Source organism: Rhodococcus sp. NPDC056506, assembly GCF_042794945.1.
Lineage (GTDB): Bacteria > Actinomycetota > Actinomycetes > Mycobacteriales > Mycobacteriaceae > Rhodococcus_F.
The window spans coordinates 68,826-123,189 of the sequence record NZ_JBHTSW010000001.1 but is presented as its reverse complement, the minus strand read 5'-3'; the positions used below and the strand labels follow the sequence as shown (position 1 = coordinate 123,189).

Sequence of the window (54,364 nt, the reverse complement as noted above, 5' to 3'; positions counted from 1 at the left end):
TTTTTTTTTGTGGTGGGTTGGTTTTTTTTTATTATATACAGCCCTGTTGTGCTTTTTTTTTAACGGGCCGCTTTTAATAAAGGCGCACAGCTGTCAGAACGCATGAAAATATCCACCATTGGTTTGTGCAGTTGCGCTCAGGTACTCGACCACTTCCGTCGCCGGCATCGGTCGACTGATGTAGTAGCCCTGGACCAATTCGCAACCGGCGGTGCGCAAGAGCCTCAACTGGTCGGCTGTCTCCACGCCTTCCGCCAACGACTGCATTCCGAGCGCCTTCGCCACCTCGACCACCGACGTGACAACTGCCGAATCACCTTCGCTCAATTCGGTGATGAACGACCGGTCGATCTTGAGAATGTCCAATGGCAGTTTCTTCAAACTCTCGAAAGACGAATAGCCGGTTCCGAAGTCGTCCAAGGCAATCGCAATCCCGCTGGCGCGTAGGCGATCCAGCTCGGCGACGGCAAGCTCCTCGACCGCTCCCGTTTCTGTGATTTCCAGCTGAAGTCGTTTGCTGGACAGACCGGTTGCCTCCAACGCATCGTTGACTGCTGATCCGAAGCCGGACGACATCAATTGCACCGGAGAGACGTTCACCGTCACGTAGGTGTCGTCGGGCCACGTCGTCGCCTCGGCGCACGCCATGTGCAGAACCTGGAGCCCCAACGGGACTATCAAGCCCGTCTCTTCCGCGACATCGATGAAAATGTGCGGCGCAAGCACTCCCCGCACCGGATGATTCCAGCGAAGCAGTGCCTCGAATCCCTCGACGCGTCCATTGTCTGCAAGAACCTGCGGTTGGTAGTACAGCTCGAACTGCCTGGACTCGATCGCAAGTCCAAGCTCTTGCAGGGCCGATGCTCGTTCCCTGGCCCGCGCCCGCAGCACCGGTGAGTATCTTTCTACCCGGTTCTTACCAGCGGATTTTGCCGCATACAGCGCCAGGTCGGCGGACATGACGAGAGTGTCGGCGTCTTCGGAGTCTGCCGGTGCACTGGCATAACCAATCGATGCCCGAACCTCGATTCGATTTCCCCGCACGAAAAACGGCTCGCGCAATGCAGCCAGATAACGTACGAACACCGTGCCGCTGTCCTGCGACCCACGCACGATGAGCCCGAATTCATCACCACCGATTCGGGCACACATGGCACCGTCAACCACCCGATTGAGCCGTGCAGCAACGGAAATCAACAATTTGTCACCGACGGGGTGCCCGAGGGTGTCGTTCACCGACTTGAAATTGTCGAGGTCGAGGATGCCGACAAGAACCTGCTCGCCTGTCCGGACGGTTCCGAGCGCGTCGGACAGCTCCGTGCCGAACGTCCGGCGATTCGGAAGCCCGGTCAGTCCGTCGGTTGCAGCCAGCCACAGAATTCGCCGTTCGTAGCTGTACTTCTCGATGACGTCCGAACCCACGCCGCGCCAACCCACGAACTCCATGGACTCGGAAAGCCTGGGGTGACCCGACAGAGACCACCATCGGTCGACGTCGTCAACACGTACGGGAACGACGACCTCTCGAAACGGTACGAGGCGATCGAGGTGATCTCCGATGACCTGGACCGCGGCTCGACCGCTTTTCGTCGAACCGACGTCGAGCCGATCCAACAAACCCCTCAGTGACAAGGTTCGGAGGTCGGAAACGGGCACGCCCGAGATCTCCGACAGCCGAGCGGAGGTGTGCGACAACGTCCCGGTGGTGTCGACTTCCCACAGCCAGTCGCGTGACCCGCCTTCGAAATCGTCGAGGAGCAAACCGACTGTCTGACGCTCGGCAGCAGCCTCGAACTCGGCAAGACAACGACTTCGGAACGACGCCCAGAGGTACACGACGCCGATAATCAGTGTCACCGAGTAAACGACCAACTGGAATGAGAGGACAGCGTATTCCGTGGTTCTCTTGGGCAGGATAACGACGAGCAATCCGATGCTGTGCACCAGAATCCACGCTACCGCTATCGACCGAACCGTCGACAATGCTACGGCGCCGGCACCCATGACCCCGGCGAATGTCGCTATAAGCACAAGCTTTCGCGAGTTGTCCGTCACGGGAAGCATCGCGGCGGCGAGAACGACAAGCAGAAGCCCAAGCAGGATCACCTCGAGCATGAGCGCCCAGTAGTCGTACCTCGTCGTATGTTTGGGCGTGTACCGACCCTTCAGGACGACTCGCGGTATCCAGACACGCACCGAGTTGAGGACGACCAAGAAGGCCGCAGCACCCCATATCACCCGAAACTCGTTGTGACCGGGGGGTATGACATACGCAAGCAAAGCGCACACGCTGAGTACATTGACCATGTTGGCCAGTGGCGCGACCGTCGTCACCTGCAGTATCTGGCGTGCGAAGAGGTCGCGCCGCTCGACGTCAGACAGTTCGGCGTCGCTCGCACTCGAAGTCAGCCTGCTCAGCATTTAACACCCTCCATCGTGGAGCCGACCAGATGAAGGTAGCGCGTGCACGCAGGAGCGACACCCTATGGGAGATAATTGGGTAGCGAACCTCATTGCCAACTTGGGCATTTCATACTTTTAGGACATTGGAGGCGCTACGACGGACCGATCCACCCCGGATACTGCACACCCAACGGCAATACCGGAGCCACAAAGCCTTTTGGCTGGCGCCGCAACTGCGCAGTCGGAGTTTCATAGATCAGCTCCGGAAACTGCTGCAACCACCAATCCTGGCACCCTGGCGGAATACCGTTGCCGCCATTCGCAGGGGGATTCGACGACCCCGAGAGATAGACGTAGGGCTGAATCTTCCACGACCCGAACACATCCCAGGATGGCGTACGGTCCCCAGGCTCCCCTCGCTCGGGATCGGAATCGACAACGCCCGGCAAACCCGGACTCTCGCCCCGATTCTTCAACACAATTCGATACGCGTGGTCCGGAAACTCTACCGACCAGTTTCGCCCCTCCGTCGTATTGATCATGTAGCTGCACACCGTGCCCGACACCTCGGTATCCGTTGCAGAGTAGTCGGTGATATGAGCAAATACGGTCTCCCCCAAAGGAGCCAGATACTCTGCCCGCTCAGCGAACCGTGTGCTCTGCCCCGGGCGCGGTTGTTCCACAAGAGCCGAGGTATAGCCTGGAAAGAAGTCGTCGACCTCACTGATCACAGGCCAGTAGCGTCTCGGCTCGAACGCTGCTCGCAGCAGTTCCGATCCACGCGAGAACAAATCGACGCCGGCATCTGCTGACCACACGTTCGGCACAAAGTTGTCGAAGGCCGGGACCACTTCGGTGGTCGCGCCACGACCCTCGGGATCCGATGTACCGCAGGCAGATACACCCAGAGCGACACATAGAGACAAAACCGCTAAGCTCCGAACGCGCTTATCCATCGGTCAGCACGACGATTTGATATGCATGCAAAATGCCATCCGCATCGGTACCACCCAAGACTTCGAACATTTCCGCGCAGTCCGCACCAAGCTTGATATCGTCGGGCTCAGTCTTCACCATCTCATTCCAGCTCATCAGTTGCCCCGATTCGTCGAAGTACTTCCCGTACTGATCCCGGATCTCCATGGGCATCTCGGGCACTGCCCTCAGAGTGTTGTAGGTGTCACGCTGAAATCAGGAGGGTTGAGGGCCGCCTGATCTGCCCCACCCGGAGGCTTCCCGATCATCGCACTCTGCAAGGAATTCCCCGAACTATCGATCATCAAGTTCCCGCAATGAGGGAACCAGCAAACCCTCGACAAGCTCGTGCGAGATCGCTGATGCTTCGAGAAAAGAGGTCAGCACCGTATTCGCAGGCGCAAGAGAAGAATTCCCGAGCAAGGGCCCAGGCGCCATGGGGACAAACGTGCCCCCAGCGGCCGGAGGAGCACCGGCCGACGGTCCCACGCTCAGCCGACCAGCTTCATCCGCGAGCCCGTGCAGCACCCCGCCCAAGCTTTTCAATTCAGCGATATCTGCCGCAAACGTACCCACGATCCCCCCTCGGACGTACGAGTCAGCCCCCCTGACTCGTGCAACGTCGGCCAAGTATACGTCGAGGCCGCCGGCTTACAGGTCCGAGGCGAGCGGAATTTCCTTCTCCGCGCGGTCCGTCATCCACTCACGTAGGACCTTGGTGGCGATGACGTCGTCCTCGTTGTACTGCAGGATGCGTGTCCGCTGCGTCTCGTCCGGCTCACCGTCGTAGCCGACCGCCTCGCGGTACCACGCCATCGACGCTTCACCACCGGCTTCGGCGTCACGCCAGTTGAACCCGGCGACGGGGGCAATCTTCTTGAGTCCCTTGCCGTTCGGGCAGATGAACTGATCACTCACCGCTTGATAGATGTCGACCCACTGTGGACTGTCGATGAATTCGCGGATCTCGTCCTTGCTCGGAATCCCGGGTTCACCGGCAAACCTGCGCGCCGAGTCCAACAACCATTTGTCCTCGGCCGAACGCGAATAGCAGTACGCGGCAAAGGTTTTGCCCGAAGCAGCGGCTGCGGCACGTTCCGCCATCAGCCAGCCCCAGAACTCTGCGAACGACCGCGCCTCGTCACGGGTCGGCAACGGATCCCACGTCGCAAATCCTCGATACATCGAGAAGCCGCCGACATTGAGCAACGTTCCCCACAAGTAGGCGCCGTGCTCCTGATAGCTCTCCATGTCGACGTCGATCTCGATGTCCGCCCGAGTCACCGAGATCTTCTCGAACCGCCGCACCAACGGAGCATCCACCAACCACGCCTTGGCGATCACCACTGCGTCGTCGAAATTTCCGTGCGGCCAATCCTCTAGCGGCTCACCGTCCCAGGCGGCCAGCTGATCGATCGTGTTGCAGCCGACGTCGCGCAGAAGCTCGGCCCGCGATCCGACAGCGACCAGGCTGACATCACGGTTGCGGACCAACTCCTGCTTGCATTCCGTCCACCACGGGCACGACTTGCACTCGCTCACCTGTGACGGAGACGTCAGCACCTCACCGCGGGCCACAGCGATACGGTCGGCGAAACGCTCGTCGTAATCGTCGAGGATCGCACTGAGGTCGTGGACGAGGATGCAGTCTCCGTTGTATCCGATCGCGCCTGCCGTCAGCGACGGGCTCGCCAGCCCACGACGCTCGAGCATCCGATAGACCTGCGCGACGCGCATCTGATCGCGGACCTGACTGCGGACCTTGCGTTTGGGATCGACCGCCGGCTCCCACTCGAAGAGCCCCGAGGTAATCGCGCCCTGACCCGGATCGGTCACCTTGTGATTGACGACGATCACGGGGATGTACCCGCCGCCCTCGTCGTCACGGATGAGCATTTCGCAGCGGCCCTTGCGGCCGGTATCGCGCTCGACCGGCAAGACCGCGCCCCAGATCCGGTCCGCGCCGGCCTCACAGGCAGCCAGAGTGTCGCGAGCCTGCGCCGACGCCGATTGATCGGGGTTGATCTTCACCCAACGCTCCGGAGCAGCGCCGATCACCAGGTCGGCGATCTCCGCGCGCTTCGCGATCGCGGCATCCTGGCGCTGCTTCACGCCGGTGTCGACGGGTTCCGAAGCCGATTTCCCGGGAAACAACCCGTCCAGACGCACCCGATGACGGCATCGGGTCAACGCCCCCGAATCGATGATCGGGAGCTGGGGCGCGGGGTTGTTAACGGAACACACGATGACGAAGATTATGTGCTCCCCTAGGCTGAAGCCGAAGCGCAGGTACCTGGCAACACACAAACACCTGGAAACGGGGTCCTTTTCGATGGGGTTGTTCAAGAAGCGAAAGTCTCGTGCCACCCGCAAGGCGGAGGCAAAGGCTCTCAAGCACAAGGCTGAGGTCGAGGCGAAGCTCAACGCCAAGAGCCAGCGTAAGCGCGACAAGGTCGAGACCAAGTCGCTCAAGAAGCTGGAGAAAGCCGAGATCGAGTCAGCGCACAAGATCGAGAAGGCGCAGATCGCGACCCTGAAGGCGCAGGAGAAGGCCGCTGCGAATCAGGGCCTGACCGTCGCCAAGGTGCGTAAGTACCTGGGTGTGGCACGTCTGCTTGCCCCCGTTCTCCTGCCGATCGCCTACCGTGCGGCCACGGCAGTGCGCGCCCAGCTCGACACCACGCGCGCACAGAAGATGGGCATCGCCGTCGACCAGCTCGGTGACTACACCGGTCACGGCGCGAAGTTGAGCGCTCGTATCGCCGGTGCCGAGAGCTCGGTCACCGAGATCCTCAGCCGCAAGCCCGACGACGCGGAGACGCAGCGTTTTGCCGCCGCCATCCGTGAGCGCCTCGGCGACCTCAGCACGGCAGTTCGCGCTGCGGAGCAGATGCCGCAGGCTCGCCGTAAGGCAGCTCATCAGGCAATTTCTTCCGAACTCGACGGCGTCGAAGCAGATCTGCTCGCACGTCTCGGCGTGCGCTAGACCTGAGTAAGCCAGTGAGAGCAGCCGAGCAGACCGCGACCCTCCGGGGGACAGCTGTCGGTTCCGCTTCGGCTGCTCTCGCTGTCGCTGCGCACGGAATCGGTGGAGGCGAGCTGCCACAGTCGTCGTCGCTGACCCTGCTGCTCGCGGTCTGCGCAACCGTCGGCGCGGTGACGGCCACCCTTCCCGCCCTCTCTCGGGGGCCCGCTGCACTGATCGTGGCTCTCGGCCTGGGTCAGCTTGCCGCGCACACCACCATGACGCTCTCCGAGCACGCTCATTCGCCCGCTCCGGGATTGGTGATGCTCGGTGCTCACGCCGGTGCCACCGTCGCCTGTGCGGTGGCGGTCCTGGCCGCCGAGCGCCTCTACCGGGTTGTCACCCACGCTCTTCACGTCGTCCTGGCGTCCCTGGCGCCCGCCGCCGTCACTTCCCGCGGTCACACCGTCTCGACCGGAATCCATCACGGACCCGTCGACGCTCTACTGCGCGCCAGCATCTCGCGGCGCGGTCCTCCTGCCCTGGTCTGAAGATTCGTAGAACTCCCCACCCCTTCACCAGACCAAGAGGACACTTCCCGACATGAAGAACACCCTGATTTCGCGTGCGGTTGTCACGACCGTTGCTACCGGCAGCGCCGTGCTGCTGGCCGCCGGAATTGCTTCAGCACACGTCAGCGTCGTCGCACCAGGAGCTACGCAGGGCGGATACTCCGTTCTCACGTTCCGCGTGCCCACCGAATCCGACACCGCTTCGACCACCAAGCTGACGGTGGCGCTCCCCGACCTCAAGTCGGCACGTACCGAACCGTTGCCCGGCTGGACCGCCGTCGTGGAGAAGGACCCCACCACGTTGGTCGCCAAGTCCGTGACCTGGACCGCCGACCCCGGCGTCGGAATCGCACCCGGCCAGTTCCAGCAGTTCGTTCTTTCGGCCGGCCCGCTGCCGGAGCAGGACGAGGTCGAGTTCAAGGCCGTCCAGACGTACAGCGACGGGAACGTCGTCAACTGGGATCAGGAAGAGCTGGCCGACGGCAGTGAGCCGGACAAGCCCGCGCCGACGCTGACTCTCGCCGCATCCACCGGTGATGCCCACGGAGCCCCCTCTGCCGATAACACTGCCGAGACTTCCGCCGCATCCGAATCTTCTTCGTCGGACAACACCGCCCGTTGGCTCGGCGGCGTCGGCCTGGTGCTCGGCGCGTTGGGCGCTGCACTCGGTCTCGGCGCACTGGTCAGGAGCAAGCGCTGATGAGTACCCGGATCAAGGTCATCGCCGTCGGCATGCTCGCGATGCTGGCCACGATGCTCGGAATGGGCACTGCCAGTGCACACTCCGCGGTGGTCGGCTCCAACCCGGAAAACGGCGCGTCCGTTCAAGCTGCGCCTGACAAGGTTTCGGTCACGTTCAACGAGGCCCTGCAGGCGCAGTTCGCGGCACTGACCGTCACCGGCCCGGACGGCAACCTCTGGACCAAGAGCGATCCGTCCGTCGAAGGTCCCACTGTCAGTGCAGACCTCGGCGATCTCGGACCGACCGGCGTCTACACCATCGCGTACCGCGTCACCTCCGCTGACGGTCACCCCGTCAACGGAACCCTGACCTTCACCCTCACCGAGGCAGGGTCGGGAACTCCCGGCGCTGCAGCCGCGTCGAGCACGGGTGAGTCGGAGTCCGGCAGCATGCCGGTGTGGATCTTCATCGTCGCCGGCATCGTCGTATTCGGCGGTGCGCTGTTCTTCGTGCTCCGTAAGCCGAAGTCGAGCTGATCGCGTGACGGGTACGGCAAACAGGTGGTGGTTGCTGTTTGCCGTACCCACAGCTCTGCTGGGAGTCCTGATCGCCTGGGGCCTCGCCAGCCCGTCGGGACCCGAATCGTCCAGCACGGTCCGCGTTCTCGCGATCGGATGTGGTTCGTTGACGCTCGGCATCGCGACGCTCGCCTGGATGGGCCGCAGTGAACGCCGCCCGGCAACAACCCCCGCCGTCATGTGGACTCAGCTCACCGCGGTGGCAGCAGTGTGGCTCGTCGCCGAGATCACGCTCCTCGTGCTCAATGCCGCAGCGGCCGACGGCGCCCCGGTCACCTCGCTGACCATCGGGCACTTCGGCGCATTCGTCTCCGAGGTCAACGTCGGCCGCGTCGGCGTCGCGATCATCGCGTGCGCGTTTGCCGTCGTCTGCTACGCCGTCTACGGATTCACCAATCCCGAGACCGTTCCCGTCGCACCGGCATTGGTCGTCTCCGCGTTGGCCCTCGCTGCCCGCCCGATCACCGGGCACATGGCGCAGCAGAGCTTCGGATCGATCCTCGACGCCGTTCACGTCCTCGCTGCGGCCTTGTGGTTCGGCGTGCTCGCCGCACTCGCGCTTGCCGTACCGTCGCGCGGTGCCTGGGCGATCTGGTTGCCAAAGTACTCCGCCCTCGCCTGGCGATGCGTCCTCGCGTTGGTCGTCACCGGTATCGTCAACGCCGTCGTGCGACTCGACTCGCTCTCCGCCTTCTACGACACCGCTTACGGCCGGGTGATCCTCGCCAAGATCGTGGCGATCGCCCTGCTCGTCGCACTGGGTTGGTGGTGGCGCCGGACGTGGGTGGTCGCAAGTGCCGCACACCGCATCAGTGCGGACGGATCCCTTCGCCGCGCCGTCGGTGAAGTTGTCTTCATGGCCATCGCTTTCGGGCTTGCCGCGGCCCTTGCGACAACTGCGTAAGACGTGCCTCAGCGCGACATTTCGTGACCCGCACATTTAACGTTTCACGTCGAGATTTAACCTCTACGTGAGTTTATTTTCCCAGCTTGCGGCGGTTTCCGGCCCCCCTTAGCGTTGCTCGCATGACGGAGGCCCAACGCTCGTTTCTCGTCTGCGCTTCGCAGCGCAGCGGCAGTACTTTGCTGGTCGAATCCCTGCGAGCAACCGGGGTTGCGGGTGAGCCGGAAGAGTTCTTCCAGTACCTCCCCGAGACCTCGCGATCGCCGCAACCGAGGCAGTGGTTCGAGGACGTGACGGACGAGTCCGTCCTGGGTCTGCTCGCCCCTTTCCACCCGGGCACGCCGGACACTCGCACCTCCGAACAGTGGCGCACACAACTTCTCGAACTCGGCCGAACCCCCAACGGAGTCTGGGGTGGCAAGCTGATGTGGAACCAGACGCCGCTCCTACTCGATCGCGCGGCCGGATTGCCCTGGCGCAGTGGGACGGACCTACGTTCCGCACTCCACGACACCCTCGATCACGACCTGCAGTTCATCCACGTCTATCGAGAAGATGTCGTAGCTCAAGCTGTGTCGATGTGGCGCGCCGTGCAGACACAGGTCTGGCGCGACGACGCGACGCCACCGAATCTCTCGGACGGTGCGCAGTACAACGCGCTCGGAATCGCACACCTGGTGACGATTCTCGGTGAGCAGGAACGCCAGTGGAAGCGCTGGTTCGAAGAGGAGGACATCTCCCCCATCGAGATCGGGTTCCGCGATCTCACCGAAGACCCGCAGTCCGTGGTCGCAAAAACCCTCATCTCCCTCGGCCTCGACGGACAACTGGCCCCACCTCCGCCGCTGCGTCGTCAGAGCGACGGACGCTCCCGCGAATGGGTGCAGCGTTATCGCATCGACGCCGAACAGAACGGATACCCCGTCACATGAGCACCGTCACCGACGTTGTCGACGAACTCCGAGTTCTCGAATCCGAAGCGGTTCACATCATTCGAGAGGTGGTGGCAGAACTCGAAAGACCGGTACTGCTCTTCTCGGCCGGCAAGGACTCGATAGTCCTGCTTCGACTCGCCGAGAAGGCGTTTCGACCCTCCCCACTCCCTTTCCCGGTCCTGCACGTCGACACCGGCCACAATTTCCAGGAAGTCATCGAATTTCGCGACCGCCGAATCAAGGAGGGCGGGCACACACTTCTGGTTGCTTCCGTTCAGGATTCGATCGACCAGGGTCGAGTGCAGGAGTCGACCGAGTCCAGCGGATCGCGAAACCGCCTGCAGACCAGAACCCTGCTCGACGCTCTCGAAGGCGGGCGATTCGACGCCGCATTCGGCGGCGCCCGCCGGGACGAGGAACGCGCGCGAGCCAAGGAACGTGTCCTCAGCTTCCGTGACGAGTTCGGCCAGTGGGATCCTCGGGCGCAACGGGCCGAACCGTGGTCGCTCTACAACGGTCGGATCAGACGCGGCGAGTCCGTTCGTGTCTTCCCGCTGAGCAACTGGACCGAACTCGACATCTGGCGCTACATCGCCCAGGAGGAACTGGAACTGCCGTCCATCTATTTCGCGCACGAGCGGCGGGTATTCGAGCGCGACGGAATGCTCCTCGCCGCTTCCGAATTCAGCACCGACGCCGAGAATGCCTCGGCAACGACCGAGTGGGTGCGATACCGAACCGTCGGCGATCTGACCATTACCGGCGCCGTTCGATCGCACGCCACCACCATCGACGACGTCGTCACCGAGATCTCGGCCGCGACGGTTTCCGAACGAGGCGAGACTCGCGCAGACGACCGAACCTCGGTCGCCGCGATGGAAGACCGAAAGCGTGAGGGCTACTTCTGATGACCACCACCATCACTCGCCAACTCCTGCGACTGGCAACGGCGGGTAGCGTCGACGACGGCAAGAGCACACTGATCGGCCGGCTGTTGCACGACACCGGCAGCCTGCCCACTGATCATCTCGATTCCGTGACCGACGAGGATGGTGTCGCTGATCTGGCCGCACTCTCCGACGGACTGCGCGCCGAGCGTGAACAAGGAATCACGATCGACGTTGCCTACCGATTCTTCTCCACTCCCACACGAAGTTACGTCCTCGCCGATACTCCGGGACACGAGCGCTACACGCGCAACATGTTCACCGGCGCATCCAACGCACACGTTGCCGTCCTGTTGGTCGACGCGAGAACCGGAGTGCTGCGTCAGACGCGTCGGCACGCCAGAATCGCTGCGCTGCTCGGTGTTCCGAACCTTGTGGCAGTAGTGAACAAGATCGACCTGGTGGACTTCGACGAAGCGCGATTCGCTCAGGTACAGGAAGAACTGCGGGCCTTGGCGCGGCAAGTAGGACGCGAGGACGTACTCGCCATCCCGGTTTCCGCGAAAGCCGGCGACAACGTCGTGACCCGTTCGGAGAACACCGCGTGGTACGACGGTCCGACGCTCCTCGAGTACCTCGAAGGCGTCGAACTCCATGCGCCTGCGACCCGCACCGAAGAGCTCCGGCTTCCCGTGCAGTGGGTTTCGCGCCCCGATCCGCAGAACCGTCGCCGATACACCGGCCGAATTTCGGCAGGCACGCTGAGCGTCGGAGACGAAGTGGTGGTTCTGCCGTCCGGATCGAAGAGCACTGTGATCGGATTGGACACTCTCGACGACAACCGCATCACTGCCGTTGCACCACTGTCGGTTTCGGTGGAACTGGCCGACGACATCGACGTCGGACGCGGCGACGTTCTGGTCAGTGGCGGCGCGCAGGCTCATTTGCCCGTGCTGGCCCGAGAACTGGACGCCACGATCTGCTGGTTGTCCAACGCCCCGTTGCGCGCCGGTGACCGCATAGCACTCAAACACACGTCCCGGACCGTGCGAGCGACGGTTCAAGAGCTGCACACCCGACTCGACCCCGAGACACTCGACGAGCAGGACAGCCCGGTGGAGCTGGGGCTCAACGACATCGGAACGGTGACGCTCCGAACGAGTTCCGTGGTGGTCGCCGATACCTACGACCACAATCGGGACTCTGGTGCGTTCATTCTGATCGACGAGCAGAGCAACGACACCGTCGGCGCAGGCACCATTCTCGAACCCCGCGTCGTTGTTCCCGGCGAGCAGACCCGCAGTGACATCAAATGGCACCCGTCCTCACTCGAGCGTCAACGACGGTGGGCGTCGACTACACAGAAGGGCGCCACGATCTGGCTGACCGGCCTACCTGCCTCCGGAAAGTCCACCGTCGCCGTGGCTGTCGAACGTGCGCTGGTCGAGGCCGGGCGCACCGCGTATCTTCTGGACGGCGACAACGTGCGCCACGGCATCTCCGACGATCTCGGGTTCTCGCCGGGAGACCGGGCTGAGAACATCCGTCGCGTCGGGCATCTCACTCGACTGTTCGCCGACGCCGGCGTGGTGGCCATCGCGTCGATGGTCTCGCCGCTGCGTTCGGATCGAGCGATTGCGCGTGCTCTCAACGAAGCTGCCGGCCTCACCTTCCTGGAAGTTGCCGTCACGACTCCCGTCGAGGAATGCGAACGTCGAGATCCCAAAGGCTTGTATGCACGTGCGCGGGCCGGTGAACTGAAGGGACTCACCGGAATCGACGCACCGTACGAAACCCCGGAAGCTCCGGACCTGGCTTTCGACACGACCGGCGCTGACATCAGTGAACTGGTCGAGCGGGTCATCGCATTGTTGGAGGAGCGAGAGACCGCTCAAACCTAGGGGTTTTCGGTGTCCGACTCGAGATAGCCGCGGTCCGCGCTGTAGGCGGACCGCACGTTGGGCCGGACACCGATCTTCTCGAGGTACGCCGCCATGCGGTGCACGGCCATCGCGCTACCCAATGCCTCGTCGGGGAGACGATCGTCGGTTTCGGCGCGCCAGTTGTGAAGCTGCGAAGACAATTCCGCCTGTACAGCCGAGACTTCCGGTCGATCGATCAAATTGACCTTCTCGTCGGGGTCGGCACGAAGGTCGTACAGCTCCCGAGGTGCGCGCACCGCCAGATGCTCGGTGCCCAGTGCTTTTCCGGAAAGACTGTCCTCGATGTCCAGCGGTAGATCCAGAGCCGGGCGGACGGCATAGTTCTCGATGTAGCTGTAGTCCTTGGTGCGCACCGCGCGAATGGGATCGAAGCTGTCGTGAAAGGTCTTCTCCGTGAACAGGGAGGTCCGGACAGGTTCGGAGGGTTCAGTTCCGCGATCGACGAGGGCATCGGCGTGCGAGCACCCTTCCACCTCGGTGGGCACGTCGATTCCGAGCAGATCGAGAATGGTCGGAACAAGGTCCACACCGCTGAACAGTGTCTCGTATTCCTTTCCGCCACTGCGATACCGCGCGGGAGGCCGAGCGATCAAGGCAATACCGGTACCCGGGGCGTAGAGCGTCGACTTGGCACGCGGGAACGCCGCGCCGTGATCAGTGAGGAAGAAGACCCAGGTGTTCTCGTCAAGCCCCTCTTCCTCGAGGGTCGCGAGCAGTTCCCCCACCGCGGCGTCCGCTACCTCTACGCTGCCGTGGAACTCGGCCAGATCCTCGCGCACCTGCGGCACGTCGGGAAGGTATCCGGGAACCTCGAGCACTGCGGTGTCCGCCGGGGTGTAGCGATCCGCCGGGTACGGCCGATGCGTTTCGAAGAATCCCGTGGTGAGCAGGAACGGCTCGGGCGGGAAGCGTCGTAGCCAGTTCTGGGCACGCGGAACCACGTAGTCGCAGAACGAGTTGGTGACGTCGTACTCGTGATAGCCCAGTCGCTTCGGATACGCAGTCTCGTGCTGCATGCCGAAGAGCGAGGTGTACCAACCGTTGTCGGAGAGGATCTGCGGAAGCGTCTGCACCTCCGCGTGGTACTCCCAGCCGTGGTGCGCCAACCCGATCAGACCGTTGTTGTGCGGATACCTGCCCGAGAAGAGCGAACCGCGCGAAGGCGAGCACAGCGGCGCCGTCGCGTGTGCGTCGGTGAACCGGATGCCTTCTGCCGCCAGACGGTCGAGATGGGGGCTGTTGACCCCGGCGACACCGTAACTCGCGAGGTGTCGCCCCAGGTCGTGCCAATGAATGATCAGGACGTTATCTCGCGCAGCCGACACGTGGGCAAGGCTAGTTGCCCTGCCCACATGCGGCAACAGCTCGAATCAGCAGGATCTCAACTGTTTCTGCCGAGCTGTCTGATCCATCCGCGGGTATCGGCCGGATCGATGACGTCGTCCAGTTCGAACGTGGTCGCCGCCATCAGCGCCTTGCCCTGTGCGTAGGCCAGTTCCACGAACTGACCGAACAGTGTTTCCCGAGCCACCGGATCTTCGACGGACTCGAGTTCCTTGCGGAAACCGAGACGCACGGCGCCTTCCAGACCCATCGGCCCGATCTCGCCCGTCGGCCACGCCACCGTGAACTCGGGGGCGTGGAAGGAACCACCGGCCATTGCCATGGCGCCCAACCCGTAACCCTTGCGCAGGATGATCGTTCCGAACGGCACGGTGAGGCGAGCACCGGCAACGAAGAACCGGCCGAACCTTCGAACCGTCGCCTCCTCCTCCGAATCCGGGCCCACCATGAATCCCGGTGTGTCGCACAGGGTCACCAGAGGAATGCGGTGCGCTTCGAGCAGTTCCAGGAAATCCGAAGCCTTGTCGGAGGCTTCCGCGTCTATCGCTCCGCCGAGATGCTCGCTGCTGTTCGCCAGCACACCGTACGGAACTCCTTCGACGCGAACGAGTGCAGTGACTACACCGCGTCCGTAGTCTCGACGCAGTTCCAGAACGCTGTCGACGTCCGCGATTGCGTCGATTGCTCCACGAACGTCGTACGAGCGCAGGCGATTCTCCGGCACCACATGCCGGGAGAGCCGCGGATCCGGAGCCGTCCATTCTCCGCTCGCACCCTGGAAGTAGCCGAGGTACTGCTTGGCCAGGGCCACCGCATGAGCGTCGTCGTCAGCGACCAGGTGTACGACGCCGTTACGGCGCTGCACGTCGATGGGGCCGATGTCCTCGGGGCGGAAGGTTCCGAGCCCGCCGCCCTCGACCATGGCAGGACCACCCATGCCGATATTGGCGTCCGGTGTTGCGATCAGCACGTCGCACGCGCCGGCCAGGGCCGCGTTGCCCGCGAAACAACGACCGGACACGACGGCGACCATGGGCACCCGCCCGCTCAGCGCCGCCATGGCGCGGAAGGTTCCCAGCTCGAGGCCCGCCCCGGCGCCCGCATCGGTGTCACCCGGGCGACCGCCGCCGCCTTCGGCGAACAGCACCACCGGAACTCGCTTGCGGTCGGCGATCTCGAGCAGGCGGTCGGTCTTGGCGTGATTACGCATGCCCTGGGTACCGGCGAGCACCGAGTAGTCGTACGAGATCACGACGCTCTCGCCGCCGCTGATGGTCGCCACTCCGCCGATCAAACCGTCAGCCGGAGTGTTGGCGATCAGGTCTTCCTCGCTGCGTCGACTACGCTGCGCCGCCAGCGCGAGAGCGCCGTACTCGACCAGGCTGCCGTCGTCGACCAGGTCGTAGACGTTCTCGCGAGCCGTCCGGCGTCCCAGCTTGTGACGCTTCGCCACTGCCGCGGGCCGGGCCGCGTCCAGGGTCACCTCGTGGCGAGCGATGATCTCCGCGAGATCGGGACGCACGTCGTCGAGGTTCACCTCGTCGACCTCTGCGAGCTTCGATCCCGCGCTTGCACTACGGACGACGAGCAACGGTTCGCCCGCACCCACCGACCTCCCCGGTGACGACAGGACCCGGACCACTTCGAGATCACCGGGAGCCGAGAGAACATGCTGCATCTTCATCGCCTCGAGGACGGCAACCTGGCCACCCGCATGGACGCCGTCACCGACGGCGGCGAGTTCGACGACGATGCCCGCCATCTGCGCACGGACCACATCCTCGTCCGGTGCCACGTCCACAGCCGAGGAGGGCGTTTCTGGGCCGGCTTCGGGAACGAGGTCCGTCAACCGCGAAGCCAACCAGTCGACGTCGACCAAGCCGTCACGGAAGTCCTTGTCGGACAGAATTGCCTGCAGGAAATCGATGTTGGTCGCTACGCCGTCGATGGCGAACTCACTCAAAGCAGCAATCGACTTGCGCACCGCGGCAGGGAAATCCGATCGACGCGTGTGGGTGATCACCTTCGCCAGCAGGGAATCGTAACGGGCACTCGGCGAGAGCCCGACCGCGCCGAAGGTGTCCACTCGCACACCGGGCCCGCTCGGAGGAGTGAAGGTGTCGAGCGTGCCCGACGACGGCAACGCATTGCCGTCCGGCGTCATGGTTTCCATGTTGACGCGGGCCTGGATCGCGATTCCCGATGCGACTGCCACGGATCCGACTGTCTCCGAGTCCTTCTCGAGAGCGGTGATTCCGGTTGGTAGGTCCAGGTTTTCGAACGGAACTCCGTCCGCGATCGCGAGCTGCACGGCGACGAGATCTAGCCCGGTGACCTCCTCGGTTACCGTGTGCTCCACCTGAATTCGGGGGTTGACTTCGAGGAAGACGAAGCCGCGTTCCTCGACGAGGAACTCGACCGTCGCGATTCCGCGGTAGCCGACCTCGGCGCACAGCCTCGCGGCCGCGGCGTGCAGACGCTCGCGCAGGGCCCCCGACAGCCCCTGCGCGGGCGCTACCTCGATCAACTTCTGATGCCGACGTTGGACGCTGCAATCGCGGTCACCCAGAGCGAGCGCATGGGTTCCGCCTTGCCCCGGTGCCGCCACGATCTGCACTTCGATGTGCCGAGCGTGCTCACTGAGTACTTCGGCGAACAGTGCCGAACTGCCGAATCCCGACTGGGCTTCGGCCGCACACACACGGTACGCGTCGTCGAGCGCTTTCGGGTCACGGACCGCGCGCATGCCGCGGCCACCGCCGCCACTGAGCGCCTTGATCATGATGCCGCGGGGGTTGCGCTCGAAGAATTCGCGCACCTCGTCGAGGGCGGCGTTCGCCGATGTCGACGGCAGGACCGGCACTCCTGAGTCGACAGCCGCGGTGCGGGCACTGGCCTTGTCGCCGAAAGTCCGGAGAACCTGGGCGTCCGGGCCGACGAAGACCATGCCCGCGTCGGCGCACGCCTGCGCGAATTCAGCGTTTTCACTGAGGAATCCGTAGCCGGGGTGCACGTGTGTGGCGCCCGTTTCGGCCGCGATCTTCAGCAAGCCGCCCTGATCGAGATAGGCGGAAGCGCCCGAAGCTCCGAGCGGCACCGACTCCGTGGCCGCCGCGACGTGCGGACTGGACGCGTCGTCCTCGGCGTAGACCGACACCGTCTCGATGCCGAGTTCACGGGCAGTTCGAATGATCCGCAGCGCAATTTCGCCGCGGTTCGCAATCAGCAGTCTCATTTGTCCCCCTGAGTGGCCGGGGCCGCACATGAAGACTTCGTAGTGCGCTCGAACAGATCGCCCTTGCGCACCTTTCCTGTCGCAGTCATCGGAAGCGCCTCGAGCACTTCCACTTCGGGCACCTTGTACGTGGCCATGTTCTCCTTCGCCCACGAGACGATCTCGTCGGCCGCAGTGTCGGAACCCTCGACCAGTTGGACAAACGCAAAAGCCACCTGCCCCTTGTCCGGGTCCGGTTTCGGCACCACCGCAGCCTTTTCGATCGCCGGGTGCAGCATGAGCAGCGCTTCCACCTCGGACGGGAAGACGCTCATGCCGTTGGTCTTGATCATTTCCTTGTTCCGCGCCAGGTAGTGCAAACCACCACGCTCACTGAACTTTCCGACGTCGCCGGTCTGCAACCAGCCGTCACGGATGGCGTCGGCCGTCGCAGCGTCGTTGCGGTAGTACGCGGAAAGGATCGACGGACTGCGTACGATGATCTGTCCGTGCTCGCCGACGGGAACCGGCCTGCCGTCGTGATCGACGATCAGAACGTCGGTGCCGGGCACCGGTATTCCGCAGAACACCGGCTCGCTTTTCAGGTCGTAGTCACCGTCCTGGAAGCCGAGGGTGATCGTGTCCGCGGTATGGGTTTCGGTCATGCCGTAGCTCGCTTCGCGCAGAACACCGCCGGTGGCCTCGCGCCACCGCTGGCGTGTGGCCGGATCGAGTTTGAGGACAAACGAGACTGCCATGGCGTTCTGGAGTGTCGAGAGATTTCGCTCCGCGAATCCTGATGTGTCCATCAGTTCGACGTAATTGTCGACGGTTCCGACCAGTGAGGTCACGCCGTACGTCTCGACCGCGTCGAGCGTGGTTTCCGCATCCCAACGATTCAGCAAGACAACGGTTCCGCCGTTGACGAGCGGAACCAGGATGCCGAAGTCCTCACCCGCGATCCAGAAGATCGGCAGAAACACCAGGGACACCGGCGGATTGGCACCCACCTGGTCACCGCCGGCAAGCGTCGCCGTGGCCGCGGTGTAGACCATGTGCCGCTGAGTGTGCTCACAGCCCTTGGGCATTCCCGTCGTTCCGCCCGTGTAGTTCAGAGCAGCAAGGGAATCGAGATCGGTGGTAACCGGAGTCGCCCGCTCACTGGTGATGATCGACTGCCAGTCGCTCAGGCGCGGATCGTCCACCTCGAAGGGCAGTTCGACGGTCGGGATCGCGGTCAGCATGTCCGACACTGCGGTCTTCGCGACGTGTTCGAGCGGAGTCTGTGAGCGAACCTTCTTCACCAACTTCGAAAAAGTGTTCTGCGTCAGAAGAACCGTGACGCCCGCATCGTTGAGCTCGTGAATCAATTCGTGTTCACGGAAGAGCGGATTGATCGGTACGTGAACCGCGCCGACCTTCAGAATGCCGAGCATCGCGATATGGAACTGCGGGCAATTGACCAGGTGAACGCCGACGCGATCGCCGCGTTCGACGCCGAGCGAAAGCAGCCATCCGGCAAAACGATCCGAAAGCTCGTCGTATTCGGAATACGTGATGACCCGGCCGTAGAAGACGATTGCGGGAGTATCCGGCCGCTCTGCCGCCCAATGCCGCAAGTAGTCGACAAGCCCCCCGCCTTCGAGCGGATACTCGACGGCGCGGGGAATGCCGGCGGGCCAATGCGCTTGTTGCAGCGCGGAGATTTCCGCCAGAGCCGCTTCGAGCACGTCTTGTTCTGCCACCGATCACTCCATTCGTAAAAGAAATCTATTTCGACTCTTCGAACCCGATCAACCGCTCGGACATCGTCGTCATATCTGCGATGAACTGGTTCTGCTCGTCGGCACTCGCTTTGCTCAATCGTGCTCCACCGGCCATCTGCGCGTCCGAGATCATCTGCACGAGCACCGGAGGCGAAACGCAGGGATCTACGTCGTGAACCTGACGAATACGTTCGACGAAGCGCACGTAGCGGCTAACGAGCTTTTCGCGTACCGCCGACCAACTGCTCTCGACCTCGGAATCCACCCGCGCCCGGTGCTCGATGACCGCGAGCAGGTCCCCATAGGTGTACACGGCCGTGATGAACGCCGATGTGGTCGTTCGGAGAACTTCGCGTAGATCCTCGGCCGCTGGCCCCTCCATGTGCTGAGCGTCGAGAAACCGTCCGCACATCATTTCGGCGACGGCGCGGAAGACCTCGTCCTTGGACGAGAAGTACGCGTAGAAGGTCGCCCGGGACACATCGGCCCTGGTCGTGATCGTCTCGACCGTCACGGCGTCGTATCCGAGTTCGCCGAAACAGAGCGCCGCAGTGTCGAGCAAGCCGGCACGGCGTGGACCGTCCCCGAGCTTGCGGGCTGTCCGCGCTCGCTCCTGCGTTTCGCTGGTGGTCACCGTCACAGTGTGTGTTGACGTTGACGTCAATGTCAAGAATCGCAGCCCCGACGACCGACTTCGGCCTTTTGTTCGGGTTGCCCTTTCACAGCCCATATATCGGGTGTAAGACTCTGCCTCTAATGCTTTTCGCCTTTTCCAGAAGGAGTCAGTTCCGTGCCGGAAGAATCCGCGTCACCCTCCTATTCCACGATCAAGGAAACAGTTGCAGGTTTGATGCCGACTCTGGAGTCGGAACTAGTCGAACTTGTTCGCATCCCGTCGATAGCGACCGAGGGTTTCCCCAGCGAGCCCCTCTTCGAAGCTCACGATCTGATCGTTTCTCTACTGGAAAAATCCGGAGTCACGAAGATAGAGAAACTCGACATAACAGGTAAAACCGCGCCCGTCATCATTGCAACAGTTCCCGGCCCCGCCGGATCCCCGACGGTATTGATGTATTCGCATTACGACGTCGTTCCCGCCGACGACGTCGAACTCTGGGATTCTCCGCCTTTCGAACCGACCAAGCGTGACGGCGCGATTTACGGCCGCGGTACGGCAGATTCGAAGGCAAATGTCATCGGCATGATCGGTGCACTTCGAGTCTTCGACGGAAAGCCGCCGGTGACGGTCAAGCTCGTCATCGAGGGCCAGGAAGAATTCGGCAGCCCCTTTGACAACTATCCGCCGGAAGCCCCCGAATTGTTCGCGGCCGACGCAATGGTCATCGCCGACGTCGGCAGCGTTCGCCCCGGATCACCGACCCTGACCGTCGCACTGCGCGGATCCGCCCAGGTGATCGTCGAACTCACCACTCTCGGCGCCGACAAGCACAACGGCCTCTACGGCGGCGCTGCACCGGACGCCCGCCTCGCGCTCATCCGCGCACTGGCGTCGCTGCACGACGACAACGGGGACGTGGCAGTCGACGGCCTCCTACGCGAACCGTGGACCGGTAGTTCGTACACCGAGGAAGAGTTCCGCACCCTCGCCGAGATCCGCGACGGGCTCCCCCTGCTCGGAACCGGCGGCATCGGCGAACGCATCTGGTCGGGCCCGGCCATCACCGTGACGGGCATCGACGCTCCCCCGGTGGACGGTGCGGTCAACGCCGTCGCAAGCACAGCCCGCGCCGTGATCAATCTGCGTGTGCATCCGCGTCAACCGGCAGTGGAGGCACAAGCTGCCCTGATACGGCATCTGGAAGCCCTGCGCCCCTTCGGTTTGCAACTGACCGTCACCGCGGGAGAAACCGGCGACGGGTTTGCAGCAGCCGAAGGTGGACCGGCCTTCGACGCGGCACTGTCTGCACTCTCGCAGTCCTGGGGTGAGCCGGCCGGGCTGATGGCAGGCGGCGGCTCGATCCCCCTCGTGATGGCCTTGGATACAGCAGTGCCCACCGCCGAGAAGCTGTTGTTCGGCGCCACCGACGGTTACGCAAACATCCACGGCCCCAACGAACGTGTACTGCTCGACGAGCTCGAGAAGGCCGTCGTCGCCAAAGCACTGTTCTTCCAGGAGTACGCCGACACCTTCGAGGGGAAGAAATGAGCACCGAGACCGACACGGGATCCCCGCAAACGCCGGCCAAGAAGAAGTTCGAGTTTCCCGGTGCGGTCACGATGCTCGCGATCGTCACCATTCTGGTCTGGATTGCGGCACTGTTCATTCCGGCCGGACGCTTCGGCGTCGACGTGGACGGCTCACCCGTTCCCGGCAGCTTCGAAACAGTCACGTCTCCGCTCTCGTTCTGGGAACGAATCCAGCAACTGATCCTCTCTCCCGTCAACGGCCTGTACGGCGTACAGGATTCGATCACCGGGTTCGTCGACACCGACAACATCGGACGGCTCTTCGGTTCGGTCGGCGTAGTCCTCTTCATCATGGCGCTCGGTGCGTTCATCTCGGTCAGCTTTGCCACCCGCAGCCTGGAAACCGCTGTCTCCCAACTCGCTACCAAGCTCAGCGACAAGGGCTGGTTGCTCATCACCGTCATCATGGTGCTGTTCTCGCTGCTCGGTTCGACGATGGGCTTCTCGGTCGAGACGTTCGGCTTCTACGCCCTGCTCATACCGCTGATGACGGCACTGGGTTACGACCGCATGGTCGCGGCGACGATGATCATCCTCGGCGCTCTGGTCGGAAACATGGCGTCGACGGTCAACCCGTTCTCGATCGGCGTCGCCTCCGGTGAGGCAGGCGTCTCCATCGGTGACGGCATCGTGTTGCGCGTGATCTTGTGGATCGTATTGACCGCGGTGGCAGTGGCATTCGTTCTCCGCTACGCCGCGAAGGTGAAAAAGGATCCCACTAAGTCGCTCGTCGGTTTCGACATCGAGGACGACGAAGACGAAGAGCCGGCCGAGCCGGTGGACATCGACGGCAAGCTCACCGGAACTCAGAAGCTGGTGCTGCTCATCACCGGGCTCACATTCGGATTGATGATCTTCTCCGTCATCCCGTGGTCGAGCATCTTCGGCGCCACGACCGGGCCGGCCGAGTACGACGCGTACCACGTCACCACCACCGAGCCTTACTGGTTCGAGTTGAACTGGTGGTTCCCGCAATTGGCGATGCTGTTCATCCTCGCCGCCGTTCTCGTCGGCGTGGTCGCGAAGATGGGTGAGAAGAAGATCGTCTCCCTGATCACGCGTGGAGCCGGCGACATGGTCGGCCCGGCGATCGTCATCCTGCTCGCTCGCGGTGTCTCGGTGATCATGACGAATACCGAAACCCTCGACACCATCCTCAATGCGATGGAGCAGTTGGTCAGCGGTGCTTCGGCAGGAGTCTTCGCCATTCTCGTGATGCTCGTCAACATCCCGTTGGCGTTCCTGATCCCGTCCAGCTCCGGTCACGCCACCCTGGCGATGCCGCTGCTCGCTCCGCTGGGCGACTTCGCCGGCGTAAGCCGCGCACTCGTCATCACCGCCTTCCAGATGGGCCACGGCCTCATGCTGATGGTCGCCCCGACCAACGTCGTCGTTGTCGGCGGGCTGGCCATGGCGAAGGTCGGCTACGACAAGTTCCTGCGCTTCGTCTGGCCACTGCTACTGATCAACTTCGTGATCGTTGTCGTGGTGATCGGCGCGGCAGCGGTATTCGAGTAGTTCAGGCGTGGTGGGCCTCGCGTGCCGCCGTCTCGAGACGGTCGTTGTACTCGGCCCACCACGCCTCATCGCCGGGAGCCAGATTGTTGTCGCCCGCCTTCATCCCAGCGGCGCCGTCGATCAGCTCCCGCACGATGTCCGCGTGGCCGGCGTGCCGATGGATCTCGGTGACAACGTGAACGAGAATCCGGTGCAGCGTGACGTCACGACGGTCCTCCGGCCAGTGCTTCACGAAACCAGGTGCATCCAGATCGTGCTCCTCGATCGTGGCGTCGGCGAAAGCCCACGTCCGGCGGTAGGTTTCGACGATATCGACACTGGACTCGTCGGCGCGGGCCCACATGTCGACGTTGAGTTCCTCCGAACGCAACCACGCAGGCAGATCGGGAACCCGGCGGCCGAACGTCGGGCCGAAATACCCGAGCTCGACGCCGATCATGTGTTTGACCAGACCCAGCAGGTTTGTCCCTGTCCGGGTCATCGGGCGCCGAATGTCATACTCCGACAGCCCGTCGAGCTTCCAGACGAGCGCCTCGCGCGCCGCCTGCAAGTACCGCTGGAGATCTTCCTTTTCCGAGTTGGTGGCCATGAACCAACCTAAACCGAGTGGAGTAAAAGTGACAGCGGTGGAGGATCTGACCGAGGTTGCCTCCCGGGCCGTCGCCGCCGAGCGTGACGCCAGGTCGGTGCGCTGGCACAACCCGGCAGCCGTCCGCAAGGCCGCCGCGTCCGTCCGTGATTCGCTCGACGACGAACGGTCAGCGCTGAGCCGACCGTCGTACAGCGGGTTGTCGCCGTCACCGCACATGGCTCGCCAACTCGAACTGATCACGACATTGCAGCCGCCACTGCCCGCCGACGCCGGCATCAGCACCGCCGCGCAGGCCGAGGCCGACGCCGTCGCCGCGGTGACCACCGCACGGATAGCCTTGCGCGCCGCCCACCTTGCGGTTCTCGAAGCACGCGTCGCCGCTCTCGACGCCGGTGACACGGATACCGTCGCCGCTGCGATCCGTGGTTACGTCCCGCTGAATTCGGGCAACCCCGTCGTCCGGCATGTGCAGGATCTTGGCTACCGGATCCGTGAGGAAGCACGGCACGTCGTGAGTGGTAAGCCTCGGTCGATCGCTTTTCGGCTGGGGCTGAGCCTCGGAATGGGCTTGGCGTACCTGGCATTCATTCGCCTCTTCCAGTGGGACGCCAAAGAAGATCGACTGCCTTACCTTGCGCTGTATGCACTCTCGGGTGTGGTCGGAAGCATCGTGTGCACCAATGCACTCAGCTTCGACGCCGGCCGCGTGCGCGCTGCGCTGTCCGGTGGAACGAGGCTCTGGCACGTGCTCGTCGCGAAGAACGCGGTGATGCTGCTCCTCGTCGGCAGCGCCGGGTTCCTGCTCAGCGTCATCCTCGCGTGGCGATCCGGAAGCAGTACAGATCTGGTCAAGGCCTGCGGCCAGGTGCTGACCATGGTCCTGCTCTGGTTGGGAGTCGCCAACGTGATGTCGGTGAGCCTGCCGCTGCGGGCCGAACCGATGACGGCGCGGCGCCACGACGGCACGTGGAAGCAGTTCCTGTTGTCCTTTGTCATCTCGTACGGTGTCGGACTGATCGTCAATCTGATGCTCTACTGGCGAGTCTGGGCAAAGACGACGCTGCTCGAGCAGATGGGTGGGCCGTGGATTCCGGTCCTGTTGCTCCTCGCGAGCGCGGCGGCGACCTGGCTGTTGCTGACCGTCCTGGCGGTACTCCTGGCCGACCAACCACGCTTCCGACGCGCCTTACAACGGGAGATGGTGGTCTACCGCGAAGAAACCAACCGCCCGCAGGCGACCATTCAGCACAATTCCGGCTAATGTAACCGTGCGTGGCTGATCCGGGCACGTCGCGAGTACACGCAGTGTCGAGGAAGGCGTGACCCATCATGTCCGTAAAGCCTGGCGCGGCCGCCACATCGGCCGCCGTGAGCACCGCCTCCTGGCTACCACTCATCGTGGTAGTCCTCACCCAGATTCAAGCGTCGTTCGCCGTCAATGCTCTGACCGTCTCGATGGCCGGCATCACCACCGATCTCGACACGCCCGCAACAAGTGTCGGCACCGCGATCACCGCGGGCACCTTCGCCATGGCGGCCTTCATTCTGCTGGGAGCCAAGATCGGCGCCCGCTACGGAACGCGTTTGGTCTTCCAGATTGCCGTCGCGATTCACGGCCTCGCGATGGCCGCGGTCGCCCTGAGTCAGAGCCCGGCCATGCTGTTCGTGGCGCAAGCTGCGTCCGGCGCTGTGATCGCTCTCATTGCTCCCGCGTTGACGGTCTTCATCGCCACCAACTTCAGCGGCGATCAGCAGGCAAAGGCCATCGGTTACCTGGCAGCAGCAATCCCCGCAGCCGGTGTGCTGGCGCTGCTGATCGCCGGTTCCTTCGCGACGACGATCGGGTGGCGCTACTCGTTCGCCCTCGTCGTGGCTCTCGCTGTGGTCAACCTGATCCTGAGCTTCCGGGTCAAACCTGTTCCCCCGCAAAAGGACATCACCATCGACTGGGCCGGCGCCGCCATTGCTGCCGTTGCCGTCATCCTGCTCAGCTTCGGTTTCAGCGGCCTCAACTCGTGGGGCGTCATCCTCGCCACCGACGCTGCGCCGTTCTCGGTCATCGGTGTTTCACCCGCGGCCATCCTGATCGTCCTCGGCGCCATCTGCGCGCAGGGCTTCTTCCAGTGGACGCGAAACCGCAAGGCTCAGAACAAGCCTCAGCTCTTCAACCTAGACGTTCTCAAGACCGGCGCCGAGCGCGCCACCACGATCTGCATGGCCACGATGATGTTCGTCGGAACCGCGGCCAACTTCCTCATCCCGCTGTACATGCAGATCATCCAGGGCCGCAGCAGCTTGCAGACGTCGTTCTCGATCATCCCGTACACACTCTCGATCTTCATCGCGAGCACCGTCGTCGCACGTCTCTACAAGACGTACTCCCCGCGTCTGATCGCACGAGCCGGGTTTGTCGTCGTGGCCACCGGACTCATTCTGTTGGCCTTCACCATCCGCGGCGATTGGCATCAGATCTTTGTCGTCATCGGCCTGATCACACTCGGCCTCGGACAGGGCGCCATCGTCGCATTGGTATTCAACACCCTCCTCACCGCAGCTCCCAAGGAACTCGCCGGTGACGTCGGCGCCTGGCGAGGACTGGTACACAACATGTCCGGCAGCGTCGGCATCGCGGTGGCCAGCGTCTTCGCCGTCGGAATACTCGGTTCCCTCGTCAGTTCGCAGCTGATCGACAACCCCACCATCCCGGCGTCACTCAAGGTCGAGTCCGGGATCAACCTCGATCAGGTCAACTTCGTCCCCAACGATCAACTCGTCGTGACGCTCGAAAACACGTCGGCAACACAGGCACAGATCGACGAAGCCATCCGGATCAACACCGAAGCACGCCTGCGTGCGCTGCGGACCTCGCTACTCGTCCTCGCCGGACTCTCCCTGCTCGCCATCATTCCCGCCGGCCGCATGCCCAACGAAGTACCTGCTCTGGAAGAACCGAAACTCACGAAGGGCAAGAAGTAACCGATGTCCAACCAAGACCAGTTCGGCCCGATCGAATACGTAGCCGTCGAGTTTCCCGGCGGTGCACCGACTTCGGCAGGATTCGAACAGCTGCTCACTCTCGTCGACACCGGCGTGATCCGCATCCTCGACCTCGAGTTCGTCACCAAAGCCGCCGATGGATCAGTGGCCGTCGTACCAGCGTCGACCTTCGAGCTTGCGGATTTCGACTTGGCGCAGTTCGACGGCGCTGCCTCCGGACTGCTCGATGCCGGAGACATCACCGCCGTTGGTGAAGAGTTGGCCGCCGGAAGTGTTGCCGCCGTGCTCGTTTACGAGGAACTGGCGATACTGCCGGTGATCGACGCGTGGACACGCAGCGGCGCAAAGATTGTCACCGAAGGTCACCTGACCTTGGACGAACTTGCTGTCGCACTGGACAATACGGAGAAGGACGCATGAGTTTCTTGAGGCGAGCCGGCCGGGTAGCCGTCGCAAGCTCCATTCACGGCAATGTTCAGCGTCGTCAGCGCACGCGTTGGGCGGCCGAAGATCAGGCCCGCGCAGCACAGGCCCAGCCGGTGCCACCGATTCCCGATCTACCACCCCTGCCGCCGCAGGCAGCTCCGACAGCATCGATGGACTTAAAGCTCGAACAGCTCACCAAGCTCGGCGAACTCAAAAACGCCGGCGTGCTGACGGATGCCGAGTTCGAGATCCAGAAGGCGCGCATCCTCGCCTGAACTAGCTGGGCCGCCCCAATGCAAAAGCCATGACGGGTAACTGCGTCGTCGCGAGATTCAACAGAGATGCCACGCGCCCATCCGTGAATCCCGCGATGGCGCAGCCCGCAAGTCCCATCGCCTCGGTCACGAGGTACAGATTCTGAACCAGCACACCGGCATCCACGTGCATCGTGCGGTAGTGCCGCGTCGCGTACTTCTCGAGCGGCGCTTCCACGTTCGCGACGACGAACAGGAGAACCGGGAACACGTCGGCGAACTCGGGCTGGAGAAGGCTCGCTCGAAGGTGGTCTCGCACGTCGCCGAGCCGGACAGCTTCGGCGCGGTCCTGGGCGTACCGGTACACCCCGACTCCGAGCGGATCACAGGGCCGGGTGAGACCCATCAACACCGTTACTTCGCGCATCCCGCCCGCCGTCGGGCTGCTGACAAGACTGTGGTGCAACACGTTTGACAGCTCGCCTGCTCGGAGTGCCGTCTGTGCGGGGTCGTAGCGGCTCCGTCGTGCCTGCAAGACGTCCGCGAACCCGCGGGCCGGCAGTGACGTCGGGGCCGGCAGTTCCACGAATTCACACTTCACCGGCGGCAATGCGTCCGCGTCGAACGGTAGCTCCGACGAACTCACCGTCCGGTCCAGCGCAGCATGCAGCGATACGACGGCCTCGATCCGCGCGAGTGCGGTCACGAACCCGGGTGCAGCAGGCGAGACACCTCGCCGGCCCCGTCGATCGAGACCAACTCGCCGGCGAACCACGCCTCCGGAACGGCAAAGATCGCATTCGACGCCGCGGCCGGGGTCCCGGCAAATGCCGTCCGCGCAGCATCCAGGGTGGATTCCCGAGCCGACTCGGTGGAGTAGACGACGAGGATTGCCTTCGGCGACTTCGCGAGCACCGATTCGGTGGCTACCTGGCCGAAGTACTTTCCGTCGGGAAGGTCGTTCTCGAAAAGATTGCTTCCCCCGGCGGCCTCGAGCACACTGCTGTAGAGGCCCCTGGCCAGAGCATAGGACTGTCCCTCCGAAACCTGAACCATCACAGTGGGAACCGGCTCTTTCCCGGCGACAGATGCCTCGGTTGCGGCGAGGGACTTCTTGCCGTCTGCCAGGAGAGTTGCTGCCTCGTCACGTGTTCCGGTCAGGGTACCGAGACCGTCGATGTCGGACCAGACGTCGTCGATCCGTCCCTCGGTGACTGCCTTGTGGCAATACCCGCTGTTCACGAAGATCGGGATGCCGAGGTCGCGCAATTCGTCCATGGTCTGCAATCGGTCACCGTCGAACCAGTATTCCCCGTCGGAGACGATCAGATCCGGACGGGCGTCGAGCAGTGCTTCTTTCGCGGGAACTCCGGTGCTCAGTACCGGCACGGCCGCGAACTGATCAGCGAGTTCGGGACTGGGAGGAGAGAGGTCGGTGTTCGATTGTCCGACAATGCGGTCGGCAGCACCGAGCTGAATGAGAAGCTCCGTCATCGACGGATACAGCGAGACTATCCTTTCGGCAGTCTTGGGCAACGTGATGTCGCGATCACAATTGGTGACGGTGATTTTCTCGGACGAGGCTGCCGCCGAATCGGCAGTGGAGTTCCCGCACGCGGTCAGTACGGCGGTGGTGGCCACGGCCGAGCAGAACAGCGCGGCAGTACGTATCGAGGTTTTCAAGAGACTGCTTCTTTCGTAGGTAGGAGAGGAGGGGCGAACGAGAGCAGGGGGCGCCCGGTCAACGGATGAGTGCCGAGATGCACCTGAACCCCGAAAACTTCGGACAGCAGATCCTCGGTCAGGACCTCGGCGGTCGGTCCCGATGCGACAACTGCACCCTCTGAAAGCAAGCACACGTAGTCGCAATACGCTGCGGCCAAAGCGAGTTCATGGATCGCGACAATCGTCGTGGTACCGAGTTCGGCGACCAATTCCATCAATTCGAGTTGAGCACGGATGTCGAGGTGGTTGGTGGGCTCGTCCAGGACCAGCACCGACGGTTGTTGAGCGATCGCCCGGGCCAACATCACACGCTGCTTTTCTCCGCCGGACAGTTCGGCGAAGAGACGTGATCCAAAGCCCTGCATGCCGGTTCGCACCAGTGCTGCGCTGACGATGTCTCGGTCGATCTCACCGAGTCGAGAGAACGCGCTGTGATGCGGCGTCCGGCCCGTTGCAACAACCTCTCGGACGCTGAACGAGAAATCGGATGAATGCTCCTGCCCCACAACACCGATGATGCGTGCTGCCGAGCGGGGCGAGAGATCGTCCCACACGTTCACCTCGTCCACCTTCACGATTCCGCTTTGCGGCTTCATCGAGCGATACAACGCGCGCAGGAGAGAGGACTTTCCACTGCCGTTCGGTCCGACGAGTCCGACCACGCTTCCCTCGGGCGCTTCGAGATCTACACCCGAAACCACCAGGCGCCCACCCCGAACGACGTGAATCCCGCTGGCCGACAATCTCATGACTGCGCACCTCCGTCGCGTCGAAGTAACCAGAGGAAGAATGGTGCACCCAATCCGGCGGTGATGATCCCGAGTGGTAATTCGTTGGGCGCATCCAACATTCGAGCCGCTAGATCGACGATCACCAGGAAGGTGGCACCAACCAGCGCGGTCGCGGGGAGCAGCTTGCCGTGATCGGATCCGACCAGAAGTCGTACGGCGTGCGGCACGAGCAATCCCACGAAACCGATTCCGCCGGCAACGGATACGACAACCGCGGTCAGCAACGACGCGATCACCAGTAGTAACAACCTGGTCCGGCGCACGTCCACGCCTACCGATTGCGCACTTTCGTCGCCCATAGCCAGCGCGTTGAGTTGGCGCGATTGTGTCAACAGCACCGCCGCACACACGGTGATAACCGCAGCGGGCACACCGAGATCCGACCAACTTGCCCCGCTCACCGAGCCCAGCAACCAGAAGAGCACTCCCGAAAGTTGGCTCGGATCGGCGCGCAACTGCACAAAACTTGTTGCAGCCGAAAGCAGATAGCCGATGGCAACTCCGGCCAGGACCATGCGCAGCGGGACCAGCATTCCCTCTCGCCTACCCAGGACGAGAACCGCGATCAGGGAGACCATGGCTCCCAGGAAGGCTGCCACCGGGACACCGATCGACAGGCCGGTGCCGATGCCGGTCGTCATGATCAGTACTGCACCGAAGGATGCTCCCGAACCCACGCCCAGAATGTATGGATCGGCAATCGGGTTGCGCACCAACGCTTGCAACACGGCGCCGGCCAGCGACAGCCCGGCGCCCGCCAACGCCGCAATCAGAATGCGCGGTACCCGCAATCCCCACACGATCCGATCAAGCAACGGGTCGACCGGCGGACCACCGACGTGCGCGTACAACACCGCGAACACGTCGGCAAACGACACCGACGCGGCACCCGACCACACCGCGACGGTGGAGACCGCGACAAGCACAACCGTCGTGGCCAACAGAAACGGGACGTACCCGCGCTCGCCGACGGGGTGTGCACGCGACGGCACTCGCGGTGCTGCCTCGCTGGTCAGCGTCATCGCACTCCTGAGTAGGTGGGGTTCGCAGTCATGAACAGGTGGATCTAACCATAACGACAGTCGTTTTCATTAATAGTCACATGCTCATCTGTGCGGGTACGGTTCGGTCCGCAGCGCACTCGCCCACGCGAAGAGCGCCCCGACCAGCGCAAAGATGCACGCAACGAGGTAGGCGGTGCCGATGTCCCAGCGTCCTGCGATTGCCCCGGCAATCAAGGCGCCGACCGGCGAACCACCCCAGGCGACCATCCTCGCCGTGGTGTTCACCCGCCCCTGCAGACGATCCGGAGTCAGGCGCTGACGTGCACCGATGCCATTGAGGATGGTGACGGTCGCACAGCCGGAGTAGACGACGAGCGCCGTGATCGCGGCGCCGGTGTTGCCGGTTGTCGCAACGACGAACAGCACCACCGGGGCGATGGTCAGCGTACCGATCGTGATCGCCCCGACCGGCCACTGCGCCGGTAGGCGTGGAAGCACGAGCGCCCCGACCACTCCACCCACGGAGACGGCCGTCCACACGGCGCCGATCATCGGACTCGACGTCGAAATCCCCAGCCTCTCGGATGCGTACACCACCAGGAGCGCCGTAACAGCACCCTGCGTCAGCGAATTGACGAAGCCGATGCCGGTCAAGGCTCGCAGAAGCGGCATCTGCCAAAGGAAGCTGAGGCCCTCGCGTATGTCCCGCGCAATTCCAGGTTCCGACCTCTGCGCCGCAGCAGGGGCAACCGAGAACGAGGCTCCGATCGACGCCATGGCCAGTCCGGCCAAGACGTAGGCCAGCGCATCAGCGCCCAATGCGTAGGCCGGGCCGATCGAGGCCACAAGCACTCCCGCGATCGCCGGAAACGCAACATCGATCAACGTGCTTGACGTCCACAGCGCACTGTTGGCGGCCGGTATCGCGCGCCTTCCGACAAGCGCAGGCAGCGCTCCGAAAGCAGCGGCGTCGAACCACACGAAACACGTTCCGATGCACATCGATACGCCGACGGCATGCCAAGCAGTCAATACGCCCAGTGCCTGCGCCGCCGGAATACTCGCCAAGGCAAGAGCAGCAACGGCCTGCGCACACAGGATGACCGTCCGCCGGTTGACTCGGTCTGCCACGGCGCCGGCAAACAAGCCGAACACGAGGTACGGCAGGACCGTACCCGCAGCCGCGAGCGAGGTGAGAAACGGAGACCGACTGATGTCGAACACCAGAATCGGCATGGCCACGCCGGTGACCGCCGCACCGGCCACGGCAATGGTACGAGCCGTGAAGAACAATCGAAACGATCTGTCCCGAAACACATGTGATTGCGTTTCGGCGGATCCCGTCGTCGGGGTCTCGCTCATGTATGCACTCTCTTGTACCTGTTGCTCTCCGTCGCGATCTTTCGTACGGTGGCATCGTAATGGAAATGGTTTCCATTACGGAAGGGATGACAATGAGCAACATTTCGTTCGACAGCGTCTCCAACTCGGCTCCGGCCAATGCACTCCAGGGCGTCGGCACCAATGCCCTCGTCGACAACCCGTTCACCTTCGAGCCGGTTGCCGAGGCGACGTCCGCACACGCACTGCAGGGTGTGGGCACCAACGCACTCGTCGACAACCCGTTCAGCTTCCAGAGCTGAAACTTTCCCTGATCCAGACTGTTTCGACAGTCTGATCTGCCGATGACCCCGCCCGCATCCGACTCGTCGGGTGCGGGCACCGACAAGGAGATCCGTGTACGCCCTCGCCGACGGACACCAGCTGTATCCGACACCGGACGGTACTTGGCATTACCTGACACCCGACGAGAACGCAGTCACGATCGGTGCTCCTGCCGAAGATCTCGCAGAACTCGACAACTTCCTCCGGCGGCCGAGTTCGCTGCTCGGTGCCGGCGCGAGCGAGATCGCCGACGCTCTCGTCGCTCGCGGCGTGCTGGTTGTTCCAGGCGACGTGCTGGAGATTCCGGGTCCACAGCGTGTGCTGATGGACGGGATCGGACCCGTAGCCGATGCCTGCATCGCTCTGCTCTCCAGGGCTCTTCCGGATCTCGACGTCGTATCCACCACTGCGCCTAACGAAACCGACGTGGCATCGTCGGACCTCGTCCTCTCGGTTGCCGACGCTCCTCCTCACGACGACTGGTCGGAACTCGATACCTGGTGCCGTCGACACCAAACACCGTGGCAACGCGTCCATACGGAATTGGGTGAGATCTGCATCGGGCCCTTCTTCGACGGTATCGACAGCGCAAGCTACCGGGACGTCTGCGGTCGACGGCTTGCCGCGTCGCGTGTCCCGGAGCATCTGCAGGCGCTGTGGAATCACCTCGCCGGCAGCGACCCTCGCCCGCTTGAACTTTCACCCACCGCAGCCGCAATGGCCAGTGCGCTTGCATGTTCGGACGTCGTGGCTGGTGCGCATGGCGCACCGCCATCACACCTTCACCACCAGATCCGGATGAATCCGCGAACCCTCATGATGACTCGCCATCCCGTGCTACCACTGCCAGGCGGCGTTCTCGAACCCTCGCCGACGCTCCGGTGATCTCACTCGGCGTGAAGATCCCAGCGGCAGACGGTTCTTCGCTGGCTACGGATGTGCTTCTCCCACCAGAGTCTTCACCTCGGGGGCTGATCGTGATCCGCACCCCGTACGGGCGCGGGTGGCATCTGGCCGAGGGAATCGAATGGCGATCGCGAGGAATTGCCTTCATCTGTCAGGACGTACGCGGACGACACGATTCCGCCGGTTCTTGGGAACCGTACGTCCACGAGCGCGAGGACGGCGCCGCCCTCGCCGAGTGGCTGCAGGATCAGCCGTGGACTCCGAAGTGCGTCATCGCAAGCGGGGCTTCATACGCGGCAGGAACTGCCTGGGCGTTTGCCGCCGAGACCAACAGCGCCGATCGACCATTTCGCGTTGGCGGCGTCGTCTCCAAAGTGCCGACCATCGGAAGCGATCGCGTCAAACGTGATCCCTCGGGGATACTTCTCCTCGCCGAGCATCTGGCTTGGTGGGGCGAGCACGGAGATTCGGCTTCCTCTCGTGAGGGTTTCATCCCTGCTCTGATGCGTTCGGATTCAGCTTTGCTGGAACATCTCCCGGTGCAGTCGATGATCGAGAAAGTCGGCCTCACTTCCGATTCACCAGGTTGGTGGACGCCGATCAGCCGGGCTCGTGAACGCGAACCGCACGGCAGCGACGATCTCGTCTCCGCAGGCGAATTGTCCGAGCTCGATGTTGCCGGTCTGCACATCGGCGGCTGGGACGATGCGATGATTCGGGAGACGCTGCGACACTTCGCATCCGTGGGGCGCGGGCCACAAAGTTTGATCGTGGGCCCCTGGGCGCATGATCTCCGCCCCGGCATGGTCGGCGAGACAAGTTTCGGGCGCCTTCAGGTCGAGTGGATGGAATCGGTATTCTCGGCGCGGCCCCTGACCGTCAATCGGGTGTTCGACCGAGGCGCGGGCAATTGGTCGATCGCGCCGTATGTGACGGGTGCGAACTGCGTTCGTCTCGAACCAGATCCGAGGACGGCGCCCTTCAGCTTCACGCACCACGTGGAAGAGGGCCGAAACGACTGTGTTGTCTGGACTTTCGACATGGAGATCGAGTGTGTGCTGTCCGGAGCACCTTCGGTGGAGCTGAAAGTGCACTCGCCCGAGGGCGAAGCCGATTGGATCGTCGAGCTGAGCGTCGTAGATGCCGCTGGAGTCACCAGGTCGATCGCACGCGGCGCGGGCGTCAGCCTTCGATCCGGCACGCTGACCATCGATCTCGATCCTGTGCTCCACACCGTGCACCCCGGTGACGTTCTGTCCTTGCAGATCGCCGGCTCGGACTTCCCCCGCCTCGCACGCAATCTGGGAGACGGCGATCGCTATCGAGAGACACGCAGTCTTGCACTGCACCAATCATTTTCCGGGTCGCTGACCCTGCCGATGTTCGGAGGAACCGACCGTGGATGACTTGCTGGTCGACGCTCGGAGCGGCGTACTGACCTCACTGGAACCACACATTCGCTCGGACATGCCGACGGGCTGGGTCGGGTGGGCCGCGAGGGTGGCCGACACCCGTAACTTCGGCGGGAGCGGTTCACTGTTTCGCGCCGACCCCTACGGATTCGGGGCTTCGATACGCGACGACGCCTCAGCCCGCGGGGCGGCAACCGGTGAGGCCGTCGAAAGATATTGCGGCAACGTGGTCCCCGAAGATCTGGTCCGCAGCAGTGCATCAGCGCTGGAACTGGCCGGCTCACGGGTCGCCGATCCGGCTAAATTTGCGTTGTACAGCGAGGACCAGTACCGCCTTCCCGGATTCCCCTTTGTTCCCTTCACCTCTGATCTGAACATTCGCTGGGCCTTGGGTCACACCATGGACGAAAAAGTGCCCACCTACGTGCCTGCGGCCCTGACCTATCTCGGGTACTACACGGGCACCCGTCGCGGCGAATCACCAATCGCGTCGTTGCAGTACGCCGGCATTGCCGCGGGACGCTCCCGCGCCGAAGCCGAGATGTCAGCTCTGCTGGAGCTTCTCGAACGCGATGCCACCGCACTGTGGTGGTGCGGAGACCGGTCCCAGCCGGCAATCGAACTTGCCGACTGGGAGCGGTTGCCTGCGCACCGCCAGCTCGGGGATCTGGAGAGCGTCACCCGGAGCGTTCGAGTGCTGTTGCTTCCCTCCCCCTTCGGCATTCCCGTCGCCGCAGTCTGGATCCGGGATGACCGACGTGGACTGGTCGCGCTGGGCACGGCTTGTCGACCAACGGTGGAAGCTGCGGTGTCGAAGGCTCTTGTCGAGGCGTACGCCGTGCTCGCCATCACGATCGACCTCGCCGACCCCGACGGACCGACCTGGCGCAGCGTGGCGGACGGAACCCTGCCGTCGCACCTGTACAAACCCTTTCGGGCCGACCGTCGTTACCGAGACGAGTTCGATCCGCAATGGAAGGACGTCGTCGATCTGCCGACCGTCGCCCAGCTGTATCTTGATCCCACGATGGCGCTAGCCGCGGAGGAACATCTTTTCGACTACACCGAAACACGCTCGGTATCAGAGATTCCCGACGAGGCGCCGCTGAATCTGGCTTCCCTGGTCGCGCTTCTGGCATCTCGAGGGCACCGGCCGATTTCCGTCGATCTCACCACCGGCGACATCTCGATTGCCGGGTTGCACGTCGTCCGTGTCCTGACTCCGGGCCTGTACAACAATGCCCCGGCAGCCTTTCCCCTTCTTGGAGGTAGCAGATTGACCAGCGCATCGACCACCCGCCTACACCTGCCGGTCCCCCTCGCATGAGGTCTTCGCTCGTGGACCGCCGGACCGGGATCATTCGAGAGCTCGTCGACGCCGTTGTTCCCCAGCACTTTCCACCCGAGTTCAAGCTGATTCACTCGTATGTCTGCGATTCGGCACGCTTTTCACCCTGGTCCAGTGACTCGGCCGGTGCCGGATACTGTTTCGACCTCGGCAACCGTGCTCGGCCCACCGCTGCCGCGATAGGCGAAGCGGTGGAACGATATTGCGGCAACATCGTCGCCAAACCGATCGTCCGCTGGTCCGCTACCGCGTTGATCGGAGCAAGCATCGACCTTTCTCAGCTCGCGCGTTTCGACGCCACCCAGTACACGCGGCCGGCGTTCCCGTTTGTCGAACCAACTGAGAATCTCGAGATGGACTGGACTCGCGGAGTCGACCTGACCACGGATTCGGATGTCTGGGTACCGGCCGAACTCGTCTGGGGTTCGTATCCGCACTACGCCGCCCGGACCGGACGTGTGATCTCACCGGTAGCTCAGGCGGGTCTTGCTGCCGGGCCCTCGGTGAAGTTCGCCATCGACAATGCCTTGCGCGAGATAGTCGAACGAGACGCGATGACGCTGTCCTGGACCGGGCGGCGTGGTGTTCGGATTGTCACCGGCATGCCCGAGGCGCTCCTTCGGCTGGGCAATCACGAAAGCCTCTCGACCAGATGGCTGGCATTCGAGAGTGATTTCGGGATCCCCGTCCTGGGCGCCCTGGTTTGCGATCGACTGACCGGATACTCGACGATGGGTACCGCTTGCCACGAAGACGCGCAGACCGCTGCGTTCAAGTCACTCGGCGAAGCGCTTCAGCTGCAACTCCTTTCCGCCGATTACGACGACCCGAACAGCGGCATCGGCCGGGCCGCGGCCTCCCCGACCAGCCCGCTTGCGCCGTGGCGGTCGGACCGCCGCTATGCGGAGGTCTACCGATCGGACTTTGCCGACGTCATGGATTACGGGTGCCACTTGCAGCTCCACCTGGACCCGGAGATCCAAACACGATTCGAGAGTGAGCTGGCAGATGCCGTCGTCGGCGAGGTGGAACTCGACTCTCTGACCTCACACACGGACACCGAAAGCGCACTGACCACAGCTGGTTTCAGACCGGCATGGGTCGATCTCACCACAACTGATGTTCTCCGCGCCGGCCTGCATGTCGTCCGTGTCGTCGTTCCCGGCTGTCTCACCAATGCGGCCGCTGGATTGCCGTTTCTCGGCTCGTCCCGACTACTAGACAGTCTTGCCGGACGTCCGGCTCGCACCATCCCGTTGCCGCACTGACGCGTCGGCCTCGTCGAGTACCCGAAGTATGTTCGCTCCGTTCAGTTTGACCAGTTCGTCTACGGTCCACCCGCGGTGAACCAGTTCGTCGAGCAGGCGCGGATATCCCGACACGTCTTCGAGGCCGTCCGCGAGGGCAGGGTAGCCGTCGTAGTCGCCGCCCAACCCGATGTGGTCGATCCCGACGACCTTGCGGGCGTACTCGATGTGATCGGCAACCTCGGTGATCCCGGCGGGCGGCGACGTTCCCTCTCTTCCGCCGTCGAACCAGCGAGCGTACTCGGCGGAGACAAATGTCGGTACGAAGGTGAGCATGAGGACACCACCGTTGCCGGGCAGTCTGCGCAGTACGTCGTCGGGAACGTTACGAGGATGATCTGTGACTCCGCGAACCCCCGAGTGCGAGAAGATCACCGGTGCGGTCGAGACGTCCAGGGCGGCGTGCATGGTTTCAGGTGAGGTGTGCGAGAGGTCTACAAGCACGCCGGCGGCGTTCAGTTCGCGAATGAAATTGCGGCCCAGTTCGTTCAGACCATGATGGCGCGGGTTGTCGGTTCCCGAATCGGCCCACGCGGTGTTCGAGTTGTGAGTCAGGGTCACGTATCTGACGCCAAGTTCGGCGAAGATCCGAAGGATCGCCGGCGAGCTGCCGAGTGAGTAGCCTCCCTCGATGCCGAGCAGCGAGGCGATCTTGCCGTCGGCGATCGCGCTGCGGACCTGCGCGGAGGTTCGGGCAAGCACGAACGCAGTCGGGTAGCGCGCGACGAGACGGTGGACGAAATCGATCTGCTCGAACGTCGCTTGGACCGCTTCGGCTTCACTGGTGTTCGACGGAACGAACAGCGACCAGAACTGCGCGCCGACGCCGCCCGCCCGCAGACGGGGAATGTCCGTGTGCAGATCGGGAACTCCGGTGTCCAACCCTTCCACCGAATAGTCCCGCTTGTACTTCGACGCGATCGGAAGATCGTTGTGCCCGTCCACGATCGGCTGAATGGAAAGTGCTTGTTCGGTGACGGTCTCTGTCATCGTGCTACCGCTTCCAGGCTGGGGATGGAATCGAGAAGTTCTCGGGTGTACGGGTGGGTAGGTCGGGCGAAGATGTCTTCCGCCGATCCGCTTTCGACTATTCGACCGTCCTTCATGACATGAACGTGGTCGCTGATATGGCTGATGACGCCGAGATCGTGGGAGATGAACAACAGCGCGAGCTTTCGAGTGGAGCGCAGTTCCAGGAGTAGGTCGAGAACTTGCGCCTGGATCGAGACATCGAGGGCAGAGACGGGTTCGTCGCAGATCAGGATCTCCGGATCGGTGGCGAGTGCCCGTGCGATTGCAACGCGTTGACGTTGACCGCCCGAGAGTTGGCGCGGATACCGGCTCAGATGTGCGGTCTCCAAGCCGACCTGCTCGAGTAATTCGACCGTCCGATCCCGGTGATCGCCGTCGACACCGGACTCGGTCAACGCGCGAGAGATCAGGCGCGCCACGTCGAACCGTGGATCGAACGAGCCGAGGGGATCCTGCGAGATGGGTTGAATCCGGCGGCGGTGCGGACGACGATCCTTCTCTCGGACAGCACCGGACGAGGAGTTCCAGAGCGTTCCATCCAAGGTGACGATTCCGGAATCCGGAACGAGAAGCCCTAGGGCGATTCGGGATACGGTGGTCTTGCCAGATCCGGATTCGCCGACAATGCCGACGACCTCGCCGCGCCTCAACGTCAGCGACACGTCGTCGACTGCTGTCCTGGTCTCACCGCGACGACCGTGAAAGATCTTCCTCACTCCCGAGACGCTCAGCACCGGTTCGGCAGAGAGATCTTCGCGTGTGAACGCCCCGTTGCCGGTGAGGCGTCGACCACGGGTGTGAGAGCTGGGACTGGCCGCGAGCAAGGTCCGAGTGTAGGGGTGCACAGGTGTCGTCAAGATCTGTCGCGACGGCCCCTGCTCGACGATGCGCCCGTGTTGCATGACGGCAATCCGATCAGCCAGTGCCGCCACCACGGCGAGGTCGTGGCTGATGAGCAGTAGTGCCGTACCTTCTTGTCGCAGTCGGTCCAGAAGTGTGAGGATGCGCGCCTGAACTGTGACGTCGAGGGCTGTCGTCGGCTCGTCGGCAATCAGAACCTTCGGCCTCGCGGCCAGCGCCGATGCGATGAGTGCGCGCTGCCTGAGTCCCCCGGACAGTTCGTGTGGGGACGACGACATGCGAGAAGCAGCATCGGGAATGCCGACCCCGGACAGCAGTTCCACTGCGGCAGCGGCACGTTCGTGTCGGGGGCGGGTGCGGTGGATCGACATGGGTTCGATCACCTCGCGGCCTACGGTGCGAAGTGGGTCGAGTGAAACCAATGCATCTTGCAGGACGAGACCAATCTTTGTGCCACGCAACGCTTTGAACTGCTTTTCTCCGTACTGGGAGACGTCGGCACCGTCGATCACGAAGTTCTCGGCGCTGACCTGGGCGTCGCCGCCGACCAGGCCCAACAGAGAGCGTCCGGTGACGGATTTTCCGGAGCCGGATTCGCCGACGAGCGCCAGGCATTCACCGGCCGCGAGATGGAAGTCGATGCCGGCAACTGCGGTCACCGCGGGGTGGTCGCGCCTCGCAGGAAAGGTCACCTGCAGATTGGTGACGGAGACTATGTCGTTCACGCGAGTCCTCGTTCGGCCAGGCGGCGCTGCGCGTGACGACCCAGAGTTGTTATGGAGACCACGGTCAGCACGACCGCGAGACCGGGAAACAGGGATGCCCACCAGGCCAGCCGTAAGAACTCTCGTCCCTGGGCGAGCATGACACCCCACTCGGCGTCGGGCGGTCTGACTCCCAGACCGAGGAAGCTGAGCGACGCGACCGAGATGATGGCCGTTCCGACGCTGATGGTGGCAACTGCGACGAGGGGAAGCAGTGCGTTGGGCAGAATGTGCAGGCCGACGATCCGGCGACGGGGGGTGCCCAGTGCTACGGCCGATTCCACGTATCCCGAAGCGGCGATCGGAAGTGTCTGAGCTCGAATAACTCTCGCGAAACGCGGCACCATGCCCAGTGCAACCGCGATCAGTGTGTTGCGCGGGCCCGGCCCGAGGACGGCGATGACGAGCAGGGTCAGGAGCAGATCGGGAAATGCCATCGTGATGTCCACCATTCGTAGCAGACCGGCTCGCACCCAGCGTGGTCCGAGCACCGCCGATATTCCGACGAGAGTGCCGAGTAGCACCGCGACAGCGGTGGCACCCAGTCCGATGAGCAACGAGAACCGGGCACCGTGGACGACTCGGGAGAAGATGTCGCGGCCCAGGTTGTCGGTACCGAACCAGTGCGCCGATCCCGGTCCGGCAAAGGGCGCGGCCGGGTTGGTGGCATTCGGATCGACGCCGGTGAGCAGTGACGGTGCCGCAACGGCCACGAGAGTGATCGAAGTGAAGAGCAGAGCGAGCGTCGTACCGAAACTCGGGCCCTGCCTGTTCCGGAGGACGAACGACGGACGCCGCAGTACAGCGGTGAGAGTAGCCACGGACTCAGCCCTTTCGCAGGCGTGGATCGATTACCACGTACAGCAGATCGAGAAGTGTGTTGACCACGATGAACACCAGTGCAGAGAGGACAACGATCCCCAACACGACCGGCATGTCCTTTGCTCCGATCGCCTGGAGTGTGACACGTCCCAGACCTGGTCGTGCGAAGACGGTTTCGGTCAGCACGGCACCACCCAGTGTCGCCCCGACGAAATAGGCGGCGAGGGTGGTGGCGGGCAGCAGAGCGTGCCGGAAGGCGTGTCTGAGCAGGACCGTGGCACGGGAGGCCCCGCGAGCGCGGGAAGTCACGACAAACGGCTGCGCAAGTGCATCCTCCACCCCGTCCCGGAGAACTTGCGACAACAAACCGGCGATGGGCAGAGCCAGAGTGATGATCGGCAGAACGAGAGAGATGTCGGTCTTGGCGCTCGAGGCCGGGAACCAGTCGAGGGCGAAAGCGAAGATCCAGAGCAGGAGAATACCGATCCAGAACGTGGGCACCGACACGGACAGCAACTCGAACCCCGACGCGACAGTCCGCAGACGCGGTCGGCCGGCGGTCAGCAGTGCGAGCGCCGAGGCGATCACGATTGCAAGCACGACGGCAGGTACGGCGAGCGCGACGGTAGGCCAGAGTTGTTCTCCCAGAACCTCCGTCACCGGTCTTTGCAGCTGGTAGGAGTTTCCGAGGTCGCCGGTGAACACCCGCTTCAGATAGGTGAGGTACTGGACGACGATCGGCCGGTCCAGTCCATACGAGACGCGAATTGCTTCGCGGTCGCTCGGACGGACCACCGAATCGCCGCCGAGAATGATGTTCACCGGATCACCCTTGATGGTGTGCAGAGCAATGAAGGTGAGAGTGCCCGCGCCCCACACCACCAGAACCGCGGCACCGATCTTGGCGACGATCAGCCGCGACAGGGTTGCCGCGCGTCGACGCTGCTCAGTTGGTGAGGAAAGCATCGTAGAAGAGCGGTGAGGCGTTGGTGGCAAACGAGATTCCGTGAATATTGTTGTTCGTGCCGAGGCGGTACGCCTGGACGTAGACGGGAACGACGTACGCCGAGTCGATGACGTGATGCTGAATCGACGAGTAGATCGCCTCGCGCTCCGGGCCGTTGGGAACGGAAGCGGCCCGGGTGAGATTGGCGTCGAGTTCCGGGTCGACGGCGCGTGCATATGCACCACCGTTCGGCGGTACGTATGCGCTGGAGAAGACGGTGCGGAGAATATCGGGTTCCGGTCGCACGAAGAACAATGCTGCCGCCTCGTAGTCACCCTTCGCCGCACGATCGGACAGCGTTCCGGTGTCCACGGGCTCGATGACCAAGTCGAATCCCACATCCTTCTTGACCTGATCCTGGAAAGCCTCGAGCAGGGGCGCGTTCTCGGCGAAGTAGCTGGACGAATCGTAGGGGAATCGGATGCTCAGACGTTTACCGTCCTTGGTCCGGTACCCGTCGGAATCGCGTGATGTCCAACCTGCTTCGTCGAGAAGCGAATTCGCCTTGTCGACGTCGTATCCCCAGTTGCCGGCGACGGTAGCGTCGTAGTACGGCGTCTTCGGTCCGAGGATGTTGTCGGCAGGTCGCAACTGGTCGAAGTAGACGCTCTTGACCAGGTCGGTGGAGTTGAGCGAACTCTGGAAAGCCTGTCGCACACGAATATCCGTGAACGGTGCGGCTTGGGTGTTGAGGAAGATGCTGTAGTTGATACCTGGGTTCTCGTACTTGATCAGACGGAGGTTCGGATCCTTGTCCACTTGCGGCGCATTCGCCGACGGAACGGCCGCGATGGCATCGACCTCGCCGTTCTCCAGAGAGCCGAGACGCGTGGCGTTTTCGGGCAAGATGCGGAAATTCAGCTTCTCCAAATAGGCTGCACCTTGATGTTTGGCGTATCCGGGGCCCCAGTTGTAGTCGTCTCGGCGATTCAACTCGAATCCCACGCCCTTGGTGTAGTTGCCCAAGGTGAAGGCCCCCGACCCGACCAGAGTGGTGCAGTTCGCGTTGTCGGTCGAGCGCAGATGCGTCGGCGACTGAATGCCGAGGAACGGCAGTGAAGCACCCTGCAGGAACGACGGGTACGGCGCGGTGAACGCCACGCTGACTGTATTCGCGTCTACCACCGTAACCGTATCGAGCGGTCCGAGAAGCGATCTGGCGTACGCCGACTTGGTCGCCGGGTTGGAAACACGATCGAAGTTGAATTTCACGGCCTCCGCGTCGACCGGAGTTCCGTCGGAGAACGTGACGCCGTCACGCAGGGTGAAGGTGTACAGCTTCGCGTCCTCGGATTCGGTCCAGGAACTGGCCAACCACGGTGTGAACTCGTTGTTCTCGCCGTGCGCGACGAGGGAATCCACCACGTTTCGTGAGACCAGCGCCGCCACGGAGCTGCCGGTTTGTTGCGGATCGACGCAATCGACGTCGGAGTTGAGACCGAACGTGGACGTGCCGCCTGAAACCGGCGTCGCATTCTCGTCGAACGGCGTGCTGTCTGCCTTGGACGAGCAGGAGGTCAACAGTATCGCGAAGGTAACCGTCACAGCTCCGGTCGCACCAACGCGTCGAAGAACACGAGTCAAGGTATTCGCTCTCTACAAAGGGCTCTTTCAAAGCCAGCGCTGACCGAACGGGGGTGCCCGTCGGCCTGGTCGTCATCCGGGGCACCCCGTCGCGTCGAAGGGTTGCCGACCAGCGAGCCGGAGCTTGTCACTGATTCTCATGACCGATTGGAAGTCTAAGGCGACGCATAAGAGTAAACACGGATTAAACTCAGCGTGAGTGAGAGAGCTGTTCCATGCTCGCGCCAAATCTCCGACATGTCACCAATTTTGGCTTGCCCACCCCTGAACCCGTCAATTACCCGCGGCTGGTCGTCGATCTGGTCCGGTCGTCACGGAACGGCCAGGTTCAGAGCGATTGGCCCGGCAACGGAAGGATGCCGAGATTGGCATCGAGGCCCCCGTCGACGACGAGTGTCGTGCCGGTGATGTAACTCGCCGCGGGGGACGAGAGGAACCAGATCGCCTCTGCCTGTTCCACAGGTTCAGCGAAGCGGCCCAGAGGGATTCGTCGCTCGATAGCGGAAAGCACCGCCGGATCGGAGGTAACGTTCGCGGTGATACCGGTCCTGGTCAGACCGGGCGCGAGGGCGTTGATCCGAACGCCGACGCCGGCGTAGTCGATTGCGAAGGCGCGCACCAGATTCACGAGTGCGCCCTTGGTGGCGTTGTATGCCCAGTTGCCTGGATCGCCCCGCAGGCCGGCGACGGAGGCCGTGAAAACGGCAGAACCCTTGCTTGCGCGCAGGGCCGGAATCGCGGCCCGTAGTCCGTGGATGGGACCCCGAAGGTTGACGCCGATGATGCGGTCGGCATTCTCGACGGCATCGGGAGACTCCAGCGGAGGTGTGCCTCCGGTCCCGGCGTTGAAGACGGCAGCGTCGAGTCGGCCGAAACGTTCGAGTGCGGTATCGACGGCCGCCTTGTTGACCTGCTCCTCGGTGACGCTACCGACCACCGTGACGACGCCGTCGAGTCGATTCAGAGATTCCAGTCCGCGTTCGGAGACATCGACGGCCACAACTGCATGCCCGCGTGAGACGAACAGTTCGACGGTGGCCCTACCGATTCCCGAGGCGGCTCCGGTGACCAGAGCGACCCGACGTGTGTCGGCGGACGATGTATTCATGGTGCGCCCTTCTGCAGGTGGAATGGACCGGGAACAGCCGCTTGCAACGACTCTGCCGTCTCCACCGAGTGATACCACGTCGGCTTCGAGATCGTTCGGTCTCGAATCAATTGCACGGCGCGCGCGGCGACAGCTGCCGTCGCTGCCGACTGGCTCCGCCCCGAAACCCACAGCGCCGGACCGTTATCCGTTCGGGCCATCGCGACCCAACGATCCGAGCCCCACAGCTTCTTCGGTACTACCTTCCGGAGCGCGGGTACCCACGTCATGACGGCGAGCCCGAGCGTCGCAGCGGACGTATCCAATCGCAGGTACGTCCTAACCGGCACGCCGAGGTCGCGCGTCAACGCATGCTGGTCCGAAAAATCTGCCCGCACAGCAGGACCGGTGCGGTACCCGGTCGCGTCGGCCGGCATCCGAAACGTCTTCATCCCGGTGTAGTTCCGGATCGATCGACCGTCAGCGTCGGGAAAGCGGGTGCCCAACATCCCGTAGGTCCACGCCGTCGCGGCGGGCCCGTGTAGTTCTCCGCCGCCAAGTCCGATCACGATGTCCACTGGCCCGTCGCCGAGTCGGTGCGCCGCTGCTGCGAGGACACTGGTCAACCCCGGCGCCAAGCCGACGCCGATCAGAACGGGTCCGTCGACCGCTTCCAATTCTTCGCAGTAGCTCGAGGTCGCCGTGACGTCGACAAATGCTGCCCCACTACGTACCGCTTCTTCGGCCAGGCGAACGTCCTCGAAACCCGACGCGTTCACCACGACATCGAAGTCTCGAACCACTGCCGAAAACGCGCCTGGTTCTTTAAGATCAACGACGACGTCAGCGCGGACTGGATCGCGCCCGGCGGAGAACGCGGAGATTTCGGGGACCTTCGCGAGTTGTCTCATCAGGGGAATCCCGACGGCGCCATAGCCACCGAGTACAAGAACCTTCGTCATTTTCTTCGCCTCTCGAGTCGCTAGAGTTCGACTCTAGAGTTAAACTCTAATCATGACTGAGGTTCTTCGGGAAGACACGTCGGCGCGGCGCAAGATCATCGAGGCAGCGCGCGAAGTTTTTGTCGATCCCGGCTACGCGGCCGCCACGATCAAACAACTTGCCGCAGCGGCGGGCGTGTCGGTGCAGAGTGTCTATTTCGTGTTCGGCAACAAGCCGAGCGTGCTGTCAGCACTGCTCGACGTGGCCGTGGCGGGCGATGAGGAAAAGACGGCAACTCTGGACCGACCGTGGGTGGCGGCGGCACTCGGCGCCCCACATCCCCTCGGGCAACTCCGGATTCAGGTTCACCACGGACGGCTGATTCTGGAGCGCACCGCGGACATCCTGTTGGCACTACGCGCCGCTGCTTCCGCGGACGACGATGCCGCCCGCTTGTGGCAAATCAACCGCACGCAGCGACGCACGGTGCAGGAACATCTGATGGTCGGCATCGTCGAAAAGGCGCCGACCGTCGACCTCGAAACAGCCGTGAACGTGGCACTCACCCTGCTCAGCCCCGAGACGTACACAGACCTCGTGGTCGGCGCGGGTTGGACCGGCCAACAGTACGAAGAATGGGTGGTCAACACCCTTGCTGCAACCCTCGGCCTGGACCGAACCGTCAAATCCAGGAAGTAGCTCGAACTACTTGGTGGGCTTGTCGTCGATGTGCCGTGGGTTGTTCCACAGGCGTTCTGTCAGATCGTGGAGGACGGCAAGGGTGATCGTGTCGTCGTCGCGGCGAAGCAGCGACTGGCTGACCGTCGCCCGCACCAAAGTGCTGTCCGAGTGCACGAACTCCTTGACCGAGCCCGGTTCGGAACTCAGTTCACGATGGGCCTGCTCGGCACTGACGTCGTCGGCATCCTTGTCGTAAAGAATGTCCTGCAAACGCAACGCCGAGACGGCCTTCTTGGGGTATCCCAGCATGTCAGCGAAGGACGGATTGGCAAAAACGATGCTGCCGTCGCGGTGAACGGCCATGACCGGCACCGGAAGCCTGTCGAGGAGAATCAGGGCAGGCATCTGCTCCAGATCCGCAATCGGCGATTGTGGCGGCTGCGCAACGTTGCGGCGGCGTTCCATAACACGTCCTCTCAAGTTGCCCGAGTCGACAACAGTCTAACTGCCCAGCAAATCGCGGGTTGACTTCCCGCCCGGATGCAGTGACGAATGCCCGAATCGTGCCCGCCTGAGTTACGCCGCGAGCGCCTCCTGGTCCTCCGCCAAGGAACCGTCAACAACACGATAGACAGTATCCATCCGAGACAGGTGACTTCGGTCGTGTGTCACGAGAAGGGTTGCCGCCTCGTGTTCCCGCACCACCCCGATGATCAGATCCATGACGGCAGCACCGCGCTCCTGATCGAGCGCGCTGGTGGGCTCGTCGACCACCAGCAGCTGGGGATCGTTCATCAATGCCCGCGCGAGATTGACCCGCTGCCGCTGTCCGCCCGACAGCTGAGACGGGCGTTTTCCGCTCTGATCCGCCAGTCCGACAGCATCCAGCAAATCCATCGCTTTTGATCTCACGGCTTTGCGACGGGCCCGCGACGTGAACACGGACTGCCCCAGATGCGCCATCACCTCGAGCTGCTCCAGTGCCGTCAACGACGACACCAGGTTGGACTGCTGGAAGACGATCCCGATGGACGAGCGTCGCAGCTCCGACGCCGCCCGCCGACTCAGCGCCGCGATGTCGGTGCTGCCCTCCGGCGTCCGGAGGTAGACGTGCCCGGAATCCGGACGGATCAGGGTCGACGCCACCGCCAACAGGCTGGACTTACCCGAACCCGAGGGCCCGGTGATCGCGGCGATCTCGCCGCGGTGCAGCCGCAGGGACACGTCGTCCAACGCTGTCACCCGCGATTGCCCGTCGGGAAACGTCAGGTCGACATTCTGGATGTCGAGAACTGTGGTGCCGGTAGTCATGGTCATCGTGCGCTCCCCAATGCTGTGAGTGGATCGGTGGTCGAGAGGAATCGAAGTGCAAAGGCCGCGCCGAGCAGACCGAGTCCGATCAATGCCACGGCAGGTACGACGGTCGTAGATGCATCCAGGACAAACGGCATGGCATCACCGATCAGCGAACCGGCAACCGCTGTCAGCCCGATCCCGACGGTGACTCCGGCGATCAGCACGATGAGTGCCTGACCCAATGCGTCGCGCACTAGAGAACCGGTAGTCGCGCCGAGTGCTTTCAGCGTCGCGATGTCCGGGGTTCGCTGGATCGTCCACACCGTGAAGAACGCACCGATCACCAGGGCCGAGATCGCGAACAACATGAGCGTCATCAACGTCAACGACCCGTTCTCCGACTTGTACGAACCGATCGCGTCGAGCGAACCGCTGACCGTCGTCGACGTCGTCGCGGCCGACTTGTCAGTTGCGGAAGCGTCAGAGGCTCCGCTCACAGCCAGCACCGTCGCGACTCCGCCGCGCGGATTGGCCGCCTGCCAGTCGTCAAGCGTCATCCAGACGACGGGTGAATGGCTGTACCAGTCGTCACCGCGAACGGCGCTGACGGTGAACTGCTGCGTACCGACGCTCACCTGATCGCCGGCGCTCGCCGCCAGATCGCGGGCGGCACCTTCGCTCAACACCACCGTGCCTGACGCCGACGGCGTCACGTCCCCGAAACCGCCGTCAGCACCGAACAGGGCGACCGACTTCTGATTTCCGCCGGCCAATCCTGCTTTCCCGCGGCCGATTCCAACGGGATCGACGTCCTTCGAGGTCCCGGCCCAGGCGTTGACCTGGTCCTGCGTGAGCGCCGATTCGTCGAACGACGCTCCTGCTCCGGTGTCGGCGAACACGACCGTGTCGGCATTCATGGCCTCGATCGCGGACACGTTCTGATGGCGAAGTCCCGCAGTCAATCCGCTGAGAAAACTGACCAGAAGTGCAACCAACAGAACCACCACGGAGATCAACGCGAATCGACCTCGCGCTGCCCGTAAGTCCCTCATTGCGACAAACACTGTGAATTCCTTTCCTGTGCTTGCCTCTACGCTCTCGCGGATGCAGACTCTTTCCATCGCACCTCGGATCGACATTCCAGCGCTCGAAAGAACCATCCCCGTTTACAACTTTTGATGGATGATCCGAGGCCGAACCTCGCTAAGCTGGGCGAGATGCACCGATCTCCGCTCACGCCTGTCTTCGCCGGCCTACAACTGGGCCTGCATGTCCTTGTCATGGCGTTGGCCGGTGTCGTGTTTCTTCGAGCGCTGATCGACGAATCCGACCTGACCGCAACCATCATCGCGTTGGCCGTGATCTTTGTTGCCGTCTATCTTTTCGGGGTCGCCAAAAGGCTGCGCGGCAACGCTGCCCGCTGGTGGCTGGCAGTGCTGACCCTCGTCTGGATCGCGACGATGGCGGTATCCGCCGACGCCGCCTACCTCGCGTTCGGGCTCTTCTTCCTCTATCTCCATCTTCTGCGACGCCCCTGGAGCCTTCTCGCCGTCACCGCGGCTACGGCTGTCGCCGTGATCGGCACCGGCCTGCATCGTGGATGGACGATTGCCGGCGCCGTCGGTCCGATCATCGGCGCTGCCGTAGCCGTGGCAATCGGCCTCGGATATCAAGCGCTGTACCGCGAGGCAGCTGAGCGCGGACGTCTCATCGACGAATTGATGAATACCCGTGAAGAATTGGCGTCGACGTCCCGCGATGCGGGAAAGTTCGCAGAACGTGAAAGGCTCGCGGCCGAGATTCACGACACCGTGGCGCAGGGACTTTCGAGCATCCAGATGCTCCTTCACGCGGCCGAGCGCGCCGATCCGGACAGCCCGGCCATCCGGCAGATCAGCCTCGCACGGGAAACTGCCGCAGACAGTCTTGCCGAAACCCGCCAACTCATCGCCGAATTGACGCCGGCGGCCCTCGACGGCCAGTCGCTCGCCGACGCGCTTCGTCGTATCTGCGAACGCGCGAGCAGCCCGGAACTGGAAGCTCGCTCCGTGGTCGAAGGCGAGGCAGTCCGGCTGCCGATGCCCCTCGAAGCAACATTGGTGCGCATCGCTCAGGGCGCGGTGTCCAATGTCCTCCGCCATGCGGATGCAACCAGAATGGCTGTGACACTGACGTATTCCGACGATACCGTCAGCCTCGACGTGGTCGACAACGGTCGCGGCTTCGACGTGGCAGTTCTCGAACGTGGGCCGGCGGAATCTTTTGGCCTCAATGCAATTCGCCGACGCGTCGAACTGCAGGGCGGAACTTTCTCCATCGAGTCCGAGCCGGGACACACGGCCGTCGCAGTGACGTTTCCCCTCGAAGTCGGTGAACAGTGATCCGCCTGCTGCTCGCCGACGATCACGCGATCGTGCGCGCCGGGCTACGAGCGCTGCTCGAAAGCGAAGCCGACATCGAGGTAGTCGGCGAAGCGGGCACCGCCGAGGAAGCCATAGCCTTCTGCGCCACCACGCCGGTCGACCTCGTGCTGATGGACCTGCGATTCGGCCCCGGGAGGACAGGCGTCGACGCCACCCGCGCGGTCTGCGCGCTGCCGAATCCGCCGCACGTGCTTGTCGTGACCAACTACGACACGGATGCAGATATCTTGAGCGCTGTCGAGGCAGGGGCCAGCGGGTACCTGCTCAAGGACACACCACCGGTCGAGTTGCTGTCCGCCGTGCGCGCCGCTGCGAGCGGGGACAGCGTTCTCTCCCCCGCTATCGCGTCAAAGCTCATGACTCGCGTACGTAAGCCCGAAACCAGCCTCAGCCCAAGGGAAATCGAAGTTCTGAAGCTAGTGGCGGCGGGTCGGTCCAACCGAGAGATCGGCAAAGAACTGTTCCTCAGCGAGACCACGGTCAAATCGCATCTGGTCCACATCTTCGGCAAATTGGGAGTGAAGTCGAGGACGTCGGCCGTCGCCCGCGCGCGGGAGTTGGGTTCGATCTGACGTTTTGCCCGAAATGTCGAAAGTCGCTGAACAGCAGTAATTTTCACTTCACGTACCTTGTGCTCGAAACTTTGTTCGAATACGATTGCTTCATGGACAGTCGGGAAGCGTGGCAGCTGGATGGTGAGGGCCTCAAGAGTGAGGTTCTGGATCTGGTGCGCGTCCGGCACGAGTTGCAGTCGCGGATGGTGCTGCTGATCGTGGAAATGTTTTCCCGGGAAACTGTGGTCGGGAAGGGCTTTCGGGCGATCGCGCAGTGGCTGCACGGTTCGACGAATCTGGAGATCGGTGAGTGCAGTCTGCTGGTCAGTCTGGCGCGGTTGCTGTTGCTCGAACCTGTTGTCGCCGATGCATTCCATCGCGGGGATGTGGATGCGTTGAAGGCGCGTCAGGTGGCGTCGTTTTGTCAGCATCCACCCAAGAACATGACCCCAGCCGATGTGGACAAGGCCCGCGGGATCCTGTTGGAGTTGGCGTCGAAGAACATCGCTGATTGTGATGCGGTGCGGGCGGCGATTCGGCGGATCGAGAAGCAGTACGGCAAGCGTGAGGACGGCGTCCCTGTGGGTGAGGATTCGGAGCGTAACGAGTTCTATGCCTCGAAAGGTTTGTACGGGCGTGTGTCGGTGAAGGGTGATCTGGATGCGGTCAACGGTGCCCGTCTGATCACTCTGTTGTCGAGCCTGTCGGCGCCGACGCCGGAGAAGGACGGAGTGAAGGACACCCGCACTCCGGCGCTACGACGCGCGGACGGGTTCTGCGAACTACTGCGGCGGTACGAGCGGGCGGGGTTGGGTCCGATCGAGGGCGGGGTGAAACCGCACATCACTCTCACGGCCAGCGCAAAAGACATGACGGATCTACAGGCTTTAAAAGACTTGTTGCCGTCGACCGATGAACTCGGGTTCGCGTGGACGGATTGGGTGGGCCCGATCAGTATCGACACTGCCCGGATGTTGGCGTGCGACTGCACCGTGACGCGGATTCTGTTGGATGAGAACGGTGTTCCGCTCGACTGCGGCAAGGAAGCAAGGACCGCGACGGTGCCGCAGCGGCGGGCGTTGGCTGTGCGCGATGGTGGTTGTGCGTTTCCGGGATGCGGAACACCATCGGGGTGGTGCGATGCTCACCATATTGTTCACTGGAATGATGGTGGCCCAACGGATCTCGACAATCTGATCTTGTTGTGCGGTCATCATCATCGGACACTGCACCACACCGAATGGCGAGTCGAGATAGGCCCGAATCGGAAAACGGTGTTCTATCCGCCGATGTCGATCGATCCGTTCCAGCATCCGATCGGCGGGAACAGCCCACCAACAGCAGCGTGAACCGACATAACTGAAAAGGCCAGCGTGTGCACCGGGGAAGAATCATGCCCGGGGCATACGCTGGCCTTTTCGGCTGCGCTCGATGTCCGTCTTGCGACAGCATCTGTCTCCACTTCGACACGCCGGACCCATAGGGTCGAGGCATGTCTTTCTGCGAACCCGCCCGCGTTGTCACCGTCACGTCCCTGACCCCGCACATGCGGCGAATCAGCATCGAGGCAGAAGGCGACTGGCACTGGCCGACCGGCGGACAGGGCGACGAGCGCATCGACCTCGCGTTTCCGAAACCCGGTGAAACAGAAGCAGAATACGATTACTTCAACAATCCCGACTACGGCAAGGCCGACCTCGGAACCGAGCCACCGTGGCGGCATTACACCGTGCGCAAGGTGCACGACGGCGGCCGACGTCTGGACATCGACTTCGTCGTGCACCCTGGCGGTATTGCAGCAGATTGGGCCCTGCGGGCCGAACCAGGTCACCTACTCGGCGTCTTCTGGTCGGACAGTTCTCGTTCCCATTACCAAGCTCCGGCGGGTCCTCGCTGGCAGCTGCTGGTCGCAGACGCCACGGGTCTCCCCGGACTGGGCAGGATTGTCGAAGAACTTCGTGAAGGCGATGTCGCACAAGCGATCATCGAGGTCGAAACCGAAGAGGATCGACAGGAACTTGTCACTCGCGGCGATGTCACGTACACGTGGCTCGTGGGGAGTGGCCTCGGAAAGGCGCCGAGCGCGCTCTTCGAAGCTGTGGAGAAGGTCGAGTTTCCCGAATCCGAAACGGCCGACATCTACGCGTGGGTGGCGTGCGAAAGCGCAACCAGCCGTCGCATTCGCAAGCATCTGAGGGAAGTTCGAGGAATCGCTCGCGACAAGCACAATGTTGTCGGGTACTGGCGAGAGGGCGCCGACGGCCACGTTTCCGGCATGAACAGCGAGGAAGTCACCGTCGGCGCCTGAGCGCCGTGATCACTCTGCCGGCAGTGTGTCGGCAGATTCTGCGGCTGTAGCTTCGGCGTCAGCCGGTTCTACATCGGCCGGCTTTTCCGCCAGCATCTCGAACAGTGCTCGGCGTGCCTCGGCAAGGATTGCCTCTGCCTTGGCTACCTGCTCAGCGGTCCCACCTGCGGCTACCGCGACAGCGGCACCTCGGAGTAGGCCCATCGCGGGGCGGAGAGTTGCGCCGCTTTCACCGAAGTGAGGGCGGCCGTGTCCGCGCTGGTCGGGCCGGCCGAATCCACGCTGACCGCCGCGGCTGCGTCGGCCTTCGGGGCGTCCTTCTTCTCGGTCTTCGAAGCGACCCTCGGGTCGCTCTCCCTCGAATCCTCGACGGAAACCGTGTCCACGATGCGGGCCTCGGCGGCCATGCTCGCGACGTTCTTGCATTTCTGGGTTGTTGTGTGGGGCGTACATGTTGTCCTCCTGGACTGTCTGTGTTTGTTTGACGTATCGACGATATATCGACAATAGATCGAACGCAAGGGTCTGGAGATTAATTCCCGCACCCTTGTCCGGATACGCTGAAGCCGTGAACACGGATCTACAAGCCCAGGCCGCGGACGTCCTTCGCCGCCTCGCACTCGACGAATCCCTGAAAGAACGCACCATGGCGGACGCTGCGACGGCAGCACTCGCACGGAAAGTCGCCGCTCGCTACATCGGCGGCGAAACCATCGACGACGCTTTCGGTCGCCTCCCCTCGATCCTCGCGCGAGGACACAAGGCGAGCATCGAATACACGGGGGAAAGCGTCCGGGATCCCGAACTCGCGAACGCCGAAACCGATGTGTTCGTGGAATTGGCGGAACGGATCGGAACGTCGGGCGTAGACAGCACCGTGTCGTTCGACCTCTCGCACATCGGCTTGGTGATCGATCCGGAGCAGTGCTTTCGCAATGTCGTGCGCCTGGCCGAGACCACGGAACGCGCCGGTGCCGAACTGATCATCTCCGCCGAAGCGTCCGACCGCACCGACCTGGTCCTCGATATGCACGCGCGACTGGCCGAGCGGTTCACTCACGTGGGGATCACCGTTCAGGCCCGACTGCACCGCACCGCAAAGGATCTCGCCGCGCTGCTCGACCGACCCGGCCGCATCCGGATCGTGAAGGGCGCCTTCCTCGAAGCCGAGTCCGTCGCCTACCCACGCGGTAGTGCCGAACTGCGCGACGCGTATCTCGACTACGCAGCCCGGATCGTCGACTCGGGTCACAAGGTTTCCATCGCGACACATGACCGCGACATCCTCGAAGCACTACGTGCCGAGCATGATTCGAAGCTCAGAGGCGAGCACGTCGAGTTCGAGATGCTGCTCGGCCTCGGCACCGAGCAACTGGACGCCCTCCGAGCAGCGGGCTTCACCACACGCGAATACGTCATCTTCGGAACACAGTGGTGGCTGTACGTACTCAATCGCATCGCCGAAGAACCGGAGCGTGTCTACACCGCGCTCATCGACGCTGCGCTCATCAGCACTGCAAACTAGATCTCCAACAACAGAAGTGGGGGGGGGGGGGGAACGAGTTGGGGCCCGCCTGGGTTTTGGTGTTGGGGTACCGCAAAGCCGTGAATAGCGGCCGGGGGTTGTTATAGAGCGTGGGGGTGCGGAGGGAGTGGAGCCCACCCCCGGGGGGGGGAACCGCC

Annotated in this window: 50 protein-coding genes and 1 riboswitch; of the genes, 25 read left to right on the top strand and 25 right to left on the bottom strand. The window is 63.1% G+C overall.

What is annotated here, in order from left to right; genetic code table 11:
• Positions 1–93 precede the first annotated feature (93 nt).
• From ACFQ6H_RS00540 to ACFQ6H_RS00525, 4 genes are all read right to left on the bottom strand, one after another.
• A complete protein-coding gene (locus ACFQ6H_RS00540; protein ID WP_378642643.1) occupies positions 94–2,421 on the bottom strand; it encodes a putative bifunctional diguanylate cyclase/phosphodiesterase in 2,328 nt (775 codons plus the stop codon).
• Between the two features lie 134 nt (positions 2,422–2,555).
• Positions 2,556–3,134, bottom strand: a complete 579-nt coding sequence (locus tag ACFQ6H_RS00535) for a hypothetical protein (RefSeq protein WP_378642638.1) — start codon at positions 3,132–3,134, stop codon at positions 2,556–2,558.
• 217 nt (positions 3,135–3,351) lie between these two features.
• The gene (locus ACFQ6H_RS00530; protein ID WP_378642635.1) at positions 3,352–3,561 is read right to left on the bottom strand and encodes a hypothetical protein; all 210 of its coding nucleotides are present in this window, start codon (positions 3,559–3,561) and stop codon (positions 3,352–3,354) included.
• Between the two features lie 468 nt (positions 3,562–4,029).
• The gene (locus ACFQ6H_RS00525) at positions 4,030–5,586 is read right to left on the bottom strand and encodes a TM0106 family RecB-like putative nuclease (protein ID WP_378445765.1); all 1,557 of its coding nucleotides are present in this window, start codon (positions 5,584–5,586) and stop codon (positions 4,030–4,032) included.
• Positions 5,587–5,710: 124 nt separating this feature from the next.
• Between ACFQ6H_RS00525 and ACFQ6H_RS00520 the strand changes: the two genes are divergently transcribed.
• From ACFQ6H_RS00520 to cysC, 8 genes are all read left to right on the top strand, one after another.
• A complete protein-coding gene (locus tag ACFQ6H_RS00520; protein WP_378445457.1) occupies positions 5,711–6,364 on the top strand; it encodes a DUF6474 family protein in 654 nt (217 codons plus the stop codon).
• A 14-nt stretch (positions 6,365–6,378) separates the two neighbouring features.
• Positions 6,379–6,894 (top strand): hypothetical protein, encoded by a 516-nt coding sequence (locus tag ACFQ6H_RS00515; RefSeq protein ID WP_003944165.1) that lies wholly within the window; start codon positions 6,379–6,381, stop codon positions 6,892–6,894.
• Positions 6,895–6,946: 52 nt separating this feature from the next.
• Positions 6,947–7,615 carry a YcnI family protein gene (locus tag ACFQ6H_RS00510; protein ID WP_378642631.1) on the top strand — a complete coding sequence of 223 codons (669 nt, stop codon included), beginning with the start codon at positions 6,947–6,949 and terminating at the stop codon, positions 7,613–7,615.
• On the top strand, positions 7,615–8,133 hold the full coding sequence (locus tag ACFQ6H_RS00505) for a copper resistance protein CopC (RefSeq protein ID WP_378540943.1): 519 nt from the start codon (positions 7,615–7,617) through the stop codon (positions 8,131–8,133). Before ACFQ6H_RS00510 ends, ACFQ6H_RS00505 begins: the two co-directional genes overlap by 1 nt.
• Positions 8,134–8,137: 4 nt before the next feature.
• Complete coding sequence (locus tag ACFQ6H_RS00500) at positions 8,138–9,079, top strand: copper resistance D family protein (RefSeq protein WP_378642627.1); 942 nt, start codon at positions 8,138–8,140, stop codon at positions 9,077–9,079.
• 122 nt (positions 9,080–9,201) lie between these two features.
• A complete protein-coding gene (locus tag ACFQ6H_RS00495) occupies positions 9,202–10,011 on the top strand; it encodes a Stf0 family sulfotransferase (RefSeq protein WP_019746329.1) in 810 nt (269 codons plus the stop codon).
• Positions 10,008–10,922, top strand: a complete 915-nt coding sequence (cysD, locus tag ACFQ6H_RS00490; RefSeq protein WP_378642623.1) for a sulfate adenylyltransferase subunit CysD — start codon at positions 10,008–10,010, stop codon at positions 10,920–10,922. Before ACFQ6H_RS00495 ends, cysD begins: the two co-directional genes overlap by 4 nt.
• Entirely contained in the window at positions 10,922–12,802 is a 1,881-nt protein-coding gene (gene cysC / locus ACFQ6H_RS00485; protein WP_378642618.1) for an adenylyl-sulfate kinase, read from the top strand. The genes cysD and cysC overlap by 1 nt, the downstream gene beginning before the upstream one ends.
• Here cysC and ACFQ6H_RS00480 read toward each other — a convergent pair.
• The 4 genes from ACFQ6H_RS00480 to ACFQ6H_RS00465 are packed head-to-tail and all read right to left on the bottom strand — an operon-like array spanning position 12,799 to position 19,808.
• Positions 12,799–14,169, bottom strand: coding sequence for a sulfatase (locus tag ACFQ6H_RS00480; RefSeq protein WP_378642614.1), 1,371 nt, complete (start codon positions 14,167–14,169; stop codon positions 12,799–12,801). The two genes, cysC and ACFQ6H_RS00480, sit on opposite strands and share 4 nt — an antisense overlap.
• Positions 14,170–14,225: 56 nt before the next feature.
• On the bottom strand, positions 14,226–17,423 hold the full coding sequence (locus ACFQ6H_RS00475) for a carboxyl transferase domain-containing protein (RefSeq protein WP_378642609.1): 3,198 nt from the start codon (positions 17,421–17,423) through the stop codon (positions 14,226–14,228).
• On the bottom strand, positions 17,420–19,147 hold the full coding sequence (locus ACFQ6H_RS00470) for an AMP-binding protein (RefSeq protein ID WP_378642604.1): 1,728 nt from the start codon (positions 19,145–19,147) through the stop codon (positions 17,420–17,422). Before ACFQ6H_RS00470 ends, ACFQ6H_RS00475 begins: the two co-directional genes overlap by 4 nt.
• A 25-nt stretch (positions 19,148–19,172) precedes the next feature.
• A complete protein-coding gene (locus ACFQ6H_RS00465) occupies positions 19,173–19,808 on the bottom strand; it encodes a TetR/AcrR family transcriptional regulator (protein ID WP_378633432.1) in 636 nt (211 codons plus the stop codon).
• 150 nt (positions 19,809–19,958) lie between these two features.
• On the opposite strand from ACFQ6H_RS00465, the gene ACFQ6H_RS00460 reads away from it, so the two are divergent.
• Positions 19,959–21,335 carry a M20/M25/M40 family metallo-hydrolase gene (locus ACFQ6H_RS00460; protein WP_378642600.1) on the top strand — a complete coding sequence of 459 codons (1,377 nt, stop codon included), beginning with the start codon at positions 19,959–19,961 and terminating at the stop codon, positions 21,333–21,335.
• Positions 21,332–22,894 (top strand): YfcC family protein, encoded by a 1,563-nt coding sequence (locus tag ACFQ6H_RS00455; RefSeq protein WP_378642597.1) that lies wholly within the window; start codon positions 21,332–21,334, stop codon positions 22,892–22,894. Before ACFQ6H_RS00460 ends, ACFQ6H_RS00455 begins: the two co-directional genes overlap by 4 nt.
• 1 nt (position 22,895) lies before the next feature.
• Here ACFQ6H_RS00455 and ACFQ6H_RS00450 read toward each other — a convergent pair whose 3' ends face one another.
• A complete protein-coding gene (locus ACFQ6H_RS00450) occupies positions 22,896–23,483 on the bottom strand; it encodes a DinB family protein (RefSeq protein ID WP_378642593.1) in 588 nt (195 codons plus the stop codon).
• A 28-nt stretch (positions 23,484–23,511) separates the two neighbouring features.
• On the opposite strand from ACFQ6H_RS00450, the gene ACFQ6H_RS00445 reads away from it, so the two are divergent.
• From ACFQ6H_RS00445 to ACFQ6H_RS00430, 4 genes are all read left to right on the top strand, one after another.
• Positions 23,512–24,747 (top strand): hypothetical protein, encoded by a 1,236-nt coding sequence (locus ACFQ6H_RS00445; protein ID WP_378642590.1) that lies wholly within the window; start codon positions 23,512–23,514, stop codon positions 24,745–24,747.
• Positions 24,748–24,815: 68 nt separating this feature from the next.
• Complete coding sequence (locus ACFQ6H_RS00440) at positions 24,816–26,462, top strand: MFS transporter (RefSeq protein WP_378642586.1); 1,647 nt, start codon at positions 24,816–24,818, stop codon at positions 26,460–26,462.
• A gap of 3 nt (positions 26,463–26,465) precedes the next feature.
• A complete protein-coding gene (locus tag ACFQ6H_RS00435; protein ID WP_378445427.1) occupies positions 26,466–26,903 on the top strand; it encodes a DUF6325 family protein in 438 nt (145 codons plus the stop codon).
• On the top strand, positions 26,900–27,184 hold the full coding sequence (locus ACFQ6H_RS00430) for an SHOCT domain-containing protein (RefSeq protein WP_378642581.1): 285 nt from the start codon (positions 26,900–26,902) through the stop codon (positions 27,182–27,184). The genes ACFQ6H_RS00435 and ACFQ6H_RS00430 overlap by 4 nt, the downstream gene beginning before the upstream one ends.
• 1 nt (position 27,185) lies before the next feature.
• On the opposite strand, the gene ACFQ6H_RS00425 is transcribed toward ACFQ6H_RS00430, so the two are convergent.
• From ACFQ6H_RS00425 to ACFQ6H_RS00405, 5 genes are all read right to left on the bottom strand, one after another.
• Positions 27,186–27,869: a SagB family peptide dehydrogenase gene (locus ACFQ6H_RS00425; protein WP_378642576.1), complete on the bottom strand. Its 684-nt coding sequence runs from the start codon at positions 27,867–27,869 to the stop codon at positions 27,186–27,188.
• On the bottom strand, positions 27,866–28,846 hold the full coding sequence (locus tag ACFQ6H_RS00420) for an ABC transporter substrate-binding protein (protein WP_378642571.1): 981 nt from the start codon (positions 28,844–28,846) through the stop codon (positions 27,866–27,868). Before ACFQ6H_RS00420 ends, ACFQ6H_RS00425 begins: the two co-directional genes overlap by 4 nt.
• On the bottom strand, positions 28,843–29,637 hold the full coding sequence (locus ACFQ6H_RS00415) for an ABC transporter ATP-binding protein (protein WP_378642566.1): 795 nt from the start codon (positions 29,635–29,637) through the stop codon (positions 28,843–28,845). The genes ACFQ6H_RS00420 and ACFQ6H_RS00415 overlap by 4 nt, the downstream gene beginning before the upstream one ends.
• Positions 29,634–30,701 carry an iron ABC transporter permease gene (locus ACFQ6H_RS00410; RefSeq protein ID WP_322000840.1) on the bottom strand — a complete coding sequence of 356 codons (1,068 nt, stop codon included), beginning with the start codon at positions 30,699–30,701 and terminating at the stop codon, positions 29,634–29,636. Before ACFQ6H_RS00410 ends, ACFQ6H_RS00415 begins: the two co-directional genes overlap by 4 nt.
• Positions 30,702–30,785: 84 nt before the next feature.
• A complete protein-coding gene (locus ACFQ6H_RS00405) occupies positions 30,786–32,045 on the bottom strand; it encodes an MFS transporter (protein WP_378642561.1) in 1,260 nt (419 codons plus the stop codon).
• 92 nt (positions 32,046–32,137) lie between these two features.
• On the opposite strand from ACFQ6H_RS00405, the gene ACFQ6H_RS00400 reads away from it, so the two are divergent.
• From ACFQ6H_RS00400 to ACFQ6H_RS00380, 5 genes are all read left to right on the top strand, one after another.
• The gene (locus ACFQ6H_RS00400) at positions 32,138–32,326 is read left to right on the top strand and encodes a streptamidine-related RiPP repeat protein (RefSeq protein ID WP_003943543.1); all 189 of its coding nucleotides are present in this window, start codon (positions 32,138–32,140) and stop codon (positions 32,324–32,326) included.
• 94 nt (positions 32,327–32,420) lie between these two features.
• Positions 32,421–33,233: a hypothetical protein gene (locus tag ACFQ6H_RS00395; RefSeq protein WP_378642558.1), complete on the top strand. Its 813-nt coding sequence runs from the start codon at positions 32,421–32,423 to the stop codon at positions 33,231–33,233.
• An 11-nt stretch (positions 33,234–33,244) separates the two neighbouring features.
• Entirely contained in the window at positions 33,245–34,660 is a 1,416-nt protein-coding gene (locus ACFQ6H_RS00390; protein WP_378642553.1) for a CocE/NonD family hydrolase, read from the top strand.
• On the top strand, positions 34,653–35,993 hold the full coding sequence (locus ACFQ6H_RS00385; protein ID WP_378642549.1) for a YcaO-like family protein: 1,341 nt from the start codon (positions 34,653–34,655) through the stop codon (positions 35,991–35,993). Before ACFQ6H_RS00390 ends, ACFQ6H_RS00385 begins: the two co-directional genes overlap by 8 nt.
• Positions 35,994–36,004: 11 nt before the next feature.
• Entirely contained in the window at positions 36,005–37,282 is a 1,278-nt protein-coding gene (locus tag ACFQ6H_RS00380) for a YcaO-like family protein (protein WP_378642546.1), read from the top strand.
• Here ACFQ6H_RS00380 and ACFQ6H_RS00375 read toward each other — a convergent pair.
• The 7 genes from ACFQ6H_RS00375 to ACFQ6H_RS00345 all read right to left on the bottom strand — a co-directional run bounded on the left by ACFQ6H_RS00375 (position 37,232) and on the right by ACFQ6H_RS00345 (position 45,439).
• Positions 37,232–38,311 (bottom strand): dipeptidase, encoded by a 1,080-nt coding sequence (locus ACFQ6H_RS00375; protein ID WP_378642543.1) that lies wholly within the window; start codon positions 38,309–38,311, stop codon positions 37,232–37,234. The genes ACFQ6H_RS00380 and ACFQ6H_RS00375 overlap by 51 nt on opposite strands.
• Complete coding sequence (locus ACFQ6H_RS00370) at positions 38,308–39,939, bottom strand: dipeptide ABC transporter ATP-binding protein (protein WP_378642540.1); 1,632 nt, start codon at positions 39,937–39,939, stop codon at positions 38,308–38,310. Before ACFQ6H_RS00370 ends, ACFQ6H_RS00375 begins: the two co-directional genes overlap by 4 nt.
• Complete coding sequence (locus tag ACFQ6H_RS00365) at positions 39,936–40,799, bottom strand: ABC transporter permease (protein WP_378642538.1); 864 nt, start codon at positions 40,797–40,799, stop codon at positions 39,936–39,938. Before ACFQ6H_RS00365 ends, ACFQ6H_RS00370 begins: the two co-directional genes overlap by 4 nt.
• Positions 40,800–40,803: 4 nt before the next feature.
• On the bottom strand, positions 40,804–41,766 hold the full coding sequence (locus tag ACFQ6H_RS00360; RefSeq protein WP_378541008.1) for an ABC transporter permease: 963 nt from the start codon (positions 41,764–41,766) through the stop codon (positions 40,804–40,806).
• Complete coding sequence (locus ACFQ6H_RS00355; RefSeq protein ID WP_378642535.1) at positions 41,747–43,351, bottom strand: ABC transporter substrate-binding protein; 1,605 nt, start codon at positions 43,349–43,351, stop codon at positions 41,747–41,749. The genes ACFQ6H_RS00360 and ACFQ6H_RS00355 overlap by 20 nt, the downstream gene beginning before the upstream one ends.
• 70 nt (positions 43,352–43,421) lie before the next feature.
• Positions 43,422–43,535, bottom strand: a riboswitch (SAM riboswitch).
• A gap of 183 nt (positions 43,536–43,718) precedes the next feature.
• Complete coding sequence (locus tag ACFQ6H_RS00350; RefSeq protein WP_378536353.1) at positions 43,719–44,498, bottom strand: SDR family NAD(P)-dependent oxidoreductase; 780 nt, start codon at positions 44,496–44,498, stop codon at positions 43,719–43,721.
• Positions 44,495–45,439 (bottom strand): hypothetical protein, encoded by a 945-nt coding sequence (locus ACFQ6H_RS00345; RefSeq protein WP_378642532.1) that lies wholly within the window; start codon positions 45,437–45,439, stop codon positions 44,495–44,497. Before ACFQ6H_RS00345 ends, ACFQ6H_RS00350 begins: the two co-directional genes overlap by 4 nt.
• A gap of 52 nt (positions 45,440–45,491) precedes the next feature.
• Here ACFQ6H_RS00345 and ACFQ6H_RS00340 point away from each other — a divergent pair, with 52 nt between their 5' ends.
• Positions 45,492–46,118, top strand: a complete 627-nt coding sequence (locus tag ACFQ6H_RS00340) for a TetR/AcrR family transcriptional regulator (protein ID WP_283305739.1) — start codon at positions 45,492–45,494, stop codon at positions 46,116–46,118.
• Between the two features lie 6 nt (positions 46,119–46,124).
• Here ACFQ6H_RS00340 and ACFQ6H_RS00335 read toward each other — a convergent pair whose 3' ends face one another.
• The 3 genes from ACFQ6H_RS00335 to ACFQ6H_RS00325 form a co-directional block, all read right to left on the bottom strand.
• Complete coding sequence (locus ACFQ6H_RS00335) at positions 46,125–46,565, bottom strand: PAS domain S-box protein (protein WP_003943598.1); 441 nt, start codon at positions 46,563–46,565, stop codon at positions 46,125–46,127.
• A 111-nt stretch (positions 46,566–46,676) separates the two neighbouring features.
• Positions 46,677–47,417 carry an ABC transporter ATP-binding protein gene (locus tag ACFQ6H_RS00330; protein ID WP_378541014.1) on the bottom strand — a complete coding sequence of 247 codons (741 nt, stop codon included), beginning with the start codon at positions 47,415–47,417 and terminating at the stop codon, positions 46,677–46,679.
• Positions 47,414–48,460, bottom strand: coding sequence for an ABC transporter permease (locus ACFQ6H_RS00325; protein ID WP_378642529.1), 1,047 nt, complete (start codon positions 48,458–48,460; stop codon positions 47,414–47,416). The genes ACFQ6H_RS00330 and ACFQ6H_RS00325 overlap by 4 nt, the downstream gene beginning before the upstream one ends.
• 114 nt (positions 48,461–48,574) lie before the next feature.
• Between ACFQ6H_RS00325 and ACFQ6H_RS00320 the strand changes: the two genes are divergently transcribed.
• The 4 genes from ACFQ6H_RS00320 (at position 48,575) to ACFQ6H_RS00305 (ending at position 52,681) form a co-directional block, all read left to right on the top strand.
• Positions 48,575–49,777 carry a sensor histidine kinase gene (locus ACFQ6H_RS00320; protein WP_378642518.1) on the top strand — a complete coding sequence of 401 codons (1,203 nt, stop codon included), beginning with the start codon at positions 48,575–48,577 and terminating at the stop codon, positions 49,775–49,777.
• Entirely contained in the window at positions 49,774–50,391 is a 618-nt protein-coding gene (locus ACFQ6H_RS00315; RefSeq protein ID WP_378642514.1) for a response regulator, read from the top strand. The genes ACFQ6H_RS00320 and ACFQ6H_RS00315 overlap by 4 nt, the downstream gene beginning before the upstream one ends.
• Positions 50,392–50,483: 92 nt before the next feature.
• Positions 50,484–51,722, top strand: a complete 1,239-nt coding sequence (locus ACFQ6H_RS00310; RefSeq protein WP_378642512.1) for a DUF222 domain-containing protein — start codon at positions 50,484–50,486, stop codon at positions 51,720–51,722.
• 143 nt (positions 51,723–51,865) lie between these two features.
• On the top strand, positions 51,866–52,681 hold the full coding sequence (locus ACFQ6H_RS00305) for a siderophore-interacting protein (RefSeq protein ID WP_378642510.1): 816 nt from the start codon (positions 51,866–51,868) through the stop codon (positions 52,679–52,681).
• A 9-nt stretch (positions 52,682–52,690) separates the two neighbouring features.
• Here the strand turns inward: ACFQ6H_RS00305 and ACFQ6H_RS00300 are convergent, their stop codons facing one another.
• Positions 52,691–53,134 carry a hypothetical protein gene (locus tag ACFQ6H_RS00300; protein ID WP_378642508.1) on the bottom strand — a complete coding sequence of 148 codons (444 nt, stop codon included), beginning with the start codon at positions 53,132–53,134 and terminating at the stop codon, positions 52,691–52,693.
• 115 nt (positions 53,135–53,249) lie between these two features.
• Between ACFQ6H_RS00300 and ACFQ6H_RS00295 the strand changes: the two genes are divergently transcribed.
• Positions 53,250–54,206, top strand: a complete 957-nt coding sequence (locus ACFQ6H_RS00295) for a proline dehydrogenase family protein (protein WP_378642505.1) — start codon at positions 53,250–53,252, stop codon at positions 54,204–54,206.
• Positions 54,207–54,364 lie beyond the last annotated feature (158 nt).

What these genes read in the sequence shown, in the direction of transcription:
- cysD (WP_378642623.1), top strand. Translation starts at nt 10,008, where the DNA reads ATGAGCACCGTCACCGACGTTGTCGACGAACTCCGAGTTCTCGAATCC.
- ACFQ6H_RS00360 (WP_378541008.1), bottom strand. Translation starts at nt 41,766, where the DNA reads ATGCTTTCCTCACCAACTGAGCAGCGTCGACGCGCGGCAACCCTGTCG.
- ACFQ6H_RS00400 (WP_003943543.1), top strand. Translation starts at nt 32,138, where the DNA reads ATGAGCAACATTTCGTTCGACAGCGTCTCCAACTCGGCTCCGGCCAAT.
- cysC (WP_378642618.1), top strand. Translation starts at nt 10,922, where the DNA reads ATGACCACCACCATCACTCGCCAACTCCTGCGACTGGCAACGGCGGGT.
- ACFQ6H_RS00475 (WP_378642609.1), bottom strand. Translation starts at nt 17,423, where the DNA reads ATGAGACTGCTGATTGCGAACCGCGGCGAAATTGCGCTGCGGATCATT.
- ACFQ6H_RS00440 (WP_378642586.1), top strand. Translation starts at nt 24,816, where the DNA reads ATGTCCGTAAAGCCTGGCGCGGCCGCCACATCGGCCGCCGTGAGCACC.
- ACFQ6H_RS00410 (WP_322000840.1), bottom strand. Translation starts at nt 30,701, where the DNA reads ATGACGCTGACCAGCGAGGCAGCACCGCGAGTGCCGTCGCGTGCACAC.
- ACFQ6H_RS00495 (WP_019746329.1), top strand. Translation starts at nt 9,202, where the DNA reads ATGACGGAGGCCCAACGCTCGTTTCTCGTCTGCGCTTCGCAGCGCAGC.
- ACFQ6H_RS00300 (WP_378642508.1), bottom strand. Translation starts at nt 53,134, where the DNA reads ATGTACGCCCCACACAACAACCCAGAAATGCAAGAACGTCGCGAGCAT.
- ACFQ6H_RS00375 (WP_378642543.1), bottom strand. Translation starts at nt 38,311, where the DNA reads ATGACAGAGACCGTCACCGAACAAGCACTTTCCATTCAGCCGATCGTG.
- ACFQ6H_RS00510 (WP_378642631.1), top strand. Translation starts at nt 6,947, where the DNA reads ATGAAGAACACCCTGATTTCGCGTGCGGTTGTCACGACCGTTGCTACC.
- ACFQ6H_RS00320 (WP_378642518.1), top strand. Translation starts at nt 48,575, where the DNA reads ATGGATGATCCGAGGCCGAACCTCGCTAAGCTGGGCGAGATGCACCGA.
- ACFQ6H_RS00350 (WP_378536353.1), bottom strand. Translation starts at nt 44,498, where the DNA reads ATGAATACATCGTCCGCCGACACACGTCGGGTCGCTCTGGTCACCGGA.
- ACFQ6H_RS00540 (WP_378642643.1), bottom strand. Translation starts at nt 2,421, where the DNA reads ATGCTGAGCAGGCTGACTTCGAGTGCGAGCGACGCCGAACTGTCTGAC.
- ACFQ6H_RS00415 (WP_378642566.1), bottom strand. Translation starts at nt 29,637, where the DNA reads ATGAGATTGTCGGCCAGCGGGATTCACGTCGTTCGGGGTGGGCGCCTG.
- ACFQ6H_RS00435 (WP_378445427.1), top strand. Translation starts at nt 26,466, where the DNA reads ATGTCCAACCAAGACCAGTTCGGCCCGATCGAATACGTAGCCGTCGAG.
- ACFQ6H_RS00430 (WP_378642581.1), top strand. Translation starts at nt 26,900, where the DNA reads ATGAGTTTCTTGAGGCGAGCCGGCCGGGTAGCCGTCGCAAGCTCCATT.
- ACFQ6H_RS00330 (WP_378541014.1), bottom strand. Translation starts at nt 47,417, where the DNA reads ATGACCATGACTACCGGCACCACAGTTCTCGACATCCAGAATGTCGAC.
- ACFQ6H_RS00405 (WP_378642561.1), bottom strand. Translation starts at nt 32,045, where the DNA reads ATGAGCGAGACCCCGACGACGGGATCCGCCGAAACGCAATCACATGTG.
- ACFQ6H_RS00520 (WP_378445457.1), top strand. Translation starts at nt 5,711, where the DNA reads ATGGGGTTGTTCAAGAAGCGAAAGTCTCGTGCCACCCGCAAGGCGGAG.
- ACFQ6H_RS00310 (WP_378642512.1), top strand. Translation starts at nt 50,484, where the DNA reads ATGGACAGTCGGGAAGCGTGGCAGCTGGATGGTGAGGGCCTCAAGAGT.
- ACFQ6H_RS00505 (WP_378540943.1), top strand. Translation starts at nt 7,615, where the DNA reads ATGAGTACCCGGATCAAGGTCATCGCCGTCGGCATGCTCGCGATGCTG.
- ACFQ6H_RS00455 (WP_378642597.1), top strand. Translation starts at nt 21,332, where the DNA reads ATGAGCACCGAGACCGACACGGGATCCCCGCAAACGCCGGCCAAGAAG.
- ACFQ6H_RS00335 (WP_003943598.1), bottom strand. Translation starts at nt 46,565, where the DNA reads ATGGAACGCCGCCGCAACGTTGCGCAGCCGCCACAATCGCCGATTGCG.
- ACFQ6H_RS00345 (WP_378642532.1), bottom strand. Translation starts at nt 45,439, where the DNA reads ATGACGAAGGTTCTTGTACTCGGTGGCTATGGCGCCGTCGGGATTCCC.
- ACFQ6H_RS00450 (WP_378642593.1), bottom strand. Translation starts at nt 23,483, where the DNA reads ATGGCCACCAACTCGGAAAAGGAAGATCTCCAGCGGTACTTGCAGGCG.
- ACFQ6H_RS00340 (WP_283305739.1), top strand. Translation starts at nt 45,492, where the DNA reads ATGACTGAGGTTCTTCGGGAAGACACGTCGGCGCGGCGCAAGATCATC.
- ACFQ6H_RS00305 (WP_378642510.1), top strand. Translation starts at nt 51,866, where the DNA reads ATGTCTTTCTGCGAACCCGCCCGCGTTGTCACCGTCACGTCCCTGACC.